At 33.7% G+C, this 57,671-nt stretch carries 41 protein-coding genes and 1 other RNA gene (1 of these 42 only partly in view); 12 read left to right on the top strand and 30 right to left on the bottom strand.

The genetic code is table 11. The annotated features are described in order from the left end of the window. The 10 genes from SD960_RS12820 to SD960_RS12775 all read right to left on the bottom strand — a co-directional run. On the bottom strand, positions 1-989 hold the 5' portion of the coding sequence (locus tag SD960_RS12820) for an ABC-F family ATP-binding cassette domain-containing protein (protein WP_318803644.1). The gene continues 631 nt to the left of window position 1, outside the view; the window shows 989 of its 1,620 coding nt (coding positions 1-989); its start codon is at positions 987-989; its stop codon lies off the left edge, out of view. A gap of 241 nt (positions 990-1,230) precedes the next feature. After that, entirely contained in the window at positions 1,231-2,001 is a 771-nt protein-coding gene (locus SD960_RS12815; protein ID WP_318803641.1) for a TlpA disulfide reductase family protein, read from the bottom strand. Between the two features lie 527 nt (positions 2,002-2,528). Continuing rightward, positions 2,529-7,280 carry a T9SS-translocated chitinase ChiA gene (chiA, locus tag SD960_RS12810; RefSeq protein ID WP_318803638.1) on the bottom strand — a complete coding sequence of 1,584 codons (4,752 nt, stop codon included), beginning with the start codon at positions 7,278-7,280 and terminating at the stop codon, positions 2,529-2,531. Between the two features lie 505 nt (positions 7,281-7,785). Then, on the bottom strand, positions 7,786-9,852 hold the full coding sequence (locus tag SD960_RS12805) for a beta-N-acetylhexosaminidase (protein WP_318803636.1): 2,067 nt from the start codon (positions 9,850-9,852) through the stop codon (positions 7,786-7,788). A gap of 162 nt (positions 9,853-10,014) precedes the next feature. Beyond that, positions 10,015-11,952 carry a glucosamine-6-phosphate deaminase gene (gene nagB, locus SD960_RS12800; RefSeq protein WP_318803634.1) on the bottom strand — a complete coding sequence of 646 codons (1,938 nt, stop codon included), beginning with the start codon at positions 11,950-11,952 and terminating at the stop codon, positions 10,015-10,017. 112 nt (positions 11,953-12,064) lie between these two features. Further along, positions 12,065-13,654 (bottom strand): RagB/SusD family nutrient uptake outer membrane protein, encoded by a 1,590-nt coding sequence (locus SD960_RS12795; RefSeq protein WP_318803632.1) that lies wholly within the window; start codon positions 13,652-13,654, stop codon positions 12,065-12,067. Between the two features lie 10 nt (positions 13,655-13,664). Continuing rightward, the gene (locus SD960_RS12790; protein ID WP_318803629.1) at positions 13,665-16,682 is read right to left on the bottom strand and encodes a SusC/RagA family TonB-linked outer membrane protein; all 3,018 of its coding nucleotides are present in this window, start codon (positions 16,680-16,682) and stop codon (positions 13,665-13,667) included. 336 nt (positions 16,683-17,018) lie between these two features. Beyond that, positions 17,019-18,047 carry a glycosyl hydrolase family 18 protein gene (locus SD960_RS12785; RefSeq protein ID WP_318803626.1) on the bottom strand — a complete coding sequence of 343 codons (1,029 nt, stop codon included), beginning with the start codon at positions 18,045-18,047 and terminating at the stop codon, positions 17,019-17,021. A gap of 85 nt (positions 18,048-18,132) precedes the next feature. Then, complete coding sequence (locus tag SD960_RS12780; RefSeq protein WP_318803623.1) at positions 18,133-19,653, bottom strand: SusD/RagB family nutrient-binding outer membrane lipoprotein; 1,521 nt, start codon at positions 19,651-19,653, stop codon at positions 18,133-18,135. Between the two features lie 11 nt (positions 19,654-19,664). After that, complete coding sequence (locus tag SD960_RS12775; protein ID WP_318803620.1) at positions 19,665-22,853, bottom strand: SusC/RagA family TonB-linked outer membrane protein; 3,189 nt, start codon at positions 22,851-22,853, stop codon at positions 19,665-19,667. Positions 22,854-23,122: 269 nt separating this feature from the next. Here SD960_RS12775 and SD960_RS12770 point away from each other — a divergent pair, with 269 nt between their 5' ends. From SD960_RS12770 to SD960_RS12760, 3 genes are all read left to right on the top strand, one after another. After that, positions 23,123-24,175: a sensor histidine kinase gene (locus SD960_RS12770; protein ID WP_042565029.1), complete on the top strand. Its 1,053-nt coding sequence runs from the start codon at positions 23,123-23,125 to the stop codon at positions 24,173-24,175. Further along, entirely contained in the window at positions 24,165-24,866 is a 702-nt protein-coding gene (locus tag SD960_RS12765; protein ID WP_042565030.1) for a LytR/AlgR family response regulator transcription factor, read from the top strand. Before SD960_RS12770 ends, SD960_RS12765 begins: the two co-directional genes overlap by 11 nt. A 178-nt stretch (positions 24,867-25,044) precedes the next feature. Then, positions 25,045-26,481: an MFS transporter gene (locus SD960_RS12760; protein WP_318803615.1), complete on the top strand. Its 1,437-nt coding sequence runs from the start codon at positions 25,045-25,047 to the stop codon at positions 26,479-26,481. 120 nt (positions 26,482-26,601) lie between these two features. Here the strand turns inward: SD960_RS12760 and SD960_RS12755 are convergent, their stop codons facing one another. Continuing rightward, positions 26,602-27,096 (bottom strand): hypothetical protein, encoded by a 495-nt coding sequence (locus SD960_RS12755; protein ID WP_318803614.1) that lies wholly within the window; start codon positions 27,094-27,096, stop codon positions 26,602-26,604. A gap of 89 nt (positions 27,097-27,185) precedes the next feature. Then, a complete protein-coding gene (fsa, locus tag SD960_RS12750; RefSeq protein WP_042565033.1) occupies positions 27,186-27,842 on the bottom strand; it encodes a fructose-6-phosphate aldolase in 657 nt (218 codons plus the stop codon). A 248-nt stretch (positions 27,843-28,090) separates the two neighbouring features. On the opposite strand from fsa, the gene SD960_RS12745 reads away from it, so the two are divergent. Further along, positions 28,091-29,398 carry an ATP-binding protein gene (locus tag SD960_RS12745; protein WP_318803613.1) on the top strand — a complete coding sequence of 436 codons (1,308 nt, stop codon included), beginning with the start codon at positions 28,091-28,093 and terminating at the stop codon, positions 29,396-29,398. Positions 29,399-29,531: 133 nt separating this feature from the next. On the opposite strand, the gene SD960_RS12740 is transcribed toward SD960_RS12745, so the two are convergent. The 3 genes from SD960_RS12740 to ffs form a co-directional block, all read right to left on the bottom strand. Further along, positions 29,532-30,335 (bottom strand): SDR family oxidoreductase, encoded by an 804-nt coding sequence (locus SD960_RS12740; RefSeq protein WP_318803611.1) that lies wholly within the window; start codon positions 30,333-30,335, stop codon positions 29,532-29,534. A 29-nt stretch (positions 30,336-30,364) separates the two neighbouring features. After that, positions 30,365-30,676, bottom strand: a complete 312-nt coding sequence (locus SD960_RS12735) for a hypothetical protein (RefSeq protein WP_318803609.1) — start codon at positions 30,674-30,676, stop codon at positions 30,365-30,367. A gap of 67 nt (positions 30,677-30,743) precedes the next feature. Next, positions 30,744-30,841, bottom strand: an RNA gene (ffs, locus tag SD960_RS12730) — signal recognition particle sRNA small type. An 87-nt stretch (positions 30,842-30,928) separates the two neighbouring features. On the opposite strand from ffs, the gene SD960_RS12725 reads away from it, so the two are divergent. After that, complete coding sequence (locus SD960_RS12725; RefSeq protein WP_318803608.1) at positions 30,929-31,978, top strand: glutaminyl-peptide cyclotransferase; 1,050 nt, start codon at positions 30,929-30,931, stop codon at positions 31,976-31,978. Between the two features lie 111 nt (positions 31,979-32,089). After that, positions 32,090-33,328, top strand: coding sequence for an imidazolonepropionase (gene hutI, locus SD960_RS12720; RefSeq protein ID WP_318803606.1), 1,239 nt, complete (start codon positions 32,090-32,092; stop codon positions 33,326-33,328). 47 nt (positions 33,329-33,375) lie between these two features. Here hutI and SD960_RS12715 read toward each other — a convergent pair whose 3' ends face one another. Next, entirely contained in the window at positions 33,376-34,254 is an 879-nt protein-coding gene (locus SD960_RS12715) for a hypothetical protein (RefSeq protein WP_318803604.1), read from the bottom strand. A 96-nt stretch (positions 34,255-34,350) separates the two neighbouring features. Between SD960_RS12715 and SD960_RS12710 the strand changes: the two genes are divergently transcribed. Together SD960_RS12710 and SD960_RS12705 are read left to right on the top strand one after the other, a co-directional pair. Then, positions 34,351-35,388: a formimidoylglutamase gene (locus SD960_RS12710; protein ID WP_318803602.1), complete on the top strand. Its 1,038-nt coding sequence runs from the start codon at positions 34,351-34,353 to the stop codon at positions 35,386-35,388. A 124-nt stretch (positions 35,389-35,512) separates the two neighbouring features. Further along, positions 35,513-36,763, top strand: coding sequence for a DEAD/DEAH box helicase (locus SD960_RS12705; RefSeq protein WP_318803599.1), 1,251 nt, complete (start codon positions 35,513-35,515; stop codon positions 36,761-36,763). Between the two features lie 130 nt (positions 36,764-36,893). On the opposite strand, the gene SD960_RS12700 is transcribed toward SD960_RS12705, so the two are convergent. The 3 genes from SD960_RS12700 to aroC all read right to left on the bottom strand — a co-directional run bounded on the left by SD960_RS12700 (position 36,894) and on the right by aroC (position 41,603). Next, positions 36,894-39,083, bottom strand: coding sequence for a response regulator (locus SD960_RS12700; protein WP_318803597.1), 2,190 nt, complete (start codon positions 39,081-39,083; stop codon positions 36,894-36,896). A 129-nt stretch (positions 39,084-39,212) separates the two neighbouring features. Next, positions 39,213-40,493 carry a dicarboxylate/amino acid:cation symporter gene (locus SD960_RS12695; protein WP_318803594.1) on the bottom strand — a complete coding sequence of 427 codons (1,281 nt, stop codon included), beginning with the start codon at positions 40,491-40,493 and terminating at the stop codon, positions 39,213-39,215. Between the two features lie 51 nt (positions 40,494-40,544). Further along, positions 40,545-41,603, bottom strand: coding sequence for a chorismate synthase (gene aroC, locus SD960_RS12690; RefSeq protein WP_302096858.1), 1,059 nt, complete (start codon positions 41,601-41,603; stop codon positions 40,545-40,547). Between the two features lie 188 nt (positions 41,604-41,791). Here aroC and SD960_RS12685 point away from each other — a divergent pair, with 188 nt between their 5' ends. Together SD960_RS12685 and SD960_RS12680 are read left to right on the top strand one after the other, a co-directional pair. Then, positions 41,792-42,616, top strand: a complete 825-nt coding sequence (locus SD960_RS12685; RefSeq protein ID WP_318803592.1) for a UDP-2,3-diacylglucosamine diphosphatase — start codon at positions 41,792-41,794, stop codon at positions 42,614-42,616. 157 nt (positions 42,617-42,773) lie between these two features. Further along, positions 42,774-43,271 (top strand): hypothetical protein, encoded by a 498-nt coding sequence (locus SD960_RS12680; protein WP_318803590.1) that lies wholly within the window; start codon positions 42,774-42,776, stop codon positions 43,269-43,271. 153 nt (positions 43,272-43,424) lie between these two features. Here the strand turns inward: SD960_RS12680 and SD960_RS12675 are convergent, their stop codons facing one another. The 7 genes from SD960_RS12675 to SD960_RS12645 form a co-directional block, all read right to left on the bottom strand. Next, a complete protein-coding gene (locus SD960_RS12675; protein WP_318803587.1) occupies positions 43,425-43,847 on the bottom strand; it encodes a protease complex subunit PrcB family protein in 423 nt (140 codons plus the stop codon). 16 nt (positions 43,848-43,863) lie between these two features. Beyond that, positions 43,864-45,009 carry an N-acetyl-alpha-D-glucosaminyl L-malate synthase BshA gene (gene bshA / locus SD960_RS12670; RefSeq protein ID WP_318803586.1) on the bottom strand — a complete coding sequence of 382 codons (1,146 nt, stop codon included), beginning with the start codon at positions 45,007-45,009 and terminating at the stop codon, positions 43,864-43,866. An 845-nt stretch (positions 45,010-45,854) separates the two neighbouring features. Further along, the gene (locus SD960_RS12665) at positions 45,855-46,337 is read right to left on the bottom strand and encodes a hypothetical protein (protein WP_042565048.1); all 483 of its coding nucleotides are present in this window, start codon (positions 46,335-46,337) and stop codon (positions 45,855-45,857) included. 92 nt (positions 46,338-46,429) lie between these two features. Further along, a complete protein-coding gene (locus tag SD960_RS12660; protein ID WP_318803583.1) occupies positions 46,430-47,221 on the bottom strand; it encodes a (Fe-S)-binding protein in 792 nt (263 codons plus the stop codon). A 137-nt stretch (positions 47,222-47,358) separates the two neighbouring features. Next, positions 47,359-48,690 (bottom strand): (Fe-S)-binding protein, encoded by a 1,332-nt coding sequence (locus SD960_RS12655; protein ID WP_318803581.1) that lies wholly within the window; start codon positions 48,688-48,690, stop codon positions 47,359-47,361. A gap of 16 nt (positions 48,691-48,706) precedes the next feature. Then, positions 48,707-49,672 (bottom strand): MlaD family protein, encoded by a 966-nt coding sequence (locus SD960_RS12650; protein ID WP_318803579.1) that lies wholly within the window; start codon positions 49,670-49,672, stop codon positions 48,707-48,709. Between the two features lie 51 nt (positions 49,673-49,723). Continuing rightward, a complete protein-coding gene (locus tag SD960_RS12645; RefSeq protein WP_318803577.1) occupies positions 49,724-50,845 on the bottom strand; it encodes an N-acetylmuramoyl-L-alanine amidase in 1,122 nt (373 codons plus the stop codon). A gap of 82 nt (positions 50,846-50,927) precedes the next feature. On the opposite strand from SD960_RS12645, the gene SD960_RS12640 reads away from it, so the two are divergent. Together SD960_RS12640 and SD960_RS12635 are read left to right on the top strand one after the other, a co-directional pair. Next, entirely contained in the window at positions 50,928-53,624 is a 2,697-nt protein-coding gene (locus SD960_RS12640) for a putative LPS assembly protein LptD (protein ID WP_318803575.1), read from the top strand. An 85-nt stretch (positions 53,625-53,709) separates the two neighbouring features. Next, positions 53,710-54,090 carry a RidA family protein gene (locus tag SD960_RS12635; protein ID WP_318803573.1) on the top strand — a complete coding sequence of 127 codons (381 nt, stop codon included), beginning with the start codon at positions 53,710-53,712 and terminating at the stop codon, positions 54,088-54,090. Here SD960_RS12635 and SD960_RS12630 read toward each other — a convergent pair. The 4 genes from SD960_RS12630 to pfkA form a co-directional block, all read right to left on the bottom strand. Then, positions 54,071-54,445, bottom strand: a complete 375-nt coding sequence (locus tag SD960_RS12630; RefSeq protein ID WP_302097419.1) for a methylglyoxal synthase — start codon at positions 54,443-54,445, stop codon at positions 54,071-54,073. The two genes, SD960_RS12635 and SD960_RS12630, sit on opposite strands and share 20 nt — an antisense overlap. A gap of 10 nt (positions 54,446-54,455) precedes the next feature. Beyond that, positions 54,456-55,307: an N-acetylglucosamine kinase gene (locus SD960_RS12625; RefSeq protein ID WP_073395115.1), complete on the bottom strand. Its 852-nt coding sequence runs from the start codon at positions 55,305-55,307 to the stop codon at positions 54,456-54,458. A 131-nt stretch (positions 55,308-55,438) separates the two neighbouring features. Then, the gene (gene gap / locus SD960_RS12620) at positions 55,439-56,443 is read right to left on the bottom strand and encodes a type I glyceraldehyde-3-phosphate dehydrogenase (protein ID WP_302096867.1); all 1,005 of its coding nucleotides are present in this window, start codon (positions 56,441-56,443) and stop codon (positions 55,439-55,441) included. 92 nt (positions 56,444-56,535) lie between these two features. Beyond that, positions 56,536-57,522: a 6-phosphofructokinase gene (pfkA, locus tag SD960_RS12615; RefSeq protein ID WP_318803571.1), complete on the bottom strand. Its 987-nt coding sequence runs from the start codon at positions 57,520-57,522 to the stop codon at positions 56,536-56,538. Positions 57,523-57,671: the final 149 nt, after the last annotated feature.

Raw genomic sequence — 57,671 nt, 5'->3', positions numbered from 1 at the left:
TCTCCTTCTACAGAAGCGGCTAAACCTTCAACATTCAAAATCTGATCTCCTGCTTCACGATCCTGATCAAAGATAATTGCTGGATAACGACGGCTTGAAGGTTTGATTTCTGAAATATTCAATTTAGAAATCATTTTTTTACGAGAAGTGGCTTGTTTAGATTTTGCAACGTTCGCACTAAAACGACGAATAAATTCTTCCAACTCTTGTTTCTTCTCTTCTGCTTTTTTGTTTTGCTGAGCGCGTTGTTTTGCCGCTAATTGGCTCGACTCATACCAAAAGGTATAGTTTCCTGAGTAATGATTTATTTTTCCAAAATCAATATCAGAAATATGTGTACAAACCGCATCCAAAAAGTGACGGTCGTGAGAAACTACAATTACTGTATTTTCATAATTAGCTAAGAAATTCTCTAACCAGGCGATTGTTTCAAAATCCAAATCGTTGGTAGGCTCATCCATAATAAGCAAATCAGGGTTTCCAAAAAGTGCCTGCGCCAAAAGCACACGAACTTTAATTTTCCCCTCTAAATCGCCCATTAAAGTATAATGATGTTCTTCGTTGATTCCTAAGTTAGACAACATCGCAGCAGCATCTGAATCGGCATTCCAACCGTTCATCTCTTCAAACTGAACCTGAAGTTCTCCAATTCTGTCGGCGTTTTTGTCGTTGTAGTCTAAATAAAGTTCATCCATTTCTTTTTTAACAGCATAAAGAACTTTATTTCCCATCAAAACAGTTTCCAAAACAGTATGCTCGTCGAACATGTTGTGATTTTGGTTTAAAACCGACATACGCTTTCCCGGTTCTAAATGAATGTGGCCAGAAGTTGGATCGATATCGCCCGAAATGATTTTTAGAAAAGTAGATTTTCCAGCACCATTGGCTCCAATAACTCCATAAATATTTCCGTGTGTGAAAGTGGTATTTACTTCGTCAAACAAAATTCGTTTGCCAAATTGAACTGATAAATTATTGACTGTTAACATGAATGTCTTTTTAATTAATTTGGTGCAAAAGTACGAAAAAAGGTTCTAAGTTGCAAAGGTGCTAAGGTTCTAAGTTTTTTTATTGTGAACGAATATTTTTTCACCATATAAGTAATATAAGTTCATTTAAACTAAATATATAATTCTGAAATAGTATGTGGTGAAAATTCAAAATCATATAAGCTTGTAAATTTTCTAACCAAACTTATAATATCTTATATCACTTATATGGTGAAAAAAACTACAATTTGCTTTCCTTCGCCAAAGCCACTTCTAAACTTTCGAAATTGGGTAATACTTTCGAAATCAGACCTTGTTTATTTAGAATAAAATGTGTTGGAAATGAATTCAATTGTAGACTTTCATTCATATACACCTTCATATCCGGAATTACAGAATAAGATAATGGTTTTCTTGCCAGGAAAGCTTTTAATTGTTCGGGAGAATCTTCGGCTAAGCTTATAAAAAGGATATCTTTTCTGTCCTTGTATTCCTCTGTTAGTTTATTTACCTGCGGAAATTCTCTTATGCAAGGTGTACAATGAATATACCAGCATTTTATGACAATGATTTTTCCTTTCATGGATTCGTTTGAAACTATGTTTCCATTTAAATCTTTGAATGAAAAATCAGGAAAAGCGGTGCCTTCCATTTTATAGTTTTTATAAGCATCAAAACCAATTTGATTAATGGTGGCTTTTATACTTGTATCTGATTTTGGCTGAATTTTAAACAGCTTATAATAATAAATTGAATCATCTGATTTTAATCGGATTGGAATGAAGTTTCCGTTTGCTAATTGATCTAAAAATGATTCTTTTGAAATTTCTTTTGAAAGAATATCAAGCGCCACAAAATCTCTGGAAAGCAAGATTTTTTTACTTTGATAGGCAGACCAATCGTTGAAGTTTTTTTGAATTTGTATGGGATCAACTTCTGGCTTCCCGTATTTGGTTTGAGCGAAAGTTGAAGTGAATATTAGGAATACTATGATGGAAATTGCTTTTTGCATTTTTTTATTTATTGAAATTCAAAAGTAGCTATTTTTTTTTAAGCCTTGTCTATTAGAACGCGGATGACGCGGATTTGCTCTGCAAAAACACGGATTACTGCGGATTTTTCACTCTCCTTTTTTGTCATCCTGAGCGGAGTTGAAGGAACATAAGTAGTTCGACAAAAATTGGCGACTTTCTTTGTAGAGTTTCTTGTGTGATCCTTCCTCCGTCAGGATGACAAACAAAAAAATCCGTATAAATCCGCGTTTTTGCAGAGCAAATCCGCGTCATCCGCGTTCCTTTGACAAAGATTGGGAGTTGCTTCGTGTGATTGCTTCGTTTCTCGCAATGACTTTGTGGTATAAAAAAACCCGGCAATAAATTGCCGGGTTCATAATGCTCTCCTTCAGGTGAAAACCAAATAACAAATCAACTGAATTCGATACATTTATTCGAAATAAAAACCAGATTAAAAAATAAATAACCAAACTCAATTTTAACCGTCCCAATTTTTTTATTTCTAAATTTTACATTCATTGTTCAACTAGTTTAAAAAGTTGATTACTTTGAATGATTTTTTGTTTCCTGCTTTGTCTGTAACTACAACTATAAACATTTGTTTAGTTGAGAAACTTTGGTTTTGTAGCAGAATCTCTTTATTATTTTGGATGTTTTGGTGGTTTACCAAATTTTGTCCAATTGTATTAAATACGTCTACACGAGCAATGTCTTCCGTTTCGTTGGTTACTGATAAGGCATTGTTTTTAAAGTAAACGATTGTATTGCTTTTAACTTCAATTTTATCAACTGCCAATGTTTTTGCTGCTGACTGTGATGCGAAATAAGCTGCATACGCTTTAGATAATTCAGATGAATTACCGCAAGAAGATGCATCCCAGTTTACAGACCAGGTCATTAATCCTCTTAAAGAAGGATATGGTCCGCCTGGCTGCATAGTGTATGTTCTTCCTGAAAAAGTGGTTCCGGTTCTTAAATAATGCATAGCATTAATTCCTTCTGTTGGCGTTAAATAACCGCTACCTGCTGCACTTGGACAAGCTGGTAATGCAATAAGGACTTTTGAGGGCGGTAAACCATCAAAATGCATTCCGGTTGTAGCAATGTTATACCCTTTTATCACCATATCGGTTAGGGCTGTTACCATGTTTGATTTCTTAGCCGAACCATAGTATTGACCGTCTAATCCGTTTTCTCCTCCTGTATTATACAATTGTACGGCTAACAAATCCAATTCATTACGCAAATTTTGAATGATTGGAAGGAACGAACCAAAAGTATCCGTATAGGTAGAATATCCTCCTTGTACATATTGTGTTTCCGGAGCTGCAGTTAATAAAAATCCAGGGCCATAGTAAGCTTTTAATTCTTTGAAAGCATCTACTACGTTTTTTAATCTTGGATAAGCAGAAATACCCGCATAAGAAATATCTCTTAAACCTCCCGCATTAAAATTCATAGATCCGCCTTCAAAATCAATATCAACTCCATCAAATTGATACTCATCAATAATAGCTTTCAGACCGTTAACAAAAATATTTTTTTGCGCTACATTGTCTAAAACAACATGACCATTTTGACCTCCAATAGAAACAATAACAGGAACGCCGCTGTCTCTTAAGGATTTTATGTCGTTTTTCAACAATTGCTTATTGAAAACACCATTGGTCAGATATCTAGTGTCATTTGTAGTTAATACTGGTGTATAACCATCACGATTAACGGTTTCTACAAAAGAATAATCAACTACATTAAACTTACTTCCCACCATTTGAGAAAAATATAAAAATGGAGCACCTGCATTTTCCCATGAATGTGCATATCCTAAAATAATTTTAGATGGAAGCGGAATGAATCTATTAGTGCTCACCGGAGCAATTTTAATAGTATTGTTTAATGTAGTTACACCAGATTGATTATCGGTTGCTTTGATTACAACTGGATAATCCTGATAAGCAGATGGTGTAAAATTATACGTATAAGTATTATTTGTACCTGCTGTCATGTTAAATGTACCTCCATTTATTGTAATAGTAACACCAGAAACCGATCCGTTACTATCAACAGCTGTAACTGAAATTGGCACAACCTGAAAAGAACTTTGGTTTACAGTCGTATTCGATGGCGAATTCCAAGTAATTACAGGCAATGAATTTGGGCAGTTTGCACCTGAACAAGTTAATGTAAAACTATATGTTTTTGCTTCTGTTGTTCCGTTTGATGCAGTAGCCGTAACAGTTAATGTATGAGGAAGCGAAAACTGATTTGCTGCTGGTGTCCAAACCGCTGTATAAGTTCCCGAAGAATTGGTAGCGCTTAAGCTTTGTCCATCTAAACTAAATACAACAGATGAGATTGTAGTGGCATCAGCAGCACTTAATCCAACACTTGCAACAAAATTAATTGCTGATCCTAAATTTATAGCAATCGCCGAAGCTGTTGGCGCTGTAATAGTAACAACTGGCTTAGTCGCAACTACCGCTTGTCTGTTAAAATTATAAGCCGTTGGCGTTGTTGGAACTGCAAAGTTGGCTAAGTTATTTGGATAATAAGTTACTTCACCATTTTCCCATGAGTTTAATTTTAAACTCAAAACTTGTGTATAACCTGCTACAACTGAATTATCGAAAGCATAATTTCCTGATGCATCTGTTGTTGCCAGAACGCTTTTCCAATTGTGAGTGTTATCTGTCCATGGTAAAACTAATTCTACTTTTGCACCAGCAACCGCAGTTGTTCCGTTTTTAACGCTTCCGCTGATTAAATTTACAGCTGCAGCCAATGCTGATTTTGCTGTAGCACTTGTATTAAAATTGTACGTTGTTGGATTTGCAGGAACTGCAAAGTTAGCCAGATTATTAGGAAAATAAGCTGTTTCTCCATTCTCCCAAGAGTTTAATTTTAAACTTGTAACGGTTGTGTAACCTGCAGTAACTGAATTATCAAAACTGTATTTTCCTTGTGCATCTGTTATGGCAATTACGCTTTTCCAGTTGTGTGTATTGTCTGTCCAAGGTAAAACTAATTCTACTTTTGCACCAGAAACAGGAGTTGATCCGTTTTTAACTGTTCCGCTAATTTTACTTGAAGGAACTACAATAACATCTTGCGCGAAGTTTAATGTTTTGTTTGAAGTCAGATTCGTATAAACTGTTGAAGCCGGAGTAAATGTTTGTCCTGCCAAAGCTGCCGTTACGGTATAATTTGCGCCTGCAGGCAAATTAGCAACCGAATAAACACCGCTTGAATTTGTAGTTGCTGTAAATGTTCCGGTTGTTGAAGTTGCTGTAACGGTTACGCCAGAAACTGGAGTTGATCCGTTAAGAACTGTTCCGCTTACTGTGTAATAAACTACTGGTGCGCCCTGAGCAAAATTCAACGTTTTGTTTGCATCAATTGCAGTATAAACTGTTGAAGTTGGTGTATAAGAGAATCCAGTTTTTGCAGCTGTAACTGTAAAATTAAGTCCGGCTGTTAAACCTGTAACGCTATAAGCCCCGCCTGCATTAGAAACCGCAGTTAAAACTGTAGCTCCTGAAGTTGCTGTAACCGTAACACCAGAAACTCCTGTTGCTCCGTTCAAAACTGTTCCGCTTACTGTGTATAAAGGCTGAGTTCCGTTAATAACAACTGCCGTTTGGTTTGTTGTCACATTCGTTAACGTTACCGGAGTAAAAGTATAAGTCGCTTTTGAAGCTGTAAGTATATAGTTTTGCCCCGAAGTTAGGTTGCTAAAAGTGAAATTTCCTCCTGTAGAAACTACTGTCTGCAATATTACATTGCTTGCATTACGCAAATCAACAGTAACATTTGGTACTAAAGCTGATCCGTTTTTTGCAGAACCGGAAATGCTTACTGTTCCCGGAACTACGCTTCCGAAAGAAGTATCTACCTGAGTTAATAATGAGTTTGGAATTGAACCTCTTGTGTCCTGAGATAATTCCCAAACCATACCTCCGGCAAGATTTCTCGATTTAATATACTGCACTTTTAAATCCATTGATTGTTTATCTTCATAAGAAATAAACTGTTTTAATGTAGCATTGTATAAATAAGGAACTTTTGTTGTATTGTCAAAATAACGTACCCATCCTGCAGAAGCTGCAGTTGGAGTAACCAACATGGTACTTGGATCTAAATAGGCATGTGAATTTGTAACCGGATTTCCGACAAGATCACAAATTTCGATACTTCCTGATTTTTCACAAGCGGCAGGACCATCCCAGGTTCCTGTTGGATTTTGCGGATTTGTACATCCTGAAACGATATATCTTGGTGCAGCAACGAATAATCCAGGTAAATTTGGATTAGTTCCGTTATTGGCAACATTATCGAATTTTTTTCCGTAAAAAGGCAATCCCATAATTAATTTATTCGCAGGAAAACCAACAACGTTTAAGTATTGATTTGTTAATTCGTCTAATGATTCTGATTGTGTGGCACCATAAAGCGGATCGTTTGTGTTTCCACTTGCGTATAAAGGAGCATTGTAGCATGTTTTATCATACCAGTTTCCACCAAAATCATATCCAAAATAAGTAATGTAATCACAATACGTCGAAATATCTTCTGTCATTCCGTATTGTGCTCTGTTTGATGGTCCTAAATATTGTTTGGCAACATTTCGAACATTGTTTCCGGCAGCAATCGTGACTAATTTATTTGGCATTGCCTGACGCATTGCTTTCAGTAAATACACTAAATTTTTGTTGTCGTCCGGGCTGTACTTTTGTGGAGGAATTGGAGCTCCGTTAATTACTTCGGTACCGTCTGTTCCTCCTGATAGAGGATATTCCCAGTCGATATCAAATCCATCAATAAATGGGTATTTAGTAATGAAGTTTGCCATATCTGTAGCCAAAGCGGCTCTTGCAACAGGACTTGCTGCAATTGGAGAAAGATCCTGACCTTTTGTCCATCCTCCAACAGAAATTAAAATTTTAAGATGTGGATACTTTTCCTTAAGCTTCATTAAGTCATAAAAGTTCCCTTTTACAGGAGCATCCCACGGAATTCCACCTTCCATATGCTCAAAATCGGCATAGGTGTCTAAACATAACAACTTTGTATTCTCCGGGTGTGCGGGATCAAAAGTTGTTCCATAAAAAGAATAATTCAAATGCGTAATTTTACTTCCATCTATTTTAGGAACGTTGAAGTCCCTGGCATAAATAGACCATTGCGCATAATACCCTACTACTTTTTTACCATGAGCTGGTTGGGCCATGGCGAGCAAAGGAAACAGTAACAATAAGAGCAATCTGTAATAATGTTTCATAATTAATAAATATTGGTTAATAGAAAATAATATTCCAATTATAGTAGATTACACGCCAACAAAGCATGCAAACAACAACAATCGGGATTCAATAAACTGCAGTCAAAAACACCACAATCTCATGGAAATTAATTCATCTTACGTTCTATAAATAAATATTACTATTACTGATTCTACCATAATCATTAGCAAATAGTATTGATTGATATTTATGTATAATTCTTTAAAAAAATTAGTATTACATACAAATGATAAATTTGGGAGAACTCATCAATCTAAATACTTGTTCTGTCATGTTTTTTTATTCTTCTTATTTGGTTTTTTAAGGTTAATACTCTATTAATGGTTATTTTTTTATGATTTTTTTGGTTAATTTTTTGAAAGTTTGAAAAAAAATTTTGCAATTAAATGTTTATTATAATTACCTCTACTGAAATATTCCAGTAGAGATAATTAGTAACTAAAACAATCATTGTAACTTACTAAACTAATTCAATTCAAACTTTTATATTAATTTCTTCAAACTCGCATAAACTGCAAGCTCTACATCTGCATGATCTTTTGTGTTACATTGTTCGATTAAACTTTTTAAATCTTCAGATTTTAAAGTCGATTTGTTATCTAAAACAAGCAACAATTCCTGTGATGCATCATTTAATTTTTTTGATAAAGGTAAAATTGGCTGTACTAACGGAGCAGTGGAACTCAACTCAACTAAACCTTTATTTACTGCAATCCATTTATTGAAAAATGCCGCCACTTTTGTTTTATTCTCAGGCGTTTTATTGGCCATATATTGTGTTACCGCCTCATCAAAAGCTAAAGCATCTTTGGCATCCGGCGTACAGGCATCTGCAAAAAGTGTAAACGGAGAATACATTTGGTACTCTGTTCCTCCCTTATTTCTTGTATACCCTTTTAACGGTTCACAAACATTTGCAAATTCGTTAAGTGATTTTATGTTTTGGTTATTGGCAATGTTTCTTAAAATAACTGCTTTGTTGCGAATGTGGGTTAATTCCAATTCTTCTAATCTAAAAGAAATTGTTTCCAAACGTTTGCGCATATTGGCAACATCTGTAATATCTTCGGCAGACCAAAGCCTTTCTGCAATGGCGGCTGTTCTTGGCCAAACCCTTGAATCTATCGTTGATGGCGTTGCAAGTTCTGTCCACATTGTGGCTTCTCCACCCAAAATTCTCGCTTTTTCTTCTGCAGTTAGATCAGCTCCTTTTGGCATTGGATCGTTTAAATAATGACTTGCAATAGGATACATCAAATCAATATAATATCCGTTTGATAATACGGTTTTGTATCCTTTTTTTACTGCATCTACTAATGACTGACCTGCTACAACACCTTCATTTGGTCCTCTCCAGGAATGAATGATGGCTTCTTTTGACATGTTTTTTGTCAAAATTTCTTCCCAACCCATTAATTGTTTGCCGTGTTTTTTAAGCATTGGCACTAATTGCATCGTAAAATAGGTTTGCAATTCGTGGTTTGTTGCTAAGTTATTTTTCTTTTTGAATGCCTGGATTTTTGGGTTTGCATCCCAATCTTTCCCCTCATTTTCATCTCCCCCGATATGAAAATAAGCTCCGGGAAATAAAGGGCAAACTTCATCAAAAAGTTCACTTAATAATTGATATGTTTTAGGATTTGAAGGATCTAATGTTGGCGAAAAAATACCCGCATTTCTTTCAATTCCATAGGTCGCAATCGCGGATCCCTGAATATTTTTTTCTGAAGTTCCACCTGTCAGCGTAATCACTTTGCTTCCTATTTCCGGGTACGCCGTAAGAATTGCAGATCCGTGACCAGGAACGTCTATTTCGGGAACGATCAAAATACCGCGCTCATCAGCGTATTTAACGATATTTTTTATTTCCTCTTGTGTGTAATACATTCCATCCGAAGCTAAATCAATTAATTTTGGATGTTTTTTCATTTCTATTCTCCAACCCTGATCGTCTACTAAATGCCAGTGAAAAACATTCATTTTCATAGCTGCCAGTCCATCGATATTTCTTTTGATCACATCTACAGGCTGAAAATGTCTTGCAGCATCAATCATTAAACCTCTCCATGTAAATCTTGGAAAATCTGAAATTTGTGAGTTCGGAAAATAAAATGATGTACTGTTATTCTGCAACATTTGCAATAAGGTTTCAAGGCCGTGTAGCGCCCCTAAATCGCTGGTTGCATTTATTGTAATTTGGTTTTGTTTGATGTCTAAATGATAACTTTCATCTTCATATAAACCAATTTTTCCGCTTTTGGTACAGTTTATCTGAAGTTGAGCTGAGGGAAATTCATTTAGTTTTGCAATAAAACCCTGTTCGAAAAAAATACCGGTTCTACCATCTAAACGGCGTAAAAAACGGGTTACCCCTCCAAAAATTCTTGGATTTGGATTTCCGGTAATGTTTACTTTAAAGTTTTTGGTTAAAGCAAAATTTCCGTCGTTTAAAACAACACTTTGAGGCCAGGGCATAAGATTTAACTGCTCCTTCTTAATTTGAGCAGTAGAAGTTAAACCTGCTAATAGTAGGACTAATAAATATTTCATTTTAATTTGTTTGAAAAGATGTCACCGAAGTAACATTAATAAATTGGATAACGGAAAAACAAATTCAGACGACTTTCTAGAAACCCTCACAAATCGCTATGAAAGTCAATCTGAATTTTGTATTTTGATTCGCTCTCACCCGAATCCTTTTTAAAAACAACGCTAATAGTCAAAACGTTTAAACGCCTCGATAGCTTCATACTCAGCCAAACCTAAATCATCGTATAAGATGGCTGTATTTTTATTACGATCTTCTGCCCTAACCCAAAACTCTCTGGAGTCGTTTCCTTGAAACATTACTCTGTCTTTTTGAGACTGGTGGTATAAAATCGCGTGACGTTTCAATAATACTTCTGATGGAGAAAGCGGAACGGCCATATCAATTTCATGAATGTCCCATTCGTGCCATGCGCCTCGGTAAAGCCACAACCAACAATCATCCATGTACTTTTCAGGTTTCAATTGTTTCATGGCAGCAAAAATCGCATTTAAACAAACTTCATGCGTTCCGTGCGGATCTGCCAAATCGCCTGCCGCAAAAACCTGGTGTGGTTTAATTTTAGCAATAATATCTTTTACAATAGCAATATCTTCCGGTCCTAACGGATTTTTCTTTACCTGTCCTGTTTCATAAAATGGAAGATCAAGGAAATGCGTATTTTCATCTTTTAAGCCAATGTATCTTGTTGCTGCATACGATTCTCTTCTTCTGATTAGTCCTTTTAATTTTCGAACTTCCAAAGAATCAATTTGATTTTCTGATTTGCTATTCAAAAACTCAATAACAGATTTGAAGTTTATTCCGCTGCCGGCTTCGCCAATAAAATCTTTGGCAACCTCAGCAAATTTTAATGCTTCGTCGTCTGTAACAGCTATATTTCCAGAGGTTTGATATACTACGTGTACATCATGACCTTGTTTTATCAATTTTGAAAAAGTTCCTCCCATAGAAATCACATCATCATCTGGATGCGGACTAAAAAGAATCACTCGTTTTTTTGCAGGATTTGCTCTTTCCGGACGATGTGAATCGTCTGTATTTGGTTTTCCACCCGGCCATCCTGTGATGGTATGCTGCAATACGTTGAACATATTGATGTTCAAATCATAAGCAGAACCTTCTTGCGCCAAAAGATCAGACATTCCGTTATTATTGTAATCACGGTCTGTTAATTTTAATATCGATTGTTTTGTTTTTTGGCACAACCAAACAATCGCTTTGCTTTTTAATTCTTGTGTCCAGATACATTCTCCCACAAGCCAGGGCGTTTTAAAACGCGTTAATTCTACTGCTGCTGACTGATCTAAAACGAAAGTCGCATTGGGATGGTTTTGTAAAAATGTTGCAGGAACTTCTGAAGTAATATCACCCTGAATGGTTCTTTTGATGATATCGGCTTTGTTTTGTCCCCAAGCCATTAATACGATTCTTTTTGATCTCATAATCGTAGAAACTCCCATAGTAATAGCACGTTTTGGAACGTTGTCTATACCATTAAAATCTGATGAAGCATCTACTCTTGTAATATGATCCAGTGTAATAATTCTGGTTCCGGAGTTAATGTGCGATCCCGGTTCGTTGAAACCTACGTGACCTGTACGCCCGATACCTAATAATTGAAAATCAAGTCCTCCTGCGTTTTTAATATTCATTTCATAATCGATACAATATTGATTTAATTCATCAATAGATACGGTACCGTCAGGAATATTAACATTTTCAGGTTTAATATCAATATGATTAAAAAGATGCTGATGCATGAAATAGTGGTAGCTCTGATTGTTCTCTTTTGTCATTGGATAATATTCATCCAGATTAAAAGTGATTACATTGCTAAAACTTAGTCCTTCTTCTCTGTGCATTCTCACTAATTCTTCATAAACTTTTATAGGAGAAGAACCTGTTGCCAAACCCAATACACAAGATTTATTTTTTTCTTGTTTGGTTCTGATTAATTGTGCAATTTCCTGGGCAACGATTATTGAAGCTTCGGCAGAACTTTTGAAAATTTCGTTGTGGATTTTCTCAAATCTGGTCTCTTCAAATTTCCCTGCACTTTTATAGCTGATATCAGGTTTTATTTCTAAAGCACTTTTCATTTTTTTCTTTTTTTGGTATGTACAATTTTGGTTTTTGAAATGGTATAAGCAATTTTCACTGCCTATACCATTTACTAACCAAACTTAAAATCTTATAATTCTTTGATATTTTTTAGAAATTTGGAGCAGTAGTATCCCACCATAGTCTGGTTCCTCCTGTATCAGGACCTCCTAATTTTGAAATTCCGCTATCTACACCACCTTGATTACTTGATTTCTCAGATTGAACAAAGTTGATTCTTCTTACACCGAACTCAGTTGTAATGGTATTTCCACTGTAATTTTTAAGTACCGGGAAAAGTTTTGGATAACCTGTTCTTCTGTAATCAGACCATGCTTCTTGCCCTTCAGGGAAACCAGCAATCCATTTTTGAGTAATAATTTTTTGCAGTTTAACTTCGTTAGTTGCAGCTTCATCCCAGGCAACAGTAACATTATTAACTGCAGGAGAATTATTTACAGGAAACTTAGGATCAACATAATCTTTAGGCAATTTTACATTATCAGCCATATAAGCTGCTACACCTGCCGCATCTCTTTGTCCGAATGACGCAGCAATACCTTGCTCATATAATGATTTGGCATCGCCTCCCATATCCCATCCTCTTAATGCACCTTCTGCTCTTAAGAAATAAGCTTCAGCAGTTGTCATTAAAACAATTTCGTTAGATTTTGCAACAGTCCCAAGACCAGAAAAATCCTGGTGATCTGCTTTTGCCGCAATGTCAATTCCAGTACGAACACCTTTGTATTCACCAGGAAATTGAGATGACAAATCAAAATAATTTTCCATTCTTGGATCTTCGTATCCACCCATAATTGATTCCATATCAGCAGACATACGAATGTCTAACCATGAACCACTAATTGTTGCAAGTGGATTTGTATAAACTGGAGAAACAATTTTAAATAAATCACCATTTGACTGCATCACACCAAATTTATGAGATACCGCTTTTTCTGCCTCAAGTTTTGCTAATGCAGGATCTATTTTTACAATACGCATTGCTAATCTTAAACGTAAAGTGTTAGCAAATTTTACCCATTGTTTGTATTTTCCTTTGTAACCAGATAAGTCAGTTGTTTTGAAGGTACTTTCTCCAGTATCTCCATCATCTACCCTTTGTGTTAAATCTGCAACAGCAATATCTAATTCTTTAAAAAATTGATTGTAAACTTCCTGTTGGCTGTCATATTCTGTTGGACTTGAGTTTCCGTATTTAGAATATATAATTGGACCAAAAGTATCTGTTAGCCTGTGCATTCCTTCCACTTTCAAAATCAATGATAAAGCATAAAACTGATCAAATTTTCCTTTTGATTTCTTTTCGATATCTACAGCATTATACATTACATTTTTATAGGCATAATCCCAGATAAAACCATTCCAACCATCAACTAATGAATAAGTTGTATTATTAATACCTCCTGCAAAACCTGTTGGGGTAGCCATGTAACCTGACCAAATATCACTATTTAGGTTTTGTTGTAATTGGTATACCCACTCAAAATTAGCAGTGATTACCTGAATGTTATTAAAGATAGGTGCAAAACCTTGTTTGATATGATTAAAATCCTGCTCTAATAATTCTGGTGTAATACCTTCTTTATTAGTATTAATTTCTTCAAAATTGTCTGTGCAACCAAACGTTGTCAACAATGAAATACAGACAGCTGCTTTTGTTATATTATTTAGTTTCATGTTTTTAATTTTAGAAAGTTACGTTTAAATTAAGACCGATACTTCTAGTAGATGGTAAACCATAAATATCTACTCCTTGTAACCCTTGACCTGTACTTAATGCAATGTTTGGATCAAATGGCGCATCTTTATAGATAAAGAATAAGTTTCTAGCAATTAAAGAGACACTTGCAGATTGAATAAAAGGTAAAGCTTTTGGATTGAAATTATAACCGATAGAAACTTCTCTAACGCTTACATTTGTAGCATCATAAACATATTCTCCTGTAATACCTGCTCTACCTCCAACTTGTGTATAATAAGATTTTGCATCCATTGTTGTTACAGCTGTACCATCACTTTCTCTCACTCCATTAATTGCAACACCACCAGCATTTCTTGCATTTCCTGTTGCTTTTGAAACTCCAAATGAATCATTTTGAGCTTCTGTTAAACTCATTACATCACCTCCAAAACGGCCATCAATCAATACATTAGCAAAGAAAGATCCAAATTTGAATGAGTTTGACCAACCTAACATGAAATCCGGATTAGAATTTCCTACTTCTTCAAAATCAGTTCTTTGTATTGTTCCGTCATCATTTAATAAAATTCTACCCTGATCGTCTTTTTTAAAGTTGATTCCTTCAATTACTCCATAAGGTTTTCCTTCAACTAAAGCATATCTGTAGCTATTAACACCTGCTTCTGTTAAATTCACTCTACCTCCTAATTCAGTAGGAATTTCTTTTACTTTATTTTTGTTTTGAGAAAAATTCACAGCAGTATCCCAAGAAAATTTCTCTCCTCTGATGATTCCTCCACTTAAAACAACCTCAATACCTTTATTTTCGATACTTCCTGCATTAATTCCATAAAAATCATAACCTTGATCATTTACCGGAGCTACTACTTGTAAGTATTGGTTTTTAGTTTCTGAGTTATAGTAAGATATTTCAAAACCTAATCTGTTATTAAACATTCTCCACTCAGTACCAAATTCAAATTCAGATTTTAACTCTGGTTTTAATGTTTCACCTGGTCTTGGTCCTACTTTAGGATTTATTCCTGAAATTCCCGGCTGAGAATAATATGTAGGATCAGAAACGAAAGGATAAATATCATTACCAACTTGTGCATAAGTACCACGAACTTTAGCATAGTTAATCCATTCTGGCAATGTTGTCATTTCGCTAATAAGAGCTGTTACACCCACAGATGGATAAAAATAAGAATCATCTACTGTAGACGACCAGTCGTTTCTTCCTGCAAGATCTAAGAACAACATGTCTTTATATCCAAAAGTAGTAGCTGCAAAAACCGATTGCACTTCTCTTTGAGAATCTACTGTTTGATAGTTACCTGTGTTATTATTAAAATTATGAAGTGTAAACCAGTTTGTAATATTCAAACCTCCACTAATTCCAGAATCTAAAATTGTTTTTTGATTCGTTAGTGTATTTGTAATACTTGTACCAATGTTTGCATTGAAGGTAAAATCTGAACCAATTTTTGTATTAATTGTCGCGATTAAATCAGCATAACGTTGTGTACTTAAAGAATTTTCATTGATATATCTTCCGTTTACATGAGAAAGCGTTCCTTGTGTTGTAGCATATATTTTTTTATCAAAAATACTTGTTACTCTATTATAACTATATCTAGATGCAATACTTAACCAATTATTAGCTTTATACGTTAAAGATAATGCTCCATTAAAGAAATCGTTTTTATCTTCAGATCTGTTTCTGTTGATTGCCCAATACGGATTTTGCATAATATCTCTATTAGTCATCCAGTTTTGCGCCATTAAGTTTCTGGTTGGATTAAATACTTCATAATTATCTCTGTAATAATCAAAGTCATTTCCTCTTGGCATTAAATAAACTCCTGTTAAAGGGTTAAAATAAAATCCGTTTACCGGTTTATTTGCAATTGTTTGAGATGTATAATTTGCATTAGCAGAAAATATCAATTTATCTTCAAAGAATTTAGCTGTTTGTCTAACTCCAAAGTTATTTTTCTTTAAGCTGTTTCCCGGTACAATTCCTGTAGCCGAAGTATTTGCATAAGAAAATGCTGTAGAAGAATTTTCAGAACCGATTGAATATCCGATTGAGGTGATTTGGGTAGTTCCTGTATTGAAGAAATCTTTTACGTGATCTTTTGTTTTTCCTGCAGGTCCCCAAGACTCATCAGCACCCGGAGCTGCAACGTAATCTGTTTGAAATTTAGGCATATAAGCCGCTTCTTCAAAAGTAGTAACAGATGAAGCAGAGATATTAGCTTTTCCTGTTTTAGCTTTTTTAGATGAAAGTAAAATTACACCATTAGCTCCCTGAGATCCGTATAATACAGAAGCAGCAGCACCTTTAAGAACTGTCATTCCTTCGTAATCATCCGGATTTATTAAAGATACAACATCTCCACCGTCACGGTTACCTCCTGATAAACTACCAAATGAATCATTTGGCTGGCCTGAACCTGAGTTCAACATTGGGATACCATCAATAACGTATAAAGGCTGACTGTTAGAAATTGAAGAATTTCCACGAATAACTACTTTTGTAGATCCTCCGGTTCCACCAGAACTTTTAGTTACAGCAACACCGGCAATTTTACCAGCGATAGTATTAATAACGTTTGCATCTTTTACACGAGTCAATTCTTCACCTTTAAGCTCCTGAGCAGCATATGTTAAAGATTTTCTCGTTTTCTTAATACCTAATGAAGTTACTACAACTTCGTTAAGTGCGTTTGATGCTGCTTGTCCCATTTTAACGTTAATTGTAGTGGCATCACCTACAACTATACTTTGTGTTTCAAGACCAACATAGCTAAAAACTAATGTTTGTCCTTTTTGTGCTTCAATTGAATACAAACCGTCAAAATCGGTGCTCGCACCTTTTTGACCTCCTTGTACTGCAACAGACGCCCCTGGTAACGGCATCCCATCAGAATCTGTAATCACACCTTTGATGCTTTTTACCTGAGCAAGCGAAACTTGCGCCGTAAAAGCAATCATAAAGATTAAGAAAATTTTTTTCATGTTAATTTATTTTGTTAGTTATGGTGTAAATTTATTCTTAAGGGATTGTTAAAAAAAATTATTTATACAAACAGCTTTATTTTTTAAACCAACGACATAAAACATTCAATAATGCGTTTCACGAAAACGTTTTCAAATCAATAAACTCTAACATTTTTAGTAATTATTAGAATTATATTTAATAAAAAAGAGTATTTACTCAATAATTATGTATTATCGTTTTTTCAGCATTAAACTGATATTTACATAATAATGAAGATATTAGCTAAATAAAAACCGAAAAATTAACAAAATTTAAAGAAAAATACAGAAGTAATCAAGATCAATTAATTACTATTAATTGCCACATAAACTTGTTGTTTTTATTTTTAACGAAGTATATTTTTGATGAATGACATCTAAAAGCGTATAGTTATCAAAAGAATCCTGGGCAATTTCCCAAATCATAATTCCGCCTGCGTTTTGAGAAGCAAATTCTACTTTTTGAGTTATCGTAAGTCTTCCATTATAATAAATTTTTCCAACCTCATCCTGATCTGCAAATTGAGTTCCTGTAGCTATAATTTCTCCATAAGTTGAACTTGTTACTTCTTTATAAGTAAAATTATAACCATAAAAAGGTACGCCCAAAGTCAGTTTTTCGCTGGGAACATTTTGAAGTTTATGCCAAAAATCTATTCCGGCTTTTGCGTTTTCAAAAGAGCTGTGTTGTCCGGGGTTATCCGGTGTCCAAGGTCCGGTACTGTCATATGACATGATATTTAGAAAATCAAATGCATTTAAAGCTTCCTGATTTATATTTTCGAAACGCGAATTATTTGGCAGGGCTGCCGTTAAAAGTTTATTTTTCGCTGTGAGTTCTTTTCTTAATTCTAAAACAAAACCGCTGTAACCTGTTGTCACTGCATCCCATTCGAGATCAACATCGACTCCATCCAAATGATGAAGTTTTGTAAAATTCATTATGTTTCGAATTAAATTCGGCCTGTTTTCGGGGTTATCAATTAGAAATTTCCAATTTGAGGCTACTTCTTCAGATAAAACTCCGCCTGCGAGCGAAATGCTAATTTTAATATGAGGATTAATTGATTTTACATATTTAAAAAGCATATCAATGTCTCCTGTAAAATTGAGATTTCCATTTTTATCCGGATTTGCAAATGCTAAATTGAGATGGGTTAATTTGCAAAACTGAATCAAATTGATTTTATCAAAATTCTCCGAAGATAAATATCCTACTACTCTGGCTGTTTTTTTATTCTTTGAATTTTCAGGATCAATTTCTTTTTGATGTGAACAACTATAAACTGAAAAAAGGGAACTTAGAAAAAAAAGGATGCCTAACAAGGCTTTATTTTTTATCATAATTTTTAATTTTAAACTATTGTTTTTAATTTAATTAGAATGAAAATAATACCTTATTAGGCATAACTTTATGTTTGAGATTTTTTTAGTTTACATCCCACCAAACTTTACCCAACCAATCATTCTTTCCTCCCATTCTTGATAAGGCATCTAAATAGTTTTTCTCATTTTTTTGCATTTCATCATTTGGATAGTACAAACGCGTTGGTACAACACCACCGGTTCCTGAATCTGAATTTGTTATGGGTATTAAATGAGGATATCCTGTTCGTCTCCAGTTTGAATAGGCTTCAATACTATTGAATAAATAAGTAACCCAAATTTGTGTTCCTATTTGCTCTTTTTCTGTTCCGGCTATCAAAGGATGTGCTGTTAAATAAGCATCAATATCTGTTTGAGCTGCAGGAGCTGCACCATAAATTTCCATTTGTTTAATCCCTGCTTCCACTCCGTTTTTATAATAATCGGCTGCAGAACCTGAAACCCAGCCTCTAAAAGCAGCTTCGGCCAATAATAATTCTGTTTCTGAATAACTAACATGTAAAAACGGTGTTGTTCTTAGTTTTATATAAGGCTGTATTCCAGATACAGAATTTGATCCCCCTGGAAGATCCCATCTAAACATTCCTGGTTTAACCCCTTCGTATAATGTTTCGCCCGGCTGTATTGGCGACCAGAGAACTACGCTACTGCTTGTTTTAGGCGTTGCGATCATGGTTAATCTTGGATCTCCGTTATCTCTTAAAAAATCTATTAATAAAGAACTAAAATGATCTCCTTGTTCATTTCCTATAAAACCATAAGACAATCCATTTCCTCTATAATCTAGCCTGGCAGGATCATCACTAAAAGGAAAATCTAAATGATGCATGATACAGTTGTCATCATTACTGGTAAAAACTCCATTTTGAAAAGCTGCTTTTGCTTGTTTTTCAGCTTCTGAAGGATTTACTTCAGAGATTCTCATGGCCAAACGCAAACGCATGGTATTGGCTAATTTTTTCCATTTTGCAATATCTCCATTATAAAACAAATCTCCTTTAACTGCACCACCTCCGGCATTTAACTGATTAAAAGCTTCGTCTAGTTCTTTAAAAAAAGAAGTGTAAATATCTTCCTGTTTATCATATTTTGGCGTTACAATTCCCTGAGAAAAACCTAGACCAGCTTCTGAGTAAGGTACATCTCCATAAATATCAGTTAAACGTTGCGCAATCATTACTTTTATAATTTTAGCAACGGCATTCATGTTTACTGCAGCAGGATCAGAACTTGTGTTGGCAAGAATATCTACAATACTTTTTATTTCGTGAGCATAAACATTTCTCCATAAAGCGACTGCATACTCTTCGTTATTTTTAAATTTACTTCCATATTCTGTTACTGCCCATGAACCCGAATAATGCTGTACAAAACCTCCGGCATATATAAGATTTGTTCTATGTTGGTAATATCCATCTCCGGACATACACAATTGTGTAAAAGTGAGCTGTCCTGCCGGGTTTGGAGATAACGCCACCGGATCTTTTACCAGTTCGTCAAAATTTTCTGTACAGCCAACTACCGTAAATACTGCAAGTATGGCTACTATATGTTTAATTTTCATAATTTACTTTTTTAGAATGTAACTTTAATATTAAAACCATACGATTTTCTTGACGGCAATGAACCATACTCAAAACCTTGTCCATTTCCAGAAGTGTACATAGACTCAGGATCAATATTTGGTAAATCTTTATTAAATGTCAATAGGTTTCTGGCAAATGCCGAAAGATAGATCGAACTTATTTTTGAGCTGCCAAAAACACTTCTAGGTATTGTATAGCCCAAACTTACCTCTCTTAATTTCACATAAGAAGCATCATAAATAAAAGGTGCCGGTGTATTTTCAGTAACATTTGACCAATATGTTTGAGGATCTACAGGAGTCGTATTTTTTACGTAAACCGGATTTTCGGCAGTTCCGGTATTTACTACTCCGTTTGCTACATAACCAGCTGTTGGAGTCCAATTGCCTACATTAAAATTCGGATCGTTTGCAGCGGCTTCTGCTCTTGCAGCATTGTAAGCATCTCTTCCTTCTGTAGTTACATCCAAAAGTCCTTTTCCTGCAGCAACAGAGTTTGTCATAGAATATACATCCATACCAAATTTCATATCCAATAAAAATTGAAGTGTAATTCCTTTATAAGAAAATCTATTGGTTAAACCAGCCGCCCAATCCGGAAGACCTTTTCCTAATTGCACTTTAGTATCTGTGTATAAAGGAAGACCGTTTGCACCTACAATCATTTCGCCCGAAGGTGTTTTTTGAAAATCTTTACCAATAATAGTTCCGTATTGTCCGCCAACCTGAGCCACAATTGCTGCTCCGGCCCAACGAGCCTCAGAAATAGTATAAGTATTAATATCAGGATGTAAAGAAAGAATGGAATTTTTATTCTTAGAAAAGTTCAAATCAATTCCCCACTCAAAATTCTTTGTTTTTATTGGAGTTCCTGATAAAAATATCTCAATACCTTCATTACGCAATTTTCCGGCATTTACAGAAAGAAATTCATAACCCGATGTTGCAGAAGACGCTAAATCAAGCGTTTGATCTTCTGTATCTTCACGATAAACTGTTATATCAGCTTTTAATCTGTTTTTAAAGAAAGCTGTCTCTAATCCAAACTCGATTCCGGTTTTTGACTGAAAAGTCAGGTTCGCATTTGGTGCCGATGAATTTTTAATATTCACAACACTTTGTCCGTCATAAGCAGAATAAGTAGTATAATTTAATGCATTTTTATAAGCGCCCGGTGCATTTGAAACTTTTGCCCAGGATCCTCTTAATTTACCATAAGAAAAAGTATCGCTCTGAATACCAAATGCATCTGAAAATATAAAGCCTAACGAAGCTGCCGGATAGAATGCATCTTTGGTGATCACACTAAACCAGTCATTTCTTCCAGTAAATTCAGCATATAAATATCCTTTATAATCAAGCTTTGCCGAACCGTAAACAGAATTTGTTCTTGTTTTAGTTTCTGATGGCGCATTTATTGACTGGGTAGAAAAATTACTAATATATTCTGTTCCCGGCTCAATAATATTTGTTCCCTGACTAGAATTTTCCTGTCTTCTGAAATCTCTTCTGCTCGTTCCTAAAATTCCTGAGAAAGTTAAGTCATTAGCCAATTTAATATCGCTAAAAGTGGCAATGATATCAGTATTCATTTCAGAAACCGTAATATCATTCAATCCAAGATAACCTGTATCTCTTCCCGGCCAAGTACTGCCGGCCGCCATAAAATCTTTAGTACCAAAAGCATAAGTATCTAAACCGGTTCTAAAAGTCAATCCAACCCATTTTTCAAGTTGATACGTTCCGGTAACATTCCCCATAAAACGATTTTTCTTAGAGGTATTATGATTTGCATCTACCGTAAAATAAGGGTTTAACTGATAAATATTATTATTCCATTTATAGATTTCTCCTGTATCCGGATCCTGATAATTCTTTAACCAGGCCTGATCAATATTGGGTGCCAAACCACTCAGAGAATAACCTACGTTGTTTGGAGAATCTCCCAAACCGGGTCTGTTTTCGGTATTTTCAACCATGTAATTTACATTTGCCGCCAAAGTAAATTTTTCTGATTTTAAAGTGGCATTCAAACTGGCATCATTTCTTTCTAAACCTGAACCCGGAACAACATCATCATTTTTCAGATTGTTAAATCCAAAACGAATATAGGCATTCTCACTTCCGCCGGAGAGCGAAATTCCATTAGTGGTTGTAAATCCTGTCTTAAAAAAATCCTGAATATTATTATCTACTTTAGCATAAGGTTTCATAGAACCATCAAATATTATAACCTGCTGCCCAACTGTTTCCGAGAATTTAGGTCCCCAGGCACTTGTAGTATACCCGTAAATTTCAGAAGGCGCTTTTGAAGGGTCCGGCAAAATTCCGTGAGAACCCGTTCCATAATCACTTTGAAAATCCTGGTATCTGGCATTTACCCTGTCAAAACTAACACCGCTGGTAAGTTCTACCTGTAATTTACCTTTGCTTCCTTTTTTAGTTGTAATTAAAATTACACCATTCAAAGCTCTGGAACCATATAAAGCAGATGCTGCTGCTCCTTTTAGTACAGTCAGACTCTCGATGTTGTTCGGGTTTATGCTTGAAATTCCGTCACCGTTATCTCTTCCATCAAACCATTTGCTTGATGCTGCAGTATCGTTAGACAAACCTGTATTATCAATTGGAACTCCATCTACAATATAAAGCGGCTGGTTATTCTCGCCTATACTCGAAATACCTCTAATAATAACCCTTGTACTTCCTCCTGCACCTGTGGCCGGAATAGAAACATCAACACCGGCAATTTTACCCGAAAGTGCTGTGGCTACATTGGTTGTAATTACCTTATTCAACTGGTCACCTTTGATGTCCTGAACGGCATAACCCAATTCCTTCTTTTGTCTTTTAATACCTAATGCAGTAACAACAACTTCATCTAAGTTCTGGGCATTTTCTTCAAGCATTACATTTACTTGCGGAGAATCTCCAACTGTTACAACTTTAGTTTTAATTCCGATGTATGAAAATACTAGAACATCGCCTTTTGATGCTTCAATACTGTACATTCCATCATAATCTGTTTGTGCTGCCTTCGCTGTACCCTGAATAAGAACAGTAACTCCCGGCAACGGCAGTCCTTTTTGGTCGCTTACTAAACCTTTGATTGTTTTTACTTGCGCAAGAATAACCTGCGACGTAAAAAAAACAACAAAGATTAATACAATTTTCTTCATTTTTGTCATGGTTTTGTTGGTTAAGCGATAAATTTATTGTTAAAATTAACATAAATAAAACTTTTTAAACAAACCGCTCCAAACCTTAAACAAACAACATAAAACAATCAATAATACGTTTTACGAAAACGATGCCTTTAAAAAATAATCGACGAAATACCATTTTTGGTAAAATTTTATTCAAAAGAATTGCGTTTTACCAACTAATTGTTTAAAGTTGCAAAATATTATTCTTAAGAATAATTATATTAACCCCCCAATAACCAAAATTGAACGAAATTCAAAAATTAAAATTTGAAATAAAACTGCAAAATCATATTTGGTTTTGGGGAAGCTACTTTACTCTTAACTTTTTAAGATGGGGAGCTTACTTTAATGATTATCCTTACTCATTCAAATCCAACCTGATTGAATTTTCATTGCACATTCCGTTAGTCTATTTTAATCTTTTTGTTTTGGTACCGAAATTTGTACTTAAACAGAAATACATTCAATATACTTTTGCGCTAATTTTAAGCCTATTCGGAATTTATTTATTAAAAACCGCACTTACCTATTATATTATATCGGAAAATATTTGGCCTGAAGCCAACAGAGAATATCATCCGTTTGAAATCAATCATATTGTTGCTGTTTGTATCGGCGAATTATATGTATTGGCCATGGCATCATCTGTTTACCTGACTTTAACCTGGCTGAGGGAAAGAGAAAGAAACAGATCCTTAAGAGAAAATCAGTTTAAAATCAAATTGAAATATCTGGAGAATCAAATTCAGCCGCATTTTTTCTTCAATACCTTAAATAATTTATATGCCTTATCATTAGAATCTTCAAATAAGGTTCCTGATGTAATTATTAAGTTATCCAATTTGATGGAATATGTCTTGTATGATGTAAAAGGAACCAAATTTGTTCCCTTGATAAAAGAAATAGACTATATTCAGAATTATATTGAAATTGAGAAGTTACGTTTTGAAAATGTAGAAGTTACGATAAATCTTGAGTCGGATATTGAAGATATTGTTGTGCCTCCGCTAATCTTTATTTCGCTAGTAGAAAATGCCTTTAAACATGGCGGACTGAACAATAAAAACTTAAAAATCAAGATCAATTGTAAAGTTATTGACAATAAAAGGTTAGATTTTGAAATCTTAAATAATTTTGTAATTTCACAAAATCTTAACCCAAAAAGTGGTATTGGATTGGTCAATACCAAAAAAAGACTGAAATTAATTTATAAAAATGACTTCAGCCTAAAACACAAAACAAAACTAAATTACTATATAATCCGCTTGCAAATACCTATTCATAATGAAGATTAAATGCGTATTGATTGATGATGAGCCTTTGGCTATCAAAGTCTTGCAAAATTATTTCAATAATTTTACAGATTTTGAAGTTATCGGAACATTCAATAATTCTCTTGAAGCACTTGATTTTATCAACAGCACAACTGTTGATGCTGTCTTTTTAGATATCAATATGCCAATGATGACAGGATTTGAATTAATTAGTTTAATCGAAAACAAAACCAAAGTCATTATCACAACGGCTTTTAGGGAGTTTGCAGCCGAAAGTTATGATCTTGATGTTCTGGATTATTTAGTAAAACCCATTCCGTTGCCAAGATTTATAAAGTGTATTAACAAGATTACAACCGAATACAATTTAAAAAACAATATTAAGGTCGAAACCACAAAAGGCGATTCTCATATTTTTATTAAGGTTGATAAAAAAATGATGAAGATCAATATTGAAGAAATCCTTTTTATCGAAGGAATGAAAGAATATATTAAAGTTGTTACGCCTGATAAAACCTATATTACCCATAAATCCCTCACTTCTTTGTCTGAAGAATTACCGGCAGATCGCTTTTTAAGAATTCATAAATCGTACGTTATCGCCCTAAATAAGGTAAAATCAATCGAAGGAAACCGCATACAAATCCAATCTTACACGATTCCTATTGGTAGAAACTACAGTAAAGATGTTAAAAACAAAATTTTAGAGTAAATACAATTCCATTTTTCATTTTCTAAGTAGGTTAAAATTAACACATTGTTGAAAAAATGATGCCGTTGGTTTAAATTTAACATTATTTGTGCCTTTTTATTTTTTTTTGAAACACTTAACAAATATATTTACGGTCTTCAAAAAACAATAAAATTAAAAAATTAACCTTATCACAATTATGAGTTCAGAAAATGTGCAAACTAAGTGGGGACAGTTTATTCCTCTAGTTATCGTATTCTTCTTTTGGGGTTTTGTCGCTGCAAGTAACGACATCTTGATTCCTGTTTTTAAAACAGCCTTCAACTTATCTCAAGGAGAAAGTCAATTAGTATCTTTAGCTTTTTATATCGCTTACACCGTAGGATCGCTAATATATATGGGAATCTCCGCTTTAATCAAAGAAGATTTAGTTAACAGAATAGGATATAAAAACGGTCTTTCATTAGGTTTACTTATTTCTGCTCTTGGAACATTATTATTTTACCCGGCTGCAAACACAGGATCTTTTCCTTTAATGTTATCTGGATTATTTATTGTTGCACTTGGTTTTTCATTGCAGCAAACCGTTGCGAACCCTTTAGCAATTGCTTTAGGACCAATTACAACAGGATCTCAACGTTTGACTTTAGCAGGTGGAATTAACAATTTGGGTACTACAATCGGGCCGCTTATTGTGAGTTTTGCAATCTTCGGATCAAGCACAGGATCATCTACTTTAAGTATCGAGAGTGTAAAAATTCCTTACTTAATATTAGGTTTAGCCTTTTTATTAGTTGCTATTTTATTAAAATTCTCTTCATTGCCAGACAGACCGGCTCTAATCGAAGAAGAAATTGCACATGATGGCGCAACAGCAAAAAATTCTGCATTACAATATCCACAATTGGTAATGGGAATGATCGCTATTTTTCTTTATGTTGGTGTAGAAGTTTCTACTGCAAGTAATTTACCTGCATACATGGAAAGCAAATTAGGGTTTTTAACTCAGGAAGTTGCTCCTTATATCTCATTATATTGGGCAAGTTTAATGATTGGCCGTTGGACAGGAGCTATCGAAGCTTTTACTGATAAAGCCAGTTTACAACAAATATTACGTTTTGTAGCACCATATTTAGCGTTTGGGGTATTTTTAGCTGTAAATGCAATTGCAAAACACGATTTAACACCATTTTACATCTACGGATTAATCATTTTAGTATTAATTGCTGCCGATATTGCAAGTAAAGGAAATCCTGCGAGAATGTTATTAATTTTCTCTGCTTTAGGAATTGTTGCTTTAGCTATAGGAATGTCGACTAGCGGTATTGTGAGTGTTTACGCTTTCACAAGTGTTGGTTTATTCTGTAGTACGCTTTGGCCATGTATCTTTACACTAGCAGTAAGCGGATTAGGAAAAAACACAAGTCAGGGAAGCAGCTTCCTAATCATGATGATTATGGGTGGTGGAGTTATTAGCTGGTTACAAGGTTTTGTTTCTGAATTCATTGGTATCCAAGCAAGTTACATTGTAGGTATCTTATGTTTTGCTTACCTTGCGTTTTATGCATGGAGCGTAAGCGGAATCCTTAAAAAACAAGGAATTAACTTTGACAAAAAACTTTCGGGAGGACACTAAGCTTCTTTAATAACAATATAGAAAATCCAAAATTCCAATTTACAGATTGGAATTTGGGATTTTTGTTTTATAATCTATGTATTATAAGTTTTCTAAAAACTAAAATTGGAGTTTAAATTTTCACTTCGCATTTATAATATTGCTTAAATTCTTTTTAAAAACGGCTTTATTTTGTTCCGATAAAGTATATACGACATCTTTATCGGCATGAATAATAACTTTATTAATATTCTTCTCTAAAAGCGCTTTTGGGTCCTTGATTTTTAGCGTACAGGCTCCATCAAAATAACCATCTTCTTCGATTGTCTTTTTTGCAACCAAAACAGTTCCGTCACTTAAAACAGCCGAAATTGACATTGTATTATTTAATGTGTTTGAATAAAAACCATCCATCACCAATAATAATCGGTAGGTGTTTTTCATTTCGGGACCTCTAAACTCGTGACGTGTAATATTATAACGTAACCCTTTTGCCAAAGTCTGGAATTTTGAAGTACAATCCAATTCAAAAGTAGCCACATCTCCGGCTTCGTTTACAGATGTCAATACTTTTGCTTGGGCATTTGCAGTTATATTTACTGTCAAAAAAGCAAAAATTAGAATAAGTTTTTTCATATGTTGTTCTTTTTGAGACACATAAAGATAAAAAAAATCACCATCTTTCTTACAAAAGTGGTGATTTTTAATTATTTATTTAAGAGAAACTATTTGTTTCCTTTCTCAAAATCAGCAACAAACTGAGCTAATCCAATATCAGTTAAAGGGTGTTTCAACAATCCGTAAATTGCAGAAAGTGGTCCGGTCATAACATCAGCTCCAATTTTAGCGCAGTTTACAATATGCATTGTATGACGCACAGAAGCAGCTAAAATTTGAGTTTCATATCCGTAGTTATCATAAACTAATCTAATTTCTTCAATTAAGTTTAAACCATCTGTAGAAACATCGTCAAGACGGCCAATAAATGGAGAAACATAAGTAGCTCCCGCTTTTGCAGCCAAAAGAGCCTGACCTACAGAAAATACAAGTGTTACATTTGTTTTGATTCCTTTATCTGAGAAATATTTCGCAGCCATAACACCTTCTTTTGTCATTGGCAGTTTCACTACGATTTGATCATGCAATTCAGCTAATTCTTCACCTTCTTTAATCATTCCATCATAATCCAACGCATTTACCTCAGCACTTACATCGCCTTCTACAAGATTGCAGATGTCAACATAATGTTTCAGGATATTGTTTTTTCCTGTAATTCCTTCTTTCGCCATTAATGACGGATTAGTCGTTACACCATCCAAAACACCTAAAGCCTGTGCTTCTTTAATTTGAGCTAAATTAGCTGTGTCAATAAAAAATTTCATAATTATATCTATTTAATTGTGTTGATTCTATTTGATTCTTCGGCAACCGTAATCCGGTTTTGCTATATCTTTTGTTCTTTTTAGGTCACAAAGAAAGTGTTTATTCACCTTACATAAATTTCGGTGCAAAATTACAACTTATAATTTTCCCAAAATTAAAATCTTAAAAATAATTCTGCATTTTGACATTCCTCTTTATAAAAGCTTCATTAAAAAATCGTATTTTTAAAGTTCAAATAAGTTTAAAAGTGCTAGAAGAGAATTTTCAACAAGACATTACTAATATTCAGAATATTACAATTGTACCAACTTTATTAAATGTAATATGCCAAACGACCGGAATGGGTTTTGCTGCAATTGCAAGGGTTACAGACGATCGCTGGATAACCTGTAGTGTTCAGGATAACGTTTCATTTGGTTTAAAGCCAGGAGATGAATTACAGCTAAAAACAACCATTTGCAATGAAATCAGGCAAAATAGAAAAGCCGTTATAATTGATAACGTTAGCGAAGATGATGATTTTCGCGATCATCATACCCCGGCAATGTACGGCCTTCAAAGCTATATTTCTGTGCCAATTATACTTAAAAACGGGAGTTTTTTCGGAACACTTTGCGCTATTGACCCTAAACCTAATGAATTAAAAACATTTAAAGTCAGTCAGATGTTTAATTTGTTTGCTGATTTAATTTCATTTCACATCACAAGTATTGAAGAGGCAAACGAAAGCAAAACCATTTTAAAGGAAAAAGATGATCTTCTTGAAAAAACCCAAAACGAAAAACAAAATGCAGAGCGTTTAAAATCTGTTGTAGAAAAAAAGCTTATCGAGAAAAACATTTCGCTTGAAAAAATGAATAGTGAGCTCGAAGCTTTCAATTATATTTCAAGCCACGATTTGCAGGAACCTTTGCGAAAAATTCAGCTTTTTACCGATAGTATTGAGCGGGAAGAAGCTGATAATTTATCTGAAAAAGGAAAAAATGCTTTTCAAAAAATAAAAACTTCGGCTTTTAGAATGCAAAATCTAATTAACGACCTTTTAATTTATTCTAAAACAAAATTTGACGATAGAAAGTTTGTTATTAAAGATTTAAATGAAATTGCCAGAGATGTTATCGAAGATCTTTCTGATGAGTTTGAAAATAAAAATGTAGTTTTTGATATACAAGATTTAGGAAAACTTTCTGTGATCGAATTTCAATTCAGACAGCTTCTCTATAATTTGATCAATAATTCGATGAAATTTGCAAGTCCTGATCGAGATTTAATCATTACAGTTTCAGCAAAAATCACAAATGGGATACTCGAAAAGCTTTCTCCTCTTACCAAATATTACCAAATAACAATTGCAGACAATGGCATTGGATTTGATCAATCTTATAACGACAAAATATTTGGACTTTTTCAGGCATTACACACAAAACCAGTGAAGAGTACCGGAATCGGACTTACAATAGTAAAGAGAATTGTAGAAAACCATAACGGCTTTATTAAAGCAGAAGGAATTTTAAATCAAGGAGCAAAATTTGATATTTTTATTCCTTTAGAGTAATATTTTTTTACCGCAAGGTTCGCAAAGATTTACGCAAGGTTCGCAAAGTTTATATACAAAGCTTTGCGAACTTTGCCTTTTTATAAAAAAGCTAGTAGTAAAAAATCTTTGCGCACTTTGCGGTAAAAATTTTCTATAACTTATAATGGTTCATTAGCATTTTTTCATACATTTTATCCGGAAGTGCGCGTTTTAAAACGATCGAAAACTTTTGCATAAAGACGCCCACTTTATAATGTACATTCGGTTTTTTTTGCTGAATAATTTTGTAAACTGCCTCAGCCATCTCATTTGGATTACTTCCCGCATCCACATGTTCATTCATAGTGGCAAGCACATCACCGTAAACTTTTTCATAAGCAGAACCTGAAATAACCGGTGCATGATAACGTCCTGAAGCAATATTGGTAGCAAAATCTCCAGGCGCTACGTTTGTGATTTCAATTCCAAAAGACTTTACCTCCATTCTTAAAGCTTCGGTAATTAATTCTAAAGCTCCTTTTGATGCAGAGTAAACACTTCTGTACGGCAATCCCATGTAACCGGCAATTGAAGTGATATTAATAATCAAACCCGATTTTTGCTCACGCATTTGTGGCAAAACCGCTTTCATCACTTCTATTGGTCCAAAAAAATTGGTTTCGAAGTTGTTTTTGATTTCTTCTGTCGGAATTTCTTCCAAAGGACCTGTAATTCCAACACCAGCATTGTTAATTACAATATCCAGTCGACCGGAACTTTGAATAATTTTGGCTACAGCCGATTTAATAGATTCCGTATTTCGAACATCTAAAGCCACAAGTGGAAAAACAGAATTCAATACTTTTTCAGGGTTTCGACTAGTTCCATACACAACGAAACCTTTTTGATGCAAAAATTCTCCAATAGATTTTCCGATTCCTGATGATCCTCCGGTAATTAAAACGACTTTATTCATATTATGGTTACTAGGTTATTTGTTATAAATTAAGAGATCTTTAAATTATTTTTTATCGCAGAGAACACAAAGGTTTTCGCAGGGTTCGCAAAGGTTTGTATTGATTTGGCTTTGCGGTTAATTTTTTTACCGCAGAGGACACAAAGGTTTTTCGCAGAGTTCATTAAGATTGAAGTTGTGTTTACACAATCTAAGTCCGCAAAGCTTTGCGAACTTTGCCTTTTCACAAAAGCTGAGAGTAAAAAATCTTTGCGAGCTTTGCGGTTAAATTTATTTACCCCTCCACAGGTTTTAAAATTCATCCAACTTTCCTCAGTACCAAAAATAAAAAAATCCTCCATAAGGAAGACCACATTTAAATTAATTATAAAAAAAAATCCTGAAACAATTCAGGATGCATAAAATAAAAAATGGCAAGCGACCTACATCGCACCGCTCAACCACGTACCCTTGCTATGTTCCCATCCTGGGGGAGTCTGCAGGAGCTGGTCGTGTAGGACTTGCCGGTGCAAATATACAATCTTTTTATATTTTTGCAAGACCTTGTTGCTATAAAAATATCGTCGTATATTGGCTTATTCAAATTTTTAACTATGAAAAAATATAACTTCCTAACTTTCATTTTATTAGGAATCACATTAATTGGATGTGGAGATACAAAAAAAGGTGAAAATTCTTTATTTAACATCGATGATTCCGCTTTTCCTGCTCATTTTTCGTCTCAGGAATCAGTTTCTATTGGAATTTTAAACCCAAATTCGAAAGAAATTGACAGTGTCGCTTACTTTGTTAATGACAAAAAAGTGGGAAGCACGAAAGGAAATGAAAAGTTTAAATTTGAACTAAAAGATCAAAAATTAGGATATCAATATCTAAAAGCGACCGTTTATTTTGGCGGAGATTCATCTGATGCTACAAAAAGAATCGAATTGGTTTCGAATGTTGAACCAAAATTATTGAAATATAAAATCGTAAATACATATCCGCACGATACAAAAGCCTTTACAGAAGGTTTAGAATTTCACGACGGTGTTTTATTTGAAAGTACGGGTCAAAAAGCAGATTCATACTTTAGATCTGTTGATTATAAAACCGGAAAAGTGATTCAGCAAGTTGATCTTCCAAAAGAATATTTTGGTGAAGGAATTACTTTTATAAATGGAAAATTGTTTCAATTAACCTGGCAGGAAAAAACTGGTTTTATATATGATGCAAAAACGCTTAAACTGGAAAAAACCTTTAAATACGATAAAGATATTGAAGGCTGGGGAATGACGCACGATGATAAATATATTTATCGCTCTGATGGAACGGAAAAAATCTGGAAAATGGATCCTGAAACCCAAAAAATGATTGACTACATTAATGTTTATTCCGGAACTTCAAAAATTAAAGTTCTGAATGAACTAGAATTAATCGACGGAAAATTCTATGCAAATGTTTGGCAAAAAGATGCGATTGCGGTTGTAAATCCAACTTCCGGAGCTGTTGAAGGCATTCTGGATATGTCTGGTTTACGCAAATTCATCAAGCATCCTGAAGCAGAAGTTTTAAACGGAATTGCTTATAATCCTGCAACAAAAACGATTTTTGTAACGGGTAAATACTGGGAAAAAATGTTCGAAATAACAGTTTCAGAATAGGATTACACATAGAGACAAACACGAATTTCACAAATTTTCACGAATTGATTAGTGTTAATTTGTGAAATTCGTGTTTTTATATAATTACTACACTAATTAAATTTCTTAATAATGATTACTTTAATTACCAACATAAAAGAATTGCTTCAGGTGCGTGAAACGTCTGTTTCTAAGGTTTCGGGTGCTGAAATGGCGGTTCTTCCCACTATAAAAAATGCATTTTTAGTAATAAAAGATAATCTTATTGCTGATTTTGGTTCGATGGAAAATCTTCCCGAAATCAAAGCAGATAAAATTATTGACGCAACAGGTAAAATTGTTTTACCATCCTGGTGCGACAGCCATACGCATATTGTATATGCAGGAAATCGTGAGCAGGAATTTGTGGACCGAATCAATGGATTCTCCTATGAAGAAATTGCCAATCGCGGCGGCGGAATTTTAAACTCTGCTAAAAAATTAAACGAAACTTCCGAAGAAGAAATTTATGAGCAGTCAAAAGTTCGTTTGGAAGAAGTAATGCATTTAGGAACAGGAGCCGTTGAAATAAAATCCGGTTACGGACTTACTATTGAAGGAGAGTTAAAAATGCTTCGCGTTATTAAAAAATTGGCGCAAAATTACCCTATTGAAATAAAAGCAACTTTTTTAGGTGCGCATGCATTTCCGGTACATTATAAAGAAAATAAAGCTGGTTACATTGATGAAATCATAACCAAAATGCTTCCTGAGATTGCTCAAAATAAACTGGCAGATTATATTGATGTATTTTGCGAAACGGGTTATTTTTCTGTTGAAGAAACAGAAAAAATAATGGAAGCAGGAATTCAATTCGGCCTAAAGCCAAAAATCCATGTGAATCAATTTAATTCTATTGGCGGAATTCAGGCTGGAATTAAATTTAACGCCCTTTCTGTCGATCATCTTGAAGTTATGAACCCGGAAGATATTGAAGCCTTAAAAGACACCGAAACGATGCCTGTGGCTTTGCCTTCCTGTTCTTATTTTTTAAGTATTCCGTACACTCCTGCCCGCGAAATGATAAAAGCCGGTTTATCAATTGCATTGGCAACTGATTTCAACCCTGGCTCTACTCCATCTGGAAATATGAATTTTGTAGTGGCAACGGCTTGTATCAAAATGAAAATGACTCCTGAAGAAGCTATTAACGCAGCAACAATAAATGGCGCATATGCAATGGGAATTTCTGAAACTCATGGAAGTATCACAAAAGGAAAAAAAGCCAATCTTATCGTTACTAAACCTATTTCATCTTACTATCAAATTCCGTATGCTTTTGGTAGTAATTTAATAGAAAGTGTTTTTGTAGAGGGTAAAATTTTAGCATAAAAAAAGAGGAGTTAAACTCCTCTTCATTTTTACTTTTTAAAGTATTCTTATCTTAAAGAAAAACTAGTTTTAGAAACTAACTCGTCATTATCAAAAACATTGATAAAATAAGTTCCTTTAGCGAAGTCTTTACCTGGTAAATCTTCAGAAACCTGTACTGTTTTGTTTTCGTATTGTATTGTTTTCTTAAAGCTGTAAGTTAAAGAGTTTTCTCCAAAACTTTCAGTTTTCTTATCTCCTAAAACATTGTTTTTAGCATCGATAACCTGAATATAATACGTTTTATCACCAGATTTTGCAATTTGATTTTCAGCAATAGTAAAACTTACTTTTAAAACGTCTGCACGGCTTGCTTTATCAGTTTCAATTTGTTTTCCTGAGCTTTTCAATTTGTAAGCTGCAGTTTTTGTATTCAAAATTGATAATTTAGAACCTTTTTCAACTGTTTTAGCCAATTCTTCATTTTGACCAACTAAAACCTCATTGAATTTTTTAGATTCTCCTAAAACAACAATAGTACTATCTCTTTGAACTGTTAAAACACCATTTTGTTTTTTCAATTCATCGTTTTCAGCAACTAAAGTTTTCATTTTAGCCTGCATCCCTGCAACTTGATTTTTGTATTTAGATACATCTCCTTTAGATTTATTTAAATCATCCATCAAAGCTACTACTTTGTCTCTCTCCTGAATTAATTCATCAGACATTGAAGTGTTTTCTGCAATTGCAGCATCGTAAGTTGCTTTTAATTCCTGCAAATCTTTCATAACAGATTCTTTTTCTGTTAGAGTTGTGGTAAGCTCAGTTTTAACTACATCTGTATCAGATGATAATTTAAAAATATACACTAAACTTCCAATTAGTAGTACTGCTAAAACAGCGATTACCGCCTTTAGACTTGAGTTGTTTTTGTTTGGGTTTTCCATATTTTAATAATTTTCTTAAAAACAAATTTAATAATTAATATATCGTTATAACGTAAGTTACTACAATTATATTATTTTTGAACAATAATTTTTTTTATGGAGAAACTAATCCCATTTACTATTAATGATTTAGCTAAAGTAACCAACCATAGAAGTGGTGAAATTAAGTTTGGAGAAAAGATGATTATCATTCCAAATGGAGTTGATAAGGTCAATTTTTTAAAAGAGAGCGAAGCTAAATATGTACTTTTAGGAATTCCTGAAGATATTGGCGTGCGTGCTAATTACGGAAGACCCGGAACGGCATCTGCATGGGAAAGTGCCATAAAAAGCATTGCAAACATACAACATAACCGTTTTGCCAAAGGCAGCCAGATTATTGTTTTAGGACAAATTAATGTTGCTGCAGAAATGCGTGATGTGGAAAACCTTGATTTTAATGATATTGATGACCGCTCAAAATTAAGTCAGCTTGTTGAAAAAGTTGATAAGGAAGTTTCTCATATTATCTTTACTATAATAAAGGCAGGAAAAACACCAATTATCATTGGAGGAGGTCATAACAACGCTTACGGAAATATTAAAGGTTCGGCTTTAGCCAAAGGAAAACCAATAAACGCCATTAATTTTGATGCACATTCAGATTTCAGGATTCTGGAAGGCCGCCATAGTGGAAATGGATTTTCTTATGCGTATGAAGAAGGTTTCCTGAAAAAATATTTCATTTTTGGACTTCATGAAAATTATACTTCAAAAAGTGTTCTCGATATAATTAAAAAATTAGAAGATCGTGTACGCTACAATACTTACGATAGCGTAAATATTCGCAAAGAAAAAGATTTCGACAGAGAAATGGCTTTAGCTTTAGAATTTATCAAAACAGATTCATTTGGCATCGAGATAGATCTGGATGCAATTCCGAATATTGCCAGCAGTGCTATGACAATCAGCGGGTTTTCGATAGAAGAATTACGTCAGTTTGTTTCATTTTTTGGACAGCACAGAAATGCTGCCTATTTGCACATTTGCGAAGGTGCGCCAGACTTAGATCAATCGCCAAATAATCATCTTATTGGAAAATTAATTGGTTATTTAATTACTGATTTCATAAAAGCAAACAACGAAAAAATTTAACTTGTATCAGCTGAAAATTAGATCATTTGCCAAATAAACCCCAATTCAAACAGACATTGGCTGAATAAACTTATCTTTGCACAGATTTTTAGTACTTAAAACTAAATTTCTTAATACCTAAGATATGTTATTCGAAGATTTATCACTTTCAAAAAGTATACAAAAAGCCGTATTTGAAGAAGGCTATTTAAACCCTACACCTATTCAGGAGCAATCTATTCCCATCGTTTTGGCAGGAAGAGACCTTATAGGCTGTGCACAAACAGGAACAGGAAAAACAGCAGCATTTGCTATTCCAATCATACACCAATTACACCGAATTGTAGGTTCATCAAAAAAGGCCAAACAAATTCGCGCCCTTATAGTTACTCCAACGCGTGAACTTGCCGTACAGATTGGGCAAAGTTTTGACACTTATGCAAAATATACCAACCTGACGCAATTGACTATTTTTGGCGGCGTTTCTCAAAACCCGCAAGTTGATACTTTGAAAAAAGGTATTGATATTTTGGTCGCAACTCCGGGACGATTATTAGATTTACAAAAACAAGGTTTTCTTGATCTTGATCATTTGCATACTTTAGTTTTGGATGAAGCCGATCAAATGCTTGATATGGGTTTTATTAATGATGTAAAAAAGATTGTAAAACTAACACCTAAAAACCGTCAGACTTTATTATTCTCGGCTACAATGCCTATCGCAATTAGAGAATTGGCCGAAATGTTTTTGCAGGATCCTGCAAAAGTAGAAGTTTCACCCGTTTCATCAACTGCAGAAAACGTAGAGCAACGTGTGTATTTTGTTGAAAAAACAGAGAAAAGAAATTTACTTTATCATTTAATAAAAAACGAAAACTTATCGAATGTTTTGGTTTTTTCGAGAACCAAACACGGAGCTGATAATGTTGTAAAAGCATTGCGTAAAAAAGATATTCCGGCCGAAGCAATTCACGGTGATAAGTCGCAAAATGCAAGACAACGTGTTTTGGATGCTTTTAAAAATAAAGAAGTTGGTGTTCTTGTTGCTACAGATATCGCCGCAAGAGGAATTGATATTGATCAATTGCCTTTTGTAATTAATTTTGATTTGCCGAATATTCCTGAAACTTACGTACACCGAATTGGTAGAACAGGACGTGCAGGAAATGGTGGAATTGCCATTTCATTTTGCAGTAAAGATGAACATCCTTATTGGAAAGACATTCAGAAATTGATAAAAGTGGATGTAAAAACAATTACAGATCATCCTTATCAATGGCATGCAGGAAGCCCTGAAGCAACTGCTGAGAAACCTAAAAACTCAAACCGCAGTGGCGGCGCTCATAAATCGAGAAAATCAAACGCTTCCAAACAAAATAAAAAGCGCTGGTACTAATAAATCAAACACGGATTTCACAAATTTTAGTTTGTGTAATTAATTTCACAAGCTAATTTAACTATTAGAATTAGTGAAAATTCGTGAAATTCGTGTTTAAAAGTAATCTTATTATACAAAAAACGTTGGACTAACATCCAACGTTTTTTGTTTCGTAGATTAAGTAATTCATAATCTTAAAGAGTTTTACAGGCTCAAAAGGTTTTATGATAATATCGTTCATGCCCGATGATATTGCTTCATCTGTAATTTCATCTTTATCAAAAGCCGTTAAGGCAACAATAGGAGTCTTGATACCTAATTGGCGGATCCTTTTTGTGGTTTCAAATCCATTCATTAATGGCATGTTTATGTCCATCAAAATAAGATCAAAATCTTCGTTTTCGAGTATTTGCAAGGCGCCAAAACCATCATCAACCACTTTGCATATATAATTGTTCTTTTCAATAATTTTTCTGGTCACCAATTGATTGATCAGATTATCTTCGACAACTAAAATTTTATATATTTCATCAGAAGTTAAATCGACCTGAATTTCATCAATAATATCCTTTGTTTTTGCCGGATTACATTCAAAAGGAATGGTGAACGAAAAAGAGGTTCCTTCACCTATATCACTTTGCAAAAGTATCGTTGTTCCAAAAAGTCCCAATAATCTTTTTACAATACTTAGACCCAATCCTGTCCCTTGATAATCTTCGTCTTTTCTTCCAACCTGAACAAATTTTTCAAAAATCTTGCCCTGATCAGCAATTGCTATTCCTACTCCATTATCTTTTATATGAAATTCTAAATAATGGTATTTTCCTTCTGTCTTTTTAAGGTTTACGATAATTTCAACTTCTCCATCTTTAGTAAATTTCAAAGCATTACTAACTAAATTCATCAGTATTTGAGCCAGTCGTAGTTTATCTCCAATTAAATATTCAGGAATATCCCGGTCAATGCTGACTGAAATTTTATTATTGTTTTTTTGTGACAAAAACGAAAGTGAGTTTTTAATCATTGCAATTTCATCACAAATATTAAATGTCAGGTTTTCCAGAACGACTTTATTTTCTTCTATTTTATTAATTTGAAGAATATCATTTACCAACGATAATAAATATCTGGCAGAGAATTTTAAGGAACTCAAATGCTGACTGTTTGATAATTCTTTATGTTCTTCTAATAACATGTTTGTAATTCCCACAACTCCATACAAAGGTGTACGCAATTCGTGGCTTATAGTAGAAATAAATTGTGTTTTAAGTAAAGATGCTTCTTCAGCAATTTCTTTGGCTTGCAAAAGCTCTAAATTGTGTTTTTTCTTGTATCGGATATTCTTGATCAGCGTAATAATTAACAGAAGAAGAATGAAAGAAATTACAATAAATAAAACAACAATAAGTCTGGATTTTTTCAGACTCTGATATTGTGATATTTTTTCATTTTCAATTTTATCAATCTGTCTTTTGTATTCGTCTAATTCGAGATTAAATCCGGCAATAGAAGCTTTTTTTAGTTTCTCTTCATTATATAATTCTTCGGTAATTTTATTAAAAGCAGAAAGATTTTCATAAGCTTCCTTGTATTTTCCAATTTTCGTTAAAAACTTAGAATATTCCAAATGACTATAGGATAAATCTGATTTTTCTACACTGTTTTTACCTGCTTCAATCGCTTTTAAAAAGTATGCATTTGCATTATCATTATCTTCCTTATAACTGGAATACATGCCGTTAAGCATATTTACAACCACATCTGTAGATTTGTCGCCGTATTTTTTTTTATTATTGTCGATATATTTCAAATACGGATATCCTTCTTTAAAATTACCGTAATCAAAATTTGCCCAGGCAATATTTACGTTTGTAAAATACACCTGATTCAAATCATTGATTTTTAAACCATATGCAATTGATTTTTTATAATACCGAATCCCTTTATCAAATTGTTTTCTCTCAAAACAATATATATTGCCTAAGTTATTGTAAAGACTGTATTTTATAGAATCGTTATTGGTTTTATTAGCATAAAACAAACTTTTGTTATAGAAAAAAATAGCCTTGTCAAACTCGGATAATTCGCTATAATTTCCTGCAATGATTTTATAAGAGCGCGCTATTAAGTAGTCATTTTTTAGAGCTGTTGCATAATTTAAGGCTACGCGGGAAGTAATTAATGATTTTTCGAAATTGGAATCTTTATAATCAAACCATGCCTGTTTTACAAGCTTGTTTATCTTTTCTTCAGAAATAATTTCAGATTGTGCAATCGCCAAATTGTCAGCACAATTTAGAATTAAAAGTAGGGTTAAAAAAATGCGTATTTGGGGCATAAATAGGCTAATTTCATCCAAATATACGTTTAAAAATAAAAAAAAGCTGTATTTAATATAAAAATACAGCTTTTTTGATATTTTAAATATTCTAAAGAAAACTACAACGTTTTTCTCATGAAGAAAATTTTAGTTTTCAGAAACAATTTCAGATTCTTTATCGCTTTCCCATTGTCCCACAACTGAAGTTGCCAAAGCATTTCCTAAAACGTTAGTTGCACTTCTAAACATATCACAAAAGTGATCAATTGGCAATATTAAAGCAATTCCTTCAATAGGAATATCAAACATGCCGCAAGTTGCTGCTACTACCACCAAACTCGCTCTTGGCACTCCTGCAATACCTTTACTGGTTAACATTAAAACCAAAAGCATTACCATTTGAGTTCCCAGATCTAAATGAACACCATAAAATTGCGCAATAAAAATACTGGCAAAAGTCATGTACATCATACTTCCATCCAGATTAAATGAATATCCAAGCGGTAACATAAAAGATACAATTCTGTCTTTTACCCCAAAATCTTCTAATTCTTCTGTTAATTTTGGAAAAACAGCTTCACTGCTTGTTGTTCCAAAGGCAATTGCCAACGGACCAATAATACGTTTTAATAATTCGGTCATTCTTCCTTTTAGGAAAATATAACCCACAGCAATTAAAACAGCCCATAAAGTACTTATACCTATTAAAAATGATCCGAAAAATTTAAAGTACGTAATCACTAATTCTTCTGTATCTCTAATGGCAAAAACTCCTGCAATGGCACCAAAAACCCCAATTGGAGCAAAGTTCATTACATAATTTACCATTTTTAAAACAATATGCGAAACTTTATCCAAAGCATTTATAACCGGCTTTACAGTATTTCCTAAGGATGCAGCGGCTAATCCAAAAAAGATAGAAAATATTACAATCTGCAAGATTTCGTTTGTTGCCAAAGCTTCAAAAATACTTTTGGGAACAATGTGCTCTACGAAATTATCAAAAGATAACGTTTTTGTTTTACCGGTTACTTCTGAAGCAGAAGCCATATCGATATGTTCTAATTTTATACCAACTCCCGGTTCTAAAACATTTACATAAAATAACCCGATTAATAACGATATAAACGAAGCAGTAAAAAACCATGCTAATGCTTTTCCTCCAACCCTTCCAACTGTTTTTATATCTCCCAGTTTGGCAATACCAACTACTAAAGTAGTAAATACCAAAGGCGAAATAATCATTTGTACCAATCGAATAAAAATGGTTGCTAACATTTTTATTTTACTGCTAAATGATTGTGCTGCCTCAGATGAAATCGAGTTGTGCAATATAATTCCGAGGATAGCCCCAAGAATCATTGCAATTATAATTTGACCTGTTAATCCTGAAAAAAATGATTTTTTTTTGGTTTCTGTAACTTGCATTAAATTGTTTTTTAGATTAAAACATTAAGACCCTCACTGTCTTAATTTTTATTAATATGTTTTGTTGATTAAGTAAAAATCAGCCAAAACAATCGCTGCCATTGCTTCAACAATAGGCACTGCGCGAGGCACAACACACGGATCATGACGGCCTTTACCGGTCATTGGCGTGATATTTCCTTTATTATCAAGTGAATCCTGAGTTTGCATGATAGTAGCAACTGGTTTAAAAGCTACTCTGAAATAAATATCCATTCCGTTGCTTATTCCACCCTGAATTCCTCCCGAAAGATTTGTTTTTGTAGTCCCGTCAGGATTGTATAAATCGTTATGCTCGCTTCCTTTCATTTCAGAACCAGAAAATCCGCTTCCATATTCAAAACCTTTTACGGCATTTATAGAAAGCATTGCCTTTCCTAATTCAGCATGAAGTTTATCAAAAACAGGTTCGCCTAAACCAACCGGAACATTTTGAATCACGCAAGAAACAACTCCGCCAACAGTATCTCCCTGTTTGCGAATATCACGAATATATTCTTCCATAATCGCTGCCGATTTTTCGTCAGGACAACGAACAGGGTTACTTTCTATTTTCGAAAAATCCAATTCCTGATAAGGTGTATCTAAATGAATAGGTCCAACAGAAGAAACGTAAGCATTAATTTTAATTTCGGGTAACATTTGCTTAGCAATTGCACCTGCAACTACCCTGCTTGCTGTTTCTCTGGCTGAGCTTCTTCCGCCACCGCGATAATCACGAAAACCATACTTTTGATCGTACACGTAGTCTGCATGACTTGGTCTGTAATTGTCTTTTATATGAGAGTAATCGTCTGATTTTTGATTGGTATTCGGAATAATAAAACCTATTGGAGTTCCCGTAGTTTTTCCTTCAAATATTCCTGATAAAAACTGAACCGCATCCGGTTCTTTACGTTGGGTTACGATTGCAGATTGTCCCGGTTTTCTGCGTGACATTTCAACTTCAATCGCTTCTAAGTCAAGTTGTATTCCCGACGGACAACCGTCTATAATTCCGCCTAAAGCTTCTCCGTGTGATTCTCCAAATGTGGTTACTTTATATAGTGTGCCGTAGCTATTTCCTGCCATTGTAATTTGTTTTGAGCAAATGTAAGTTTTATGAATTAAATTAAAAAATTTAAAATTGGTATTATTAAATAAAGGTTAAGTTGTTTAAAAATCACAATTTATTAAAATTGTGGCCAAATTGGTAACCTTTTGATAAAATAAATCTCGCCTTAGATTCTTTTATTTGTTAAACTTCAAAATAAGAAAAATTGAAAAAGAGAAATGTCGAGTTGGTCATTCTGTCAGATGTCCATTTAGGAACTTACGGTAGCCACGCCAAAGAACTAAACAACTATCTATCAAGCATAAAACCCAAAACATTAGTCTTAAATGGCGATATAATTGATGCCTGGCAATTTAGAAAATCATACTTTCCAAAAGCTCATTTAAGAGTTATTCAAAAAGTAATCGGAATGGCTTCCAAAGGCACAAAAGTGTATTACATTACCGGAAACCACGACGAAATTCTGAGAAAATTTACAGATATGAATATGGGTAATTTTGCTCTTGTCGATAAATTAGTTTTAGAATTAGACGATAAAAAAGCATGGATATTTCACGGAGATGTTTTTGATGCTTCTGTACAACATTCAAAATGGATTGCAAAATTGGGTGGTTTAGGTTATGATTATCTAATTCTTACGAACCGTTTTATCAATTGGATATTATCTAAACTGGGCCGCGAACCTTATTCATTTTCCAAAAAAATAAAAGCAAGCGTAAAAAAAGCCGTTAAATTCATTTCTGATTTTGAAACTACCGCTACAGATTTAGCTATCGAAAAAAACTACGATTATGTAATTTGCGGACATATCCATGAACCTAAAATTATCAAAAAAGAAAACAAATACGGTTCAACATTATATTTAAATTCAGGAGATTGGGTCGAGAATTTAACAGCTTTAGAATACCATAAAAAACGCTGGAAACTATTCTCCTATTCTCAAACTAACTTCACAGAAGAAGAAAATCTATTTGAAATGGAAGACATATTAAGCAACCATTTAATCACTTCTATACTAAAACAAAAATAACGCCTAGATAATAAACTGCTTAGAACTTAAAGAGCAAATTGATTTTTAAACACACTTGCAAATAAGTCAAAATGTAAATTATATAACAATTTTATAGAATTTTATACGTTTTGACTTTTACAGTAATTGTAAGTTTGAATAAAAATTAATAACAATCATGAAAAAAATCATTTTATCTGCCTTTATGCTGTTGGGTTTAGTGTTTACAGCTCAATCACAAGAAATTTCAAAACATGCACTGGGATTGCGTCTGGGCGACAACAACGGTTTTGGAGGCGAAGTATCATATCAATTGGGATTAAACCAAAAGAACAGGCTTGAATTTGATTTAGGCTGGAGAAACAGCAGCGATGTAGATGCTATTAAGGCTGTTGCACTTTATCAATGGGTTTGGAATATCGATGGAGGTTTTAACTGGTACGCAGGTGTCGGTGGAGGTGTTGCCGCTTGGGATCATGATTATTACTACGACAACGGTAGATATAATGATAGCGGAACTTATGTTTTTGCAGCGGGAGATATTGGTATAGAATATAGATTTTCTGAAGTGCCAATCACATTATCGTTAGATGCAAGACCTGAAATTGGTTCTGGATATTATGACGACGACAATTTTGGATTTGATGTCGGTTTAGGAGTTAAATTCAGATTCTAAAATATTAAAGCAAAAAATAATTGTAAGAAGAAACCTGTCGTTCTAAGCGACAGGTTTTTTTTATGCTATAATTTTTGTTTCACGTTTCAGGTTTGTTTTGTTTCAGGTTATGCTAATTGCTGCCAGACCGAACAATTTGAAACATGAACAAAATTATTTAACTATAATTTCTTTCTTAGAGTGAACTCTCACTACTGTATAAGGATAAGTAATTACCTGCATCGTCATAGCGTCTGCAGCCGGACCTTTTTCTTTCACTGTAATAATGATATTTTTATCCGTTTCTTCTACTTTTTCAACACTAATTGAATAACCGCCAGTGTTTTTTTCTCCCATATTCAGAATAACATAATTAGAATTATTTATATCGGCCTGTTTCATTTTAGAAGCCAAAAGCGGGTCATTCTCAAGCATTTTAATTTCATTTGGCTCTGTTAAGATTTCAAAAAACTTAATATTTCCGCCACCATCAGACTGTTCTGTTAAAACTTCATAAAGTGCTTTTGAATCTGATCCTTTTTTTGCTCCGCAGGAAATTAAAACAAAAAGCGCTAAAACCGAAATAACTTTTTTCATCTGTTTATTTTTTTAGTTATTGTTTTTCATATTTATAATCATCAATTGCTCTTTGATACAACGCTTCATATTTTGGCAATATATTTTTAATGTCAAATTTTTTCGCAACCTCTAAGGCATTTGCTTTAAATTCATTCAAAACAGTATCGTCTTTTAAGATTTTAATAGCGTTTGCAGCCATTTCATCAACATCTCCAACATTGCTTAAATAACCGGAGTAGCCTTCAAAATTTACTTCAGGTAAACCTCCTGAATTACTCGAAATTACCGGAACGCCGCATGCCATTGCTTCCAAGGCTGCCAAACCAAAACTTTCTGTTTCTGATGGAAGTAAAAACAAATCGGTTAAAAGTAAAATTTTATCAATTTCATTACTGTTACCAAAGAAAATTACCTTTTCATAAATCCCCAATTCCATACACAAAGCTTCTGCTTTTTCTTTTTCAGGGCCATCACCAACCATCATTAATTTAGCCGGCATCTCTTTCTGAATATTGTAGAAAATTTTAATAATATCCGGAATACGTTTTACTTTTCTAAAGTTACTGATATGCGTTATAATGCGCTCATTTTCCTTTGCCATAACAGAACGATGACAAGGCGCCAACGGATCTTTTTTAACTTTATCCAGTTCGATAAAATTTGGAATCACTTTTATTTTATTCTTGATTTTGAATAATTTCAAAGTATCATCTTTCAAACTCTGGGAAACCGAAGTAACATAATCTGATTTATTAATGCTAAAAGTCACCGCAGGTTTATAAAAAGGGTGATTTCCTACCAATGTAATATCTGTACCGTGAAGCGTTGTAATCATAGGAAGATTAATTCCTTCGTTTTTCAACATTTGCTTTGCCATATAACCTGCATACGCATGTGGAATAGCATAATGTACATGTAGCAATTCAATCTTATATAATTTCACCATATCAACCAATTTGCTCGATAAAGCCAACTCATACGGCTGATAATGAAAAAGAGGATATTCGGGAACGTTTACTTCGTGATAATGAACATTAGGATTTAAAAGTGCCAACCGAACCGGCTGACTATAAGTAATAAAATGGATTTCGTGTCCGCGTCTGGCTAGTTCAAGGCCCAATTCTGTGGCTACAACCCCACTACCGCCAAATGTCGGATAACAAACTATAGCTATTTTCATGTATTAAATTTAATAACTACGAAAGTACTCAAAAATAGCTTTTAATTAAGTATTTCAATTGTTAGATTTTTGTGAATTATAGATTTATCACATTATTAAATAGTTAGAATTCTTCAGGTACAAATTAAAATAAGAAATGTCTTTTAAACGAAGTCTAAAGATTTCTTACACAACCTAAAACTCATAACTTATAACTTATAATTCATAACTTATAATCCATAATTTTTATCAGGAGCAGAAAAATTGTTTTCAAAGAACCACTTGTCCCGCTGTCCGCTATATCTTTTATGGCGAACACCGCCATAAAAGGATATCGCTCCCATCGGGGCTAAATTAGAGGTTTTTGTTTTTATAAGAACTTCCTTGTGTTGTGTTTAATAAATACGACAGGTTTCAAAAACCTGTCGGGTTTGCCGCTATGTATCTTTGTCAAAGTTTTAAACTTTGACAAAGATTTCCACAATTTCTCATTATAAACAATAAACATTGCGAAACCCTACAAATATTGGTGATTATATGTAGTCCCTACGGGACAATATTACTGTGTGGGAATTTAATTTTCTACCAATATGTAACTCCTAGAGGAGTATTTATTATAAAATTGAAAACTTTACAACAGATAATCGAATAGTAACCCCATTTCTGTCATTTCGAGGAACGAGAAATCTCCGCAAGAAGCTCGCCAAAGATTGGCAATTTTGATTTCGGAATATGTTCTGTAATTTATCATCTGTCGAAATCACAAACTGAACGAACCTCAAATCTGAAACAAAACAAAATAATCTACCCAAAAAAAAGGCACAAAACCAAAGTTTCATGCCTTTCAAATATATTTTAAATTCATCTTAGAAAAACCTGCTATGCCAGCTATCAGCGGCAGGAACTTCCCAGGATTCATTAAATTCTTCTATATTATTTACAAGATTATTAAACACAATCGTATTCTCAGAAACTGATTTATCTTTAACCATTTTCTTAAAATCGATTAAAGGTTTGTGAGCGATATGTTCACCCAGTTTAAAAGTTACGTTCATTTTATCCAATAAATCAACGTTGTATTTTTTCTCTAAACTTTGAATAAATTCAACAGAACTATCAATAGAACAACCTGTAGCAGCTTGTACATCCTGATTTACAGCCAATATAATAAATCGGTTGTATTTTAAAAGATATGAAGCTTCCAGACTTGTTCCGTGTGCGGCCCATTCCTCTACAAAAGCTTTTAGATCAGTTTCTATTTCAGAAAATTCTTCCTCAGAAAATTTTCTGTTTGATTGATAAATCCAGATTCTGGATTCACCAGGTAAATTTTCAAAAGGTATATACATTTTTAATTAAATTTTAGTTTTTTTGTTTCAAGTTTCAGGTTTCAAGTTAAAAACCTTTGTCACTCTGAACCTTTGTAGCTTTGAACCTCTGATTACAAATCCTGCGCATTAGCAATTAACTCTGCAATATCCATTACTTTCACTTGTCCTTCTTTTTCCTTATGTTTAATACCATCGGTTAACATTGTATTACAGAACGGGCAACCTGCGGCAATAATATCCGGTTGTACTTCTAAAGCATCTTCGGTACGCAATACGTTTACTTCCTTGTTTCCTGGTTCTGCATCTTTAAACATTTGTGCTCCACCGGCTCCACAACATAATCCGTTTGCTTTTGAGCGTTTCATTTCGACTAATGCAACATCCAGTTTCTGAATTAAATCTCTTGGCGCTTCGTATACTTTATTCGCTCTTCCTAAATAACAAGGATCGTGAAAAGTGATTTTTTTTCCTTTAAACTGTCCGCCTTCAACAGTTAATCTTCCATCATCAATTAATGACTTTAAAAATTCTGTATGGTGAATTACTTCGTATTGACCTCCTAATTCAGGATATTCATTCTTTAAAGTATTAAAACAATGCGGACAAGCTGTAACAATTTTTTTAGCTTCATAAGCATTTAGAACTTCAATGTTCATCATAGCCTGCATTTGAAACAAAAACTCATTTCCTGCTCTTTTTGCCGGATCTCCAGTACAGCTTTCTTCAGTACCAAGTACAGCAAAAGAAACGTTTGTACGATTTAAAATACGTACAAATGCTTTTGTAATTTTTTTTGCTCTATCATCAAAACTTCCTGCACAACCCACCCAAAACAAAACTTCTGGCTGTTTTCCTTCGGCAAGCATTTCTGCCATTGTTGGTACTATTAAACTTTCTGACATCTTTTTTTTTTGTTTAATCGGCTAATCGTTAATTTGGTTAATCGATTTAAAAACCAAATTCATAATAAACCGAAATTTATTTTATCTAATTATTAAACAGTTACACAATAACCGATTCAACAATTAAAAGTATAATTTTAATTTTCGTTTTTCCAGTTCAAGCGGTCTTGCTGGCTGTATTGCCATGGTGCACCATTGTTTTCTACATTGGTCATCATCGCATTCAATGACATTGGCGCAGCACTTTGTTCCATCACCAAATAACGACGCATATCCATAATAATAGATAACGGACTGATATTTACCGGACATTCTTCAACGCAGGCATTGCATGAAGTACATGCCCATAACTCTTCAGGAGTAATATAATCGTTTAATAATGTTTTATTATCAGGAACAAAAACACCTTTATTGGCATCTATATTTTTTCCTACTTCCTGCAAACGGTCTCTTGTATCCATCATAATTTTACGAGGAGACAATTTTTTACCCGTTTGATTTGCCGGACATGCAGATGTACAACGTCCACATTCGGTACAAGTGTAAGCGTTTAATAACTGTACCCAGTTTAAATCCTGAACATCACTTGCACCAAATTTACTTGGAGCTGCATTTTCATCAACCGGAGCTGCAGCAAACGGGTCAGCATTAGGATCCATCATTAATTTCACCTCTTTTGTAACTGACTCTAAATTATCAAATTTCCCTTTCGGGTTTAAATCTGCAAAATAAGTATTTGGGAATGCTAAGAGAATATGTAAGTGTTTGGAGAAGTATAAATAGTTCATAAAAACTAAAATACCTGCAATGTGCAGCCACCAAAATACTTCAAATAAAATTACCACCAATTCATTGGACATTCCATTAAAAATAGGCGCAATGAATTGACTTACCGGAAAACTTCCCGCTTTATGAAAAACTCCACCCGGTACATTTTGTAAATGATAATCAGATGCGTTCATCAATAAAAACAAAATCATTAAAACTGTTTCAAAATACAAAATGTAATTTGCATCACTTTTAGGGAATCCTTTTAAATCTGAATGTATAAAACGTTTTAATCGGATCAGGTTTCTTCTTATCCAAAAAACTGTTACTGCAAAAATGACAAGGAAAGCCAATATCTCAAAAGAAGCAATTAAAACATCATAAACTACACCTAAAAAAGGAGCAAAAACTCTATGAGTTCCAATTAATCCATCAATGATGATTTCCAGTAATTCGATATTAATAATAATAAAACCCAGATAAACAACAATATGTAATACACCCGCTACCGGACGTTTCACCATTTTAGATTGTCCAAGCGCAATCAAAGCCATGTTTGCCCAACGCGCCTTCGGATTGTCTTTTCGATCTACATCACCTCCTAAATTAATGTTTCGGATAATTTTTTTTACACTCGTCGCAAAAAAACCAAAACCAGCTATCAGAAGTATAGCGAATAAAATATTGTCTAAATAACTCATTCTTTATTATTCTTAATTATTTTTTGTCAGTCGTTTTTGCATCATCTGCAGGCGCAACGTATGGTTTGTTCTTCTTTCCAAAAAGAGAAACGTTCACATAACGTGTTGGGTAAAGGCGAACATCCTGCAATAACAATTCTAATTCTTTTGAAGTTTTAGAAAGGTTATTATACAAAGCATCATCGTTTAATAATTTACCTGCTGTACCTTTTCCTGAGTTTAGGTTACTCATAATTCCGTCAACTTTAGCCAAAGTCTGGTTTAGGTTTCTCACTGTTTTACCTAAATCTGCTTTGTTTAAAGAATCTGATATTTTATTGAAGTTACTTGACATTTTATTGAAATTTGTCACAACTCCGTTAATCTGACCTTTGTTTGTATCTAAAATAGAATTTAAACTTCCTGAAGCTCTATGAAATTGTTCCATAGTCTCGCTCAGTTCTGACAAAGATTTTTTAAGATCTTCCTGCCCTTTTTTATCCAGAACATTATTCAATCCTACAACCAGTGTATTAATGTTCTCAAGCATTAAATTTAATTTTGCCTGAATTGGCTCAATTTTACCTCCTAAAGATTCTGTTAATCCTAATTCTACTGCAGCTTCTAAATTTTGTCCATCAACTGCAGGATCTTTATCTGCAAGATTAGGAATAATTTTGATTTGTTTTCCTCCAATTAAACTTGGAGAATATAATGCAGCTTTACTCGTTTTAGAAATTGGAAAATCAGTTTTTAACTGAAGTTCTACTAATAATTTCCCTGTAGTTTCATTGATTGTAATTTTACTTACTTTACCAATCCCAAGTCCGTTTAAAGTCACGGGTGCAGATTGTGGTAAATCTTCAACATTATCATATTCAACATATAATGTTTGGTAATTTGTAAAAAGGTCTTTGCCTTTTAAAAAACTATAGCCCCAAATAAATAATAAAATTGACGCGATAACTAATATGGCCGTTTTAATCTCTCTTGTTATTTTCAAAATTCTAAGTGTTTAGTACAAAATTAATATAAATATTCGAACTTGTTGCTATTATTTAGTTGCGTCCTGAATACTGATTTTTTCTCCATCTTTGTAAGCAATTAAAAAAGCCGCCCCATACCCTTTACCTTTAGCCTCTTGCAGATATTTCTTTGCAGTTTCGTAATCTGAGGTTTCCTGATAAAAATACTTATATATATTGTTTTCAAATAACATCGTTACATTTTTAAGCCCTTTAAAGTTTTTAGGTTCTAATGGAGTCTTTTTAATGCTCGCTATAAGCTGTACTTTAAAGATAGTACCTTTTGGAGCATTTTTAACTACTGTAGGAGTTTCAACAGCTTTAGGTTTTGCTGTCGAAGTATCTTTTACCGGTCTTGTATCAGCTTCTGGAACTCCATTACCGAAATACTCCCTTTTATAACTTATAATTGCCTCTGCAATAGCTTTAGCAATATCATCCTGCCCTTCTTCAGAATTTAAAATATTTCCTTCTGTAGGATTAGAAACAAATCCTGTTTCTACCAATACTCTTGGCATATACGCTTTATGAAGTACCATAAACGGAGCTTGCTTTACTCCGCCCTGACGTAATTTTTTTCCTAATCTGTCAAAATTATCTTCAATTTTACTGGCTAATGAAATACTATTGTCCAGATATTCTTCCTGCATTAAAGTCATTCCGATCATTGATTCAGGAGAATTAGGATCGAAACCTTCATATTTACGTTTATAATCTTTTTCTAATGTAATTACCGAGTTCTCTTTTTTCGCAGCTTCAAGATTCGACGCAACTTTACTCAAACCCATTACATAAGTTTCGGTCCCGTCTGCAGCCGTATTTTTATTTGCATTACAGTGAATAGAGACAAAAATATTCGAATTTGCACGATTGGCAATATTGGCTCTTTCCACAAGATCGATAAAAACATCAGTCTTACGAGTATAAATAACATCGATATTAGGACTAGCTTCCAGTAATTTTCCAACTTTTAACACAATAGCCAGCGCAATATTCTTTTCGATCCTTCCACTATAAACGGCACCAAAATCATGATCACCGTGTCCTGCATCAAGAGTTACTTTAAATACATTTGTTTGACTGTAAGCGCAAAAAGTTGTTATCGTTAGAAAAAAACTAAAGATTAGTCTAGTTTTGTTAAATATGTTCATAAATCTAAAAGTTAATTTTAATAAAATGCAACAGCTATAATTTTTACAATTGATTATTTTTGACAAAAAATTATATGTAAGTTTGACATGTCAAAAAACAAGCCATACTTTTACAAAAATAGCATTTAAACCTTTGCATACAAACTTATTTAATATCGTTTTATTATCATTTTTCCTAACACTAGGTTGTGGTAAATTATATTCGCAAGAGATAAAATCTAAAAAAACTCCTTTATCAACTGAAAAACAAACAGATAAACCTGAAATTGTTGTTGCAGATACCATAAAGCTGGATACTGTTAGGCCAACAAAGACTTTTTTGGACGGAAAAGTAAAATACAGGGCAAAGGATTACGCGAAAATCGATCAGAAAACAAAAAGAATCACGCTTTATAATGAAGGTGAATTATACTATAAAGATGTTGAATTAAAATCTGGTATAATTGTACTTGATTATGAGAAAGATGAAGTGTATGCCGGCAGGATAAAAGATTCTGCAGGGGTATTAACTCAATATCCAAATTTTAAACAAGGCGCTAGCGAGGTTCAGCCCGACTCTATCCGTTTTAACTTTAAAACAAAAAAGGCTTTAATTTATAATTCACGAACGGAACAAGGCGAATTTAAAATCAAAGCAGCCGTTACAAAAAAAGAAAATGACTCGGTTTACTTTTTAAAAGGTGCCAGATTTACAACTTCTAAAGATATTGACAATCCTGAATATTATTTCCAGACCAATAAAGTAAAATTTATTCCGGGTAAAAAAGTAATTACCGGTTTAACCAATATGGTTATTGCCGACGTACCTACTCCGCTGGCTTTGCCTTTTGCTTATTTCCCGATGAGCGAAGAAAAAAGTGTTTCAGGAATCATTATACCTAGTTATAATGACTCGAATACCCGTGGATTCTCCCTTCAAAATATGGGTTATTATTTTGCTTTAAGCGATAATTACGATTTAACCGTTTTGGGAGATTATTATACAAACGGGAGTTATGCCATGCGATTTGAATCGGCATATGCAACCCGATATAAGTATCGAGGAAATGTCAATATACGTTTTGAAAACCTTATAAACAGCGAAAGAGGTTATCCGGATTATTCTAAACAGAATATTTACAACATTCAGTGGTCGCATTCGAAGGATACAAAATCGAATCCGAATTCCACTTTTTCTGCCTCTGTAAATATGGGTAGTAGTAAATACTTCAAGCAATCTATTAATCAGGCCAACGTTGGATCTAATTTGAACAATACCTTAAGCTCTTCTATTTCTTATAATAAAACTTTTAATACTATTCCGCAAGCCAGAATATCTTTAACGGCGACGCACTCTCAAAATACACAAACCGAAGTAATCAACATGACCTTACCTACTTTACAGGCAAGTGTCGATCGTGTTTATCCTTTTGTTGGTAAAGATGGCGTGAAAAAAGGTTTTATAAAAAACATCAACTTACAATATAACTTAAGCGGTAAAAACAACATTGTAACTACAGATTCATTATTCTTTAAACCACAAATGTTTAGAGATGCACAAATTGGAATGCAGCATTCGATTCCGATTAGTACCAATTTCAAGATATTTAAATATTTTAGTGCCGGAGCTTCTACAAATTATCAGGAAACATGGGTTACCAAAACAATAGATAAGCATTACGACACAAGTCTAAGCCGAGTTGATACTACAACTGTAAATGGTTTTGATGCGTTTAGAACGTATAATTTGAGCACAAATTTAGGTACTACTATTTACGGTACTTTTAATTTTGGTAATGATAAAAAAATACAGTCTATCCGCCACGTAATGCGTCCAACTATCACGTACGCATATACACCTAGTTTTGAGAAATACTATGATACTTATGCAGTAGATGCTTCAGGCAGAATTACAAGCCAATACACACGATTTGAAGGTGGTGTTTATGGTGTTCCAAGCAAGGAAAATTCTAACATCGTGGCATTTGCTTTAAGCAATACCTTTGAAGCAAAAGTAAGAGACAGCGACAGTACAAAAACAGAACCTAAAAAAATAATGTTACTGAACAATTTAAACTTCAGTACAAGTTATAATTTTAATGCTAATGGTAAAGAAACTTTAGCATGGCAGCCTGTTCTTGTAAGTGGTGGAACTCAGTTTTTTGACAATAAAATGAATGTTAATTTTGGGGCAACTTTAGATCCTTATGCCATTGACAACTCCGGAACAAGAATAGATACTTATAACATTGATAATGGTGGAAGTTTGTTTCGAATGACAAGCGCCAACGTAACTTTAAATTATTCCTTTTCGAATAAGGGCACCAAGGAAGAAAACAAACAAAGTGAACGGAACGGAGGTCGTAAAGATGACTTATTTGGTACCAATACCGATTTGAACGATAGCCGAAACAGTCAGTTTGCAAATGAAGAAGACGATGGCGAAGATGTAATAACAGAGTTTTTTAATTCAAAATTACCCTGGGATATGACATTGGCTTATTCATTGACTTATTCTAATGTAAATCGTGAAAACAAAATCACAGGAAATTCTATCATGGTTTCTGCCAATATGGATATTACACCAAAATGGAAAGGCGGAATTTCTACGGGTTACGATTTTGTACAAAATGGAGTTACGTTTACGCAATTTCGTTTTGAAAGAGATTTATTAAGCTGGAGAATGGCTTTTAACTGGAGTCCATTGGGAACAAATTCTAACTGGAATTTCTTTATCGGAATTAAATCTGGTGTTCTTAGCGACATTAAATGGAATAAACGAAGTACTTCTAATCGATAATAAAATCGTATTTTAGATCAATAATTTTCTCAGCCATTATTCTAATGGCCGAATAATCTATTTTGGTATTTAACAATCAATTACTATGAAAAAAATAATTTTTACAGACAAAGCACCTGCTCCAATCGGACCTTATAATCAGGCTGTATTATCAGGAAATACACTTTATGCTTCTGGTCAAATTGCAATAAACCCTGCTTCGGGAGAAATCATTACTGATAATATCAATGACGAGACAAAACAAGTAATGGAAAACATTGCAGCCATTCTGGAAGCTGCAAATATGACTTTTGAAAATGTTGTAAAAGCAACTATTTTCATTATGGATATGAACAATTTTGGCGCTATTAATACGGTTTACGGATCTTATTTTAACGAAAAAACCGCTCCAGCTCGTGAAACGGTTCAAGTGGCTTGTTTGCCAAAAAATGTAAATGTTGAAATTTCTATAATTGCAGTGCAATAGCATTTAATAATAATTGTGCCGTTGCTTCGTTTGTTGCCAGCGGCACATTATGTACATCACAAACACGAATTAGCATATTAATATCGGCTTCATGAGGATGACTAGACAATGGATCTTTAAAAAAGAAAACCATTTGTGTAATTCCTTCTGCCACTCTTCCTGCAATTTGTGCATCTCCGCCTAAAGGTCCGGAAAGCATTCTTTGAGTTTTAAAACCAGCAGCCTCAGCTTTTCCTCCAGTAGTTCCTGTACCAATAAGCTTTATTTTTTCATGATGTAAAACTGCTTCATTTTTAATTAAAAAATCAATTAAATCTGCTTTTTTACCATCATGTGCAATAATAGCAATCTCCATAAAACCTGAACTATTGGTTAGCAACATGGTATGCAATCAAACCATCAATAGGACGTCTTAAAACATTCCCTAACTGAAGTTCATATTTATCAAATGTTTCTTGTAATTCATCTTTTAGATAAAAAGCAATAGAACCTACAAAATGAACAGGAACTTCTTTACAATTATCAAATTGTTTGATATAGTTTTTAACGAAAGATTTCATTCCTTTGAAAATGATTTTTCTGCAGAATTCTGTATCCTTATGTTTGATTAAAAACTTAGCAAAAGTCGCTAAATATGCATTTGGATTTGGCTCCTTGTATAATTTGTTTTTAATATAATCTGCATCTAAATTATATTCTTTTTCAAATTCAACTGCCAATTCTTTAGGCATTTTATTGAAATAATATTTTCTGATTAATTCTTTTCCGAAAACATTTCCACTACAATCATCCATGGCAATATAACCTAATGACTGTACTTTTTGATGCAATACTTTTCCATCAAAATAACTACAGTTTGAACCTGTTCCTAAAATACTAACAATTGCTTCTTCTCCTTTTGGAGTTGTAGCGTAAACTGCTGCATAAGTATCTTCGTGAACTTCAACAATAGCGTTATTAAAATATTCCTGGAATATTTGCGAAAGTGCAGTTTGCATTCTTTCTGTTCCACAACCTGCTCCGTAGAAGAACAAATGTGTTGCGTTTTTTTTATTTTGCAGAATATCAAAACGATCATTTAATCTTGAAACAATTTCAGGACCGTCAAGAATTTCAGGGTTTAATCCCAAAGTTTGTGTCGTGAATAATACTTTTCCATTATCATCAATTGCAATCCAGTCTGCTTTTGTAGATCCACTATCAACTATTAATTTCATTTTTTTTTAGTTTTTGGATTTAGTTTTTCTTCATCAATTTAAAAGTGTATTTTTTACATTAATTAAAGTCAAAACAAAATAAGAAAATCCCGTTACCTTGAGATAACGGGATTTGCCAAATTTATACAATATTATTTTAAACCTGCGATATGCACAGATAAATCGATCAATTTAGAAGAGTATCCGTACTCATTATCGTACCAAGATACTAATTTAAAGAAAGTTGAATTCAAACCAATTCCTGCAGTAGCATCAATGATTGAAGTTCTTTTGTCTGAAATGAAATCCTGAGATACAACTGCATCTTCAGTATATCCTAAAATACCTTTCATTGTAGTTTCAGAAGCATTCTTTAAAACAGCCATAATTTCTTCATAAGAAGTTTCTTTAGCTACTTTTACAGTTAAATCTACTGTAGAAACGTCAGCAGTAGGAACACGGAAAGCCATACCTGTTAATTTTCCATTCAATTCAGGAATTACTTTTCCAACTGCTTTTGCAGCACCTGTTGAAGAAGGAATAATATTGATTGATGCTGCACGTCCACCTCTCCAGTCTTTTCTAGAAGGTCCGTCAGCAGTCATTTGAGTTGAAGTTGTAGCGTGTACAGTTGTCATTAAAGCTTCTACAATTCCAAAGTTATCATGAATAACTTTAGCTAAAGGAGCTAAACAGTTTGTTGTACAAGATGCGTTAGAAACTACTATATCAGAAGCTTTTGCAGTTTCGTGATTTACTCCCATTACAAACATTGGAGCATCTGCAGAAGGAGCAGAAATAATTACTTTTTTAGCACCCCCTTTAATGTGCTCATTTGCAGTTTCGATAGTTGTGAAAATACCAGTACATTCAGCAACTACATCAACATCAACTTCATTCCATTTTAAGTCAGCAGGATTTCTTTCTGCAGTGATACGGATATTTCTTCCGTTTACATAAAGTTTTCCTTCTTTTACTTCTACAGTTCCGTCAAAACGACCGTGAACTGAATCATATTTTAATAAGTAAGCTAAGTGATCTACATCTAATAAATCGTTGATTGCTACTACTTCTACATTATCTCTATTGAATGATTCTCTAAAAACGATTCTTCCAATACGTCCAAATCCGTTTATTCCTAATTTTACTTTTGACATTTTACTTAATTTTTGCTTTTGTTTTTATTACACTAATTTAAAGTCTAATTTCCTCACAATAAACTTCATTCCTTTTTTAAACTTTTATCTTTTTATGTCGACATGATGTCAGACACTCTTAATAATTCTCTGTCAATCTCAGATTTTCCTTTAATAGCTTGTTCTAATGGAGTCAGGGTTACTTTATCCTGCTGTAAACCAACCATATAATTAGATTTACCTTCAATTAAAGATTCTACTGCTTTTACACCTAAACGGCTTGCAAGAACACGATCAAAACAAGATGGAGAACCACCACGCTGCATGTGTCCTAAAACAGAAACTCTTACATCATATTCTGGTAAATTAGCTTCAACATAATCTTTTAATTCGAATACGTTTTTACCAATTTTATCTCCCTCAGCAATAACAACTATACTCGATGATTTTCCTGAAGCTTTACTTTTTTGAAGAGAGTCAAGCAATCTTTCTAAACCTAAATCTTCTTCAGGAATAAGGATTTCTTCGGCACCAGCTCCAATACCTGCATTTAGAGCAATATGTCCTGCATCTCTACCCATTACCTCTACAAAAAATAGTCGGTTATGCGAACTTGCAGTATCTCTAATTTTGTCAATACAATCTACTACAGTATTCAAAGCAGTATCATATCCTAAAGTATGACTTGTACCAAAAATATCATTATCAATTGTACCCGGAATTCCCATTACAGGAAAATCAAATTCTGAATTAAAAATCAAACCTCCGGTAAAACTTCCGTCTCCGCCAATTACTACAAGAGCATCAACTCCTGCTTTTAAAAGGTTTTCGTGTGCTTTTTTTCTACCTTCCGGAGTTCTAAACTCAGTAGAACGAGCTGATTTTAAAATCGTTCCTCCTTTGTTTACAATATTATTTACACTTCGGGGACCCATTTCTTTGAAGTCTCCTTCGATCATTCCCTGATACCCTCTATAAATTCCTATGCATTCTATATTATGATAAGCACATGTTCGAACAACTGATCGTATTGCGGCATTCATTCCTGGTGAGTCTCCCCCTGAAGTTAGAACACCAACTTTTTTTATTGTTTTTGGCATTATTTAAGTATTAAAGTGTAAAATTAGCAAACATTCACCACTTTACAGATGGTAATTGTCATAAATTAATAAAATATGTTAAATTCAAACGTTTTCGTTAATAAGTTTTTTGATATAAAAAAATTCATTTAAAATAATAAAAGGCACAT

This window comes from Flavobacterium sp. MMLR14_040 (genome assembly GCF_033657265.1).
In the GTDB taxonomy this organism is placed as follows: domain Bacteria; phylum Bacteroidota; class Bacteroidia; order Flavobacteriales; family Flavobacteriaceae; genus Flavobacterium.
This window is presented reverse-complemented; position numbering and strand designations above follow the sequence as displayed.

Bases quoted from the DNA above. Each gene is read 5' to 3' on its own strand.
- SD960_RS12815 (WP_318803641.1), bottom strand. From the start codon at position 2,001: ATGCAAAAAGCAATTTCCATCATAGTATTCCTAATATTCACTTCAACT.
- chiA (WP_318803638.1), bottom strand. From the start codon at position 7,280: ATGAAACATTATTACAGATTGCTCTTATTGTTACTGTTTCCTTTGCTC.
- SD960_RS12805 (WP_318803636.1), bottom strand. From the start codon at position 9,852: ATGAAATATTTATTAGTCCTACTATTAGCAGGTTTAACTTCTACTGCT.
- nagB (WP_318803634.1), bottom strand. From the start codon at position 11,952: ATGAAAAGTGCTTTAGAAATAAAACCTGATATCAGCTATAAAAGTGCA.
- SD960_RS12795 (WP_318803632.1), bottom strand. From the start codon at position 13,654: ATGAAACTAAATAATATAACAAAAGCAGCTGTCTGTATTTCATTGTTG.
- SD960_RS12790 (WP_318803629.1), bottom strand. From the start codon at position 16,682: ATGAAAAAAATTTTCTTAATCTTTATGATTGCTTTTACGGCGCAAGTT.
- SD960_RS12785 (WP_318803626.1), bottom strand. From the start codon at position 18,047: ATGATAAAAAATAAAGCCTTGTTAGGCATCCTTTTTTTTCTAAGTTCC.
- SD960_RS12780 (WP_318803623.1), bottom strand. From the start codon at position 19,653: ATGAAAATTAAACATATAGTAGCCATACTTGCAGTATTTACGGTAGTT.
- SD960_RS12775 (WP_318803620.1), bottom strand. From the start codon at position 22,853: ATGAAGAAAATTGTATTAATCTTTGTTGTTTTTTTTACGTCGCAGGTT.
- SD960_RS12765 (WP_042565030.1), top strand. From the start codon at position 24,165: ATGAAGATTAAATGCGTATTGATTGATGATGAGCCTTTGGCTATCAAA.
- SD960_RS12760 (WP_318803615.1), top strand. From the start codon at position 25,045: ATGAGTTCAGAAAATGTGCAAACTAAGTGGGGACAGTTTATTCCTCTA.
- SD960_RS12755 (WP_318803614.1), bottom strand. From the start codon at position 27,096: ATGAAAAAACTTATTCTAATTTTTGCTTTTTTGACAGTAAATATAACT.
- fsa (WP_042565033.1), bottom strand. From the start codon at position 27,842: ATGAAATTTTTTATTGACACAGCTAATTTAGCTCAAATTAAAGAAGCA.
- SD960_RS12740 (WP_318803611.1), bottom strand. From the start codon at position 30,335: ATGAATAAAGTCGTTTTAATTACCGGAGGATCATCAGGAATCGGAAAA.
- SD960_RS12735 (WP_318803609.1), bottom strand. From the start codon at position 30,676: ATGGAGGATTTTTTTATTTTTGGTACTGAGGAAAGTTGGATGAATTTT.
- SD960_RS12725 (WP_318803608.1), top strand. From the start codon at position 30,929: ATGAAAAAATATAACTTCCTAACTTTCATTTTATTAGGAATCACATTA.
- hutI (WP_318803606.1), top strand. From the start codon at position 32,090: ATGATTACTTTAATTACCAACATAAAAGAATTGCTTCAGGTGCGTGAA.
- SD960_RS12715 (WP_318803604.1), bottom strand. From the start codon at position 34,254: ATGGAAAACCCAAACAAAAACAACTCAAGTCTAAAGGCGGTAATCGCT.
- SD960_RS12710 (WP_318803602.1), top strand. From the start codon at position 34,351: ATGGAGAAACTAATCCCATTTACTATTAATGATTTAGCTAAAGTAACC.
- SD960_RS12705 (WP_318803599.1), top strand. From the start codon at position 35,513: ATGTTATTCGAAGATTTATCACTTTCAAAAAGTATACAAAAAGCCGTA.
- SD960_RS12700 (WP_318803597.1), bottom strand. From the start codon at position 39,083: ATGCCCCAAATACGCATTTTTTTAACCCTACTTTTAATTCTAAATTGT.
- SD960_RS12695 (WP_318803594.1), bottom strand. From the start codon at position 40,493: ATGCAAGTTACAGAAACCAAAAAAAAATCATTTTTTTCAGGATTAACA.
- aroC (WP_302096858.1), bottom strand. From the start codon at position 41,603: ATGGCAGGAAATAGCTACGGCACACTATATAAAGTAACCACATTTGGA.
- SD960_RS12680 (WP_318803590.1), top strand. From the start codon at position 42,774: ATGAAAAAAATCATTTTATCTGCCTTTATGCTGTTGGGTTTAGTGTTT.
- SD960_RS12675 (WP_318803587.1), bottom strand. From the start codon at position 43,847: ATGAAAAAAGTTATTTCGGTTTTAGCGCTTTTTGTTTTAATTTCCTGC.
- bshA (WP_318803586.1), bottom strand. From the start codon at position 45,009: ATGAAAATAGCTATAGTTTGTTATCCGACATTTGGCGGTAGTGGGGTT.
- SD960_RS12665 (WP_042565048.1), bottom strand. From the start codon at position 46,337: ATGTATATACCTTTTGAAAATTTACCTGGTGAATCCAGAATCTGGATT.
- SD960_RS12660 (WP_318803583.1), bottom strand. From the start codon at position 47,221: ATGTCAGAAAGTTTAATAGTACCAACAATGGCAGAAATGCTTGCCGAA.
- SD960_RS12655 (WP_318803581.1), bottom strand. From the start codon at position 48,690: ATGAGTTATTTAGACAATATTTTATTCGCTATACTTCTGATAGCTGGT.
- SD960_RS12645 (WP_318803577.1), bottom strand. From the start codon at position 50,845: ATGAACATATTTAACAAAACTAGACTAATCTTTAGTTTTTTTCTAACG.
- SD960_RS12635 (WP_318803573.1), top strand. From the start codon at position 53,710: ATGAAAAAAATAATTTTTACAGACAAAGCACCTGCTCCAATCGGACCT.
- SD960_RS12630 (WP_302097419.1), bottom strand. From the start codon at position 54,445: ATGGAGATTGCTATTATTGCACATGATGGTAAAAAAGCAGATTTAATT.
- SD960_RS12625 (WP_073395115.1), bottom strand. From the start codon at position 55,307: ATGAAATTAATAGTTGATAGTGGATCTACAAAAGCAGACTGGATTGCA.
- gap (WP_302096867.1), bottom strand. From the start codon at position 56,443: ATGTCAAAAGTAAAATTAGGAATAAACGGATTTGGACGTATTGGAAGA.
- pfkA (WP_318803571.1), bottom strand. From the start codon at position 57,522: ATGCCAAAAACAATAAAAAAAGTTGGTGTTCTAACTTCAGGGGGAGAC.